Origin of the sequence: Methylobacterium sp. Leaf399 (assembly GCF_001424525.1) — a bacterium.
Lineage (GTDB): Bacteria > Pseudomonadota > Alphaproteobacteria > Rhizobiales > Beijerinckiaceae > Methylobacterium.
This window is the reverse complement of sequence record NZ_LMQK01000023.1, coordinates 1-56,300: the sequence shown is the minus strand read 5'-3', so window position 1 is coordinate 56,300 and position 56,300 is coordinate 1. Positions and strand designations below refer to the sequence as shown.

Genomic DNA, 56,300 nt, shown 5'->3' with positions numbered 1-56,300 from the left:
GTCTTCGATTACCGCGAGGGCGAAGTCTACTGGTGTACCGCCGACGTCGGCTGGGTCACCGGCCACAGCTATATCGTCTACGGGCCGCTCGCCAACGGCGCGACCACGCTGATGTTCGAGGGCATCCCCACCTATCCCACCAACTCCCGCTTCTGGGACGTGGTCGACAAGCACAAGGTCAACATCTTCTACACCGCCCCCACCGCGATCCGCTCGCTCATGGGCGGCGGCGAGGGCCCCGTGAAGAAGACCTCGCGGGCGAGCCTGCGCGTGCTCGGCTCGGTGGGCGAGCCGATCAACCCGGAGGCGTGGGACTGGTACTACCGGGTGGTCGGCGACTCGCGCTGCCCCATCGTCGACACCTGGTGGCAGACCGAGACCGGCGGCATCCTGATCACGCCGCTGCCCGGTGCCACCAAGCTCAAGCCCGGCTCGGCGACGCGGCCGTTCTTCGGTGTGCAGCCGCTGATCGTGGATGCCGAGGGCAAGGCCCTCGACGGCCCGTGCGAGGGAAACCTCTGCATCGCCGACAGCTGGCCGGGCCAGATGCGCACGGTCTACGGCGACCACGAGCGCTTCGAGCAGACCTACTTCTCGACCTATCCCAATCTCTATTTCACCGGCGATGGCTGCCGGCGCGACGCCGACGGCTATTACTGGATCACCGGCCGAGTCGACGACGTCATCAACGTGTCGGGCCATCGCATGGGTACGGCCGAGGTCGAATCGTCCCTGGTGGCGCACCCCAAGGTCTCGGAGGCGGCGGTGGTGGGCTACCCCCACAGCCTCAAGGGCCAGGGCATCTACGCCTACGTCACCCTCATGGAGGGCGAGGAGGGGTCGGACGCGCTCCGCAAGGAACTCGTGACCTGGGTCCGCAAGGACATCGGGCCGATCGCGTCGCCGGACCTGATCCAGTTCGCGCCGGGACTTCCCAAGACCCGCTCGGGCAAGATCATGCGCCGGATCCTGCGCAAGATCGCCGAAGACGAGTTCTCGGCGCTCGGCGACACCTCGACCCTCGCCGAACCGGCCGTGGTCGACGACCTGATCGAGAACCGTCAGAACCGGGCCCAATAGACTCCGAGAGCGCGGCTGCCGGGCACTTGCGACCCTCTCCGGCAGCCGCGTTCGCGCAAAGCTGTTACAAAATGCTTTGCGTCGATGGTAAATTTCCTTTTCACTGTTGGGCCCGGTCAAACCTTGCGGTAACTTGGCCGTATCGGTATCGCCGCGTGGCGGAAATGCGGGTCCCGCCGCATCCCGTCGACACAGACGCGGCGGCGATCGACGCCTAATCTGAACCGCGCCGGGTCCGGCGCATCGCGACAATCAAAACAAAAGATCTTGGGAGGGACGGGGCCATGGCTGTTGCAAGTGCGACACCGGTGACGGAGGAGGCGGCGCGACCGATGAGCGCCGGAGAGAAGAAGGTCATCCTGGCCTCGTCGCTGGGGACCGTATTCGAATGGTACGACTTCTATCTCTACGGTTCGCTCGCCGCGATCATCGGCGCGCAGTTCTTCTCGGCCTATCCGGAAGCCACCCGCAACGTCTTCGCGCTGCTCGCCTTCGCCGCGGGCTTCCTCGTGCGCCCCTTCGGCGCCCTGGTGTTCGGCCGGCTCGGCGACCTCGTCGGCCGCAAGTACACCTTCCTCGTCACCATCCTGATCATGGGCATCTCGACCTTCGTCGTCGGCCTGCTGCCCTCCTACGCCACCATGAACGAGTACGGCGTCGGCTGGGTCGCCCCCGTGGCGCTCCTCGCCCTGCGCATGCTCCAGGGTCTGGCGCTCGGTGGTGAATACGGCGGCGCCGCCGTCTACGTGGCCGAGCACGCCCCCCGCGGCCGTCGCGGCTTCTACACCGCCTTCATCCAGACCACGGCGACCCTCGGGCTGCTGTTGTCGCTGATGGTGATCCTGTTCACCCAGATCTACGTGAACGCCAACTACGCCCCCGTGGCCACCACCCTGGCCGATGGCACCGCCGGCACGATCACGCCGTTCGCCGCCTGGGGCTGGCGCATTCCGTTCCTGGTCTCGATCGTGCTGCTCGGCATCTCGGTCTGGATCCGCCTGCAGATGCAGGAGAGCCCGGCCTTCAAGAAGATGAAGGAAGAGGGCACCGGCTCGAAGGCGCCACTCTCGGAGGCCTTCGGCCAATGGCGGAACGCCAAGTGGGCGCTGCTCGCGCTTCTCGGCCTCACCGCCGGCCAGGCCGTGGTCTGGTACACCGGCCAGTTCTACGCGCTGTTCTTCCTCCAGACGATCCTGAAGGTCGACCAGTTCACGGCCAACGTGCTCATCGCCTGGTCGCTCATCCTCGGCACCGGCGGGTTCCTGTTCTTCGGCTCGCTCTCCGACAAGATCGGCCGCAAGCCGATCATCCTCGGCGGTTGCGTGATCGCGGCCCTGACGTTCTTCCCGCTGTTCAAGGCGCTGACCGCTGCGGCCAACCCGGCCCTGCACGCGGCCCAGCAGAACACGCAGGTGGTGGTCAAGGCCGACCCGGCGGATTGCTCCTTCCAGTTCAATCCGGTGGGAACGGCCAAGTTCACCAACTCGTGCGACATCGCCAAGGCGCTGCTCGCCCGCTCCGCGGTGAACTACACCACCGAGCCGGTCGCCGCCGGCACCAAGGCCACCGTGACCGTCGCCGGCAAGGAGTTCGCCGCCGCCGATCCGGCCTTCGCCAAGGACGTGGGTGCAGCGCTGACCGCCGCCGGCTACCCGACGGCCACCAACCCAAGCATCGTGAAGATCGCCATCGACCCGAAGGACGGCCTGTCGAACTTCGCCAAGATGATCGACATCTTCACGGTCCAGAAGCTGACCATCATCGGCATCCTGACGATCCTCGTCCTCTACGTGACGATGGTCTACGGCCCGATCGCGGCGGCGCTGGTGGAGCTGTTCCCGACGCGTATCCGCTACACCTCGATGTCGCTGCCCTACCACATCGGCAACGGCTGGTTCGGCGGCCTGCTGCCGGCCACCGCCTTCGCCATGGTGGCCCAGACCGGCGACATCTACTTCGGGCTCTGGTACCCGATCGTCATCGCTCTCGCGACCGCGGTCATCGGTGCCCTCTTCATCCCGGAGACCAAGGACCGCGATATCTTCACCTACGACGAGGCGCCCACGCGCTGAGGTGAACCACACCGCGACATGAGAGAAGGCCCCGTCTCGCGACGGGGCCTTTTTTCTTTTGGGGCGGGCCGGCCTGCGCCGGATCGCAGGGACACCGCCCGAAGCTCGGGGTCATACGACATCCGTTCGATGGCTTCGCAAAGCGGATGTCGGCTTCGCTCGAGCGCCGCGCGGGCTCGGTGAGACCGTTCCCGCTTGATTCGAGCGGGAACCGTATCACCCCCTCGCGGCGAGCAGCGCCGCGTGGTCCGCGGTGGTCTCATCCGCGTAGGTCATCGCGAACCGCGCGATCGCCTCGTCGAGGCCGTCGGATTCGCCCATGTATCCGGCGATGGTCGAGGCTTCGCCCGAGCGGGCGTGGGCGCGGGCCAGGGTCCGCCCGCACAGGGCGGCGTAGCGCCTCGGCTCGGTCCGCGACATCAGGTCGGCCACGTCCGACAGCTTCTTGTTCTTGAGCTGGCGCACGTAATAGGAGCGGCCGCTCGTCGGGGATTGCGCCGCGCCGAGAAAGATGTCGGTCGCCGCCTGCATCACCCGCTGGCCCTCGACCACGCGCAAGCCCTCCGTCGCCGCCGCACGGGCGCTGGCCAGGACGAGGGGCGTCAGCACCGACTGCCGGGCTTCCTTGACCTGGAGGAACAGCGGCGCACCGTCGGCATCGGTGTAGAGCCCCACCGCGCAGACGCGGCCGACCGAGCCGATGCCCACCACCTTGAAGGCGACGTCGCGCAGGGCGTACCGCTCGACGAGGCCGCGCCGCTCCGGCGCGAGGCCGGCCGGATAGGCGATCAGGGCCGCGCGCGCATCCTCCACCGGCTCGCGGTCGCCGTTGGGCGCGACGTGGAACACCTTCTTGCCCTTGTCCGCGATGCGCCAGGTCGCCGGCGCGCCGTCCTGGGTGGCGGGGTCGAGTTCGGGGATGTCGGCCTTGACGGTCTCCTGGTGCAGGCCGGCATCGAGACCGCGCTCGGCTTCGTCGCGGGATCCGTCGTCGTCGATGTGCGCCACCTCGTGGTCGAGGTCGATGTTGCTGCGCCAGCAGGCGAGCGGCTCCAGCGCCGCCAGATGGTGGATGTGCTCGCGATAGGCCCGCAGCGCCGCCTGCGCCGCCGCACGGGCGGTGTCCGCATCGGCATGGGCATCGGCCCGGGTCTCCACCACGATGCTGGTGGCGAGGCGCTTGAGGTCGACGGTGAAGTCGATGCCGGGAAGGGTCTCGTCGAAATCGTTGATGTCGAACAGCACCCGGCCCTCGGGGCTCACGAACAGCCCGAAGTTGCCGACGTGGCAATCGCCGCAGGCCTGGACCGGCACGCCGGCCATGGCCGCGCCGACGAGGTCCCGGGCCATGACGGCCGCCGCCCCGCGCAGGAAGGTGAAGGGGCTCTCGGCCATCCGCTTGTAGCGGCGCGGCACCAGGTCCGGCAGCCGCTCGGCGTCGCTCTCGGCGAGGATCGCCAGGGGAGCCCGATCGGGCCTGGGCTGCCAGGCGGCATGTTCGGCATGGGGCGTCGCCCTGGCGAGCGCCTCCCCGACGGCGTAGCGCGCACTCCGGGTGTGATAGGCGGACGACTCGGTCATGGTGGGTGGACGCTCCGGTGATGGTGCGTCGACCGTAGCGGCAGTCCGATCGGCGGGCGAGGCCACCGGCGACGCCCGTATGCCCTCAGTGCCGGAAGTGGCGGTGCCCGGTGAAGACCATGGCGAGGCCCGCCTCGTCGGCGGCCCGCACCACCTCGTCGTCGCGCATCGAGCCGCCGGGCTGGATCACCGCGGTGGCGCCGGCATCCGCCGCCGCGATCAGGCCGTCGGCGAAGGGGAAGAAGGCGTCCGAGGCCACGACCGCGCCCTTGGCCAGACTCTCGGTGGCACCGCCCCGTGCGGCCGCCTCGGCCGCCTTCCAGGCGGCGATGCGCGAGGAATCGACCCGCGACATCTGTCCGGCGCCGATGCCGACGGTGGCGCCGTCGCGGGCGTAGACGATGGCGTTCGATTTCACGTGCTTGGCGACCCGGAAGGCGAACAGCAGGTCGGCGAGCTCCCGCTCGGTGGGCGCGCGCTTGGTCACGACCCGCAGGGCCATGTCGTCGACGACGGCGTTGTCGCGTCCCTGTACCAGCAGCCCGCCCGAGAGCGTGCGCACGGTCTCGCCGGCGCCACGCGGATCGGGCAGCGAACCGGCCAGGAGCAGGCGCAGGTTCTTCTTGGCGGCCACGATGGCGACGGCCTCCGGCGTGGCGTCCGGCGCGATGATGACCTCGGTGAAGATCTCGACGATCCGCCGCGCCGAGTCGGCGTCCAGCGTCCGGTTGAGGGCGACGATGCCGCCGAAGGCGGAGGAGGGATCGCAGGCGAGCGCCCGCTCGTAGGCCTCGGCCAAGGTGGTGCCGGTGGCGACGCCACAGGGGTTGGCGTGCTTGATGATCGCCACCGCGGCCGCGGAGGAGGGATCGAACTCCGCGACGCATTCGTAGGCCGCGTCGGTGTCGTTGAGGTTGTTGTAGGACAGTTCCTTGCCCTGGAGCTGGCGCACCGTCGCGACGCCGGCCCGCGCCTTGCCCGGCGAGCGGTAGAAGGCGGCGGCCTGGTGCGGGTTCTCGCCGTAGCGCAGCCCCTGCGCCAGGGTGCCCCCGAAGGCCCGGAACGGCGCTGTCTCCGGCTCGCCGGCGCGGGCCGCCAGCCAGTTGGCGATGGCCGCGTCGTAGGCCGCCGTGCGCGCGAACGCCTTGGCCGCGAGGCGCCGCCGGGTGACGCTGCTCAGCGTCCCTTCTCGGCCGTCCAGCTCGGCGAGGAGGGCGGGATAATCGGCGACATCCGTCACCACCGCCACGTCAGCATGGTTCTTGGCCGCGCCCCGGATCATCGCAGGGCCGCCGACGTCGATGTTCTCGATCGCCTCGGCGTCGGTGCAATCCTGCGCGATCGTCGCCTCGAACGGATAGAGGTTGACCACGAGGAGGTCGATCGGCCCGATGCCGTGGGCGGCCATGGCCGCCTGGTGCTCGGGGTTGGCGCGCACCGCCAGCAGCCCGCCGTGGATGGCCGGGTGAAGGGTCTTGACGCGCCCGTCCATCATCTCGGGAAAGCCGGTGACGTCGGAGACCTCGATCACCGCCAGCCCCGCCTCGCGCAAGGCGCGGTGGGTGCCGCCGGTGGAGAGCAGCGCGACGCCGTGCCCGGCCAGCGCGCGGGCGAACTCCACGAGGCCGGTCTTGTCGGAGACGGACAGGAGGGCGCGGGTGATGCGCACGGCATCGGACGGCATCGGCAACTCGTTTTTACAAGGGTCGGGCTGCGGCGGGTAGCACGAAACCGGCCGGCCGGGCCAGGGAGGCCCGATCTTACGCCGGCCTCACGTCGACCATGGCGAAGCGCCAGCGCAGCCGCGCCGCGGCGGCCACCGTGACGTAGATTACGATCTGGTCGGTGCGCCGCGCGCCGGTGAGGCCGGCGAAGTAGACGCTCTCCTCGATCGCGACGTCGAGGGCGTCCTCGTCCGATTCGGCCTCGAAGTGCCAGACCTCGCCCTGCGGGGTCGCGAGTTCGAGGCCGTCGCCGGCCCGACCCCGCACCGCGATGCCCGGATGGAGGTGGAAGCGGATCGCGACCTCGTGGGTGCGCAGGCGGCCCTTGTCCTTGCTCTTGCCCTCGCGCACGAAGGAATCCTCGCCCTCGAGGGCACGTCCGTCCGCCGGCAGCCGCCAGCGGCGCTCGTGGATCAGCCCGAAGCCGGCCGCATAACCGTCGTGGCGGGCGGCGAGCACATGGGCCTGCCCGTCGCGCGTGCGTTCGGCCCGGACCTCGCGGGGGCCGGACAGAACCACCGATCCGATCCGGTTCGAGAGCCAGTCGATCGCCCGGGCCTCGCCCCACCAGGCGCCGCCGGCGAGGAAGCGGCAGGAGGAGGTGTCGGCGACGCTGGCGGTGGAATGCGCGGCGGTGCTGCGCGCGAGGCGGCGCAGCTCCGGGCCGCTGGCCGGCAGACCGCAGTTGACGACGATGCGCTGGGGCCCGCTCGACATCTCGAAGGAGAGGCAGCCGGCCCCGGCGCGCGCCGAGGCGAGCATCGGCGGCGGTGCGCCGACATCGGCCACCACCACCACGCGGCCGGCCTCCAGCCGCTCGTAGCCGGAATGGGGCGCGTGCATCATCGGCTGGGCCAGAGCGCCATCGTAGACGAGCAGGGTGGCCAGGTGGTCGGCCGCCGTGGCCCCCATGCCGTTGAAATGGCTGAGCGAGGCATCGCCGTGGCGCAGGAGCCGCAGCAGCGGCAGCATCCGGTCGATGGCCCGCAGCAGCGCGTCGGGCGGATCGACGCCGCGGCTGAGGAAGCTCTGGCGCAGGGGCAGGAGGTCGAGGAGCAGTTCCATCGCGAAGCGCGGGTCGCGGCTGCGGTGCCCGCCGTCGGGCATGATCTGGCGGTCGAGTTCGCGACTGAGCACACGGGTCGCGCGGCGCAGGATCGGCTGGATGCCCTCGCAGCACAGGCCGGCGTAGCTGAGGGCCACCGCGGCGACGAGGCGGGTCTGCGGCAGGCCGGTGCGGCGCAGGTCGCGCTCCAGGTCGCGCGCCGAGCGGCCGAGGGTCTTGAGGAAGGCCTGGTAGAAGGCGTGGTCGGCACCTTCGAGGACCAGCGGCGACTGGCACAGGAAGGCGATGAGGCGCCGCGCCGCCACCGCCGTCGGCCGCGCCAGGGCGGCGTCGCCCCGTCCGGCCATGAAGTCACCGACGAAGGCACGGGCGTTGGCGCGGGCCAGCGCGGTGTCGGCGGCGCGAAGGTGGCGCAGCCAGCCGAAGCCGTAGAGCGCATCGGCCCATTCGGGGGAGGGGGGCGCGTAATCGAAGGGCGAGCGTCCGCTCACAGAGAGCGAGCGGCCCGAGAACACGAACAGGCCGGCATAGATGTCGTCGGCGAAGGTGGCGTCGCTGGTGCGCAGGTCGTGGGGGGCGATCACCACGCCGGTCACCCGCGCACCGGCCAGGACGTCCGGGCGGGCGCCCAGCCGCAGCACGGCGCCGCGCACCATGCGCAGGGCCTCGCCCCCGATGAGCCGATATAGCCGCCAGCGATCAGCGCCCCAACCCACGTGGTCTCCTCGTTCGGCGACGCATCGCCGAAGGGGGCGCTGCAGGATGGTCCCAGGCTCACGGTAGCGCCACGGGGCTTAACCGGCGGTTAAGCATAAGGATCGGCCGCACGGGCCGGCGGCTCAGGCGAGGCGCGTCAGCCGCGCGGCGAAGAAACCGTCGAGGCCGCCCTGACGATCCGGCGCGTCTCCGTCGAGTTGCGCGGGCAGGGTGCGCAGGTCGCCCTCGCCATCGATCGCCTCGGCCAATCCGCCGATCTCGTCGGCCAGGATCGGAACCCGCGAAAAGCCGGCGTTGCGGGAGAGGAAACGCGCCACCTGCGCCTCGCCCTCCTCGGGCTCGATCGAGCAGGTGCAGTAGACGAGCCTCCCGCCCGGCCGGACCAGGGTGGCGGCCCGGTCGAGCAGGCGCGCCTGCAATCCGGCCAGGCGCTGGATGTCGGCCTCGACCTTGGTCCAGGCCACCTCCGGGTGACGCCGGATAGTGCCGGTGGCCGAGCAGGGCGCATCGAGGAGGACCGCGTCGAAGGTCTCGTCGTTGCCCAGCGCCAGGGCGTCGCCGACGCGGATCTCGGCGGTGAGGCCGAGCCGTGCGAGGTTCTCGGACAGGCGCTCCATGCGCGGCCCGGACCGGTCGACGGCGGTCACGGCGGCCCCCGCGGCGGCGAGCTGGGCGGTCTTGCCGCCCGGAGCGGCGCAGAGGTCGGCGACGCGCTCGCCCGGCCGCACGCCGAGGAGGCGCGCCGGTAGCGCGGCGGCGGCGTCCTGCACCCACCAGGCGCCCTCGTCGTAGCCGGGAAGCGCCGAGACGGCCGCGTGGACGTCGTGCAGGCGGATGCTGCCGGTGGCCAGGAGGACGCCGCCGAGCCGCTCGGCCCAGGCCTGCGGATCCTCCTTGACGGTGATGTCGAGGGGGGCACCCCGCAGGTGCGCGGCGGCGATGGCCGCGGCCGTCTCCGGTCCGTAGCGCTCGTGCCAGCGGGCGGCGAGCCAGCCGGGGGTGTTGTCGCCGAGGGGGTCGGTGCTGGCGGAAAAGATGGCCGCGCGCTCGCGCACCACGCGGCGCATCACCGCGTTCACGAGGCCGGCGAGGTGCTGGAGCTGGGGATCGCCCTTGGCGAGGCGCACCGACAGGTCGACGGCGGCGTGGTCGGGGACGTTGAGGTCGAGGATTTGCGCCGCCCCGGTGGCGAGCAGCGCCACGAGGCGCGGCTGGTCCTCGGGCAGGCCCTGCGACAGGCGCTCGTGCAGGGCGCAGCGCAGGAAACCGAAGCGGCGGAAGGTCGCCGTGGCGATGGCGCGGGCCAGCCCGGCATCGGCCGGCTCGAGGCGCCCGTCCCGGTCGGCCTGGGCGAGGGCGTCGTCGAGGGCGAAGGCCCGATCCTTGCCGATGAGATCGGCCACGGCCGCGTGCGCGACCTGGCGCGCGGCGAGGCCGGCGACGCTGGAATCGAGCGCCGGCGCGGGACCGGGCGCGTTGCGGCGAGCCGCCATGAATGCCACCTTGCTTGCATCACGCCCGGCTGTCGCCCGGGCTCACCCGACGCCCTTCCACACAGGTTCAGGTCGATGCAAGACGAAAGGCCGAAAGATTCGCCCGCCAGCGAAGCCGGCGAAGCGACGGCGGTGTCGCGGCCCCCGCTGCCGGCGGCGGCCGAGCGCGCCCTGGCGGAGGCCGCCGCGCGCCGCGCCGACATCGACGCCCGGGCCGAGGCCATCGCCGCGACGCGGGAGAAGCAGGGCCGCGGCGGCCTCGAGCCGGTGCGCTACACCGACTGGGAGGTGAAGGGCATCGCCGTCGATTTCTGACGGGGCCCGGCCTCAGCGCGTGACGTAGACCTGCGTGCCGACGTCGACCCGGTCGAACAGGTCGACCACGTCCTGGTTGTACATGCGGATGCAGCCATAGGACGCGTAGGTGCCGACCGAGCTCGGCCGGTTGGTGCCGTGGATGGCGTATTGCCCCCCCGCCAGCGTCATGGCGGCGGCCCCCATCGGGTTGCTCGGCGAGCCGCCGGCGATCACGTCGGGCAGGCGCGGGTTGTCGCGCTTGACCTCAGCGGGCGGCGACCAGGCCGGCGCGACGTACTTGCCGTCGATGCGCGTCGCCCCGGACCATTGCTTGCCGGGCTTGCCCACCGCGACGGGATAGCGGATCGCGGTGCCGTCGCCGTTGACGAGGTAGAGCCGGCGCTCGGCCGTCCGCACCACGACGGTGCCCGGCGACACCCCTTCGGAGAAGGCCACCACCTCCCGCGCCTGCAGCGGCGATCCCATCAGCGCCGCGCCAGTAAGAATCGCCCACACACCCATCCGCCCGATCATCGATCCGTCTCCCTTTCCAAGCGTCACCGCAAGTCCAGGGACCATCGCCGTTCGCGATTGTCGGTCCGGTTACTGGGCGGGGGCCGTCCCCGTGTTTCGACAATCACGATCAAAAGCATCGCTCGACGATCGTGATAAATCGAGGTTCGGCTTTAAACCTTCGCTCACCACGACGGCGTCATCGCTCGATCAGGCGGTCGGCGTCTGCGGTCCGCTCCTGCCAGCCGTGGCGAATGAGTTCCGGGTCGAGGTGCTCCTCGATCGGATAGCCGACGCAGAGATAGGCCACCAGTTCGTAGGCCAGGGGGAGGTCGAGGCAGGCCGCCACTTCGGCCGGTTCGAGGATCGAGACCCAGCCGACGCCGAGTCCGTGGGCGCGGGCGGCCAGCCAGAAGGTCTGCACCGCGCAGACCACGGAGTAGCGCAGCATCTCGGGCATGGTCGCCCGCCCGAGGCCGTGGCCGATGGGCGTGACGGCATCGCAGAACACGGCCAGATGGACCGGCGCCTCGCGCAGGCCGGCGAGCTTGAGGCGGGTATAGGCGGCGCGCCGGGCATCGGGGTAGCTCGCGGCGGCCGCCGCGTTGCAGCGCTCGAAGCTCGCGGCCACCGCCGCACGGCGGGCGGGATCGGCGACCCTCACGAAGCGCCAGGGCTGGCTGTTGCCCACCGAGGGGCTGGAGGACGCCATGGCGAGGCACTCGCGCAGCACGGCCTCGGGCACCGGATCGACGCGGAACCGGCGCACGTCGCGGCGCCAGGCGACGAGATCCGCCAGGGCGGCCCGGAAACCCGCATCGAATTGCACCACGACCCGTCCCGCGCCCCGTCTCCCGTCCCTCGTGCATACCCGAAACGCCGGCGGAGGGCGCAGCATCGATCCGAAAAAAAGGCCGCACTCCGAAGAGGCGGCCTGAAGTCCTTGGGTCTCGAAACCTCTGGAGTGTCGGTCCGAAGGGCCGGGCACCCCCCGAAAGGCTGGGGGACCGTAGAAGATCGGGGGACGATCCGGCCATCGGAACCGACGAGGTTCCGTCACAGGGATGGCTTCTCATGAAGGCTTGTCAAGGGCGCCAACACGGCGGAATCGTGGTCCGTGTTTCCGGCGGCAACCCTTGCGGGCCGCCGGCCGCCGGCCCATCATCCCAAGAACCGACGACCGCGAACCGAGGAGCCAGGATTGAGCGAGAGGACGGGCGGCGACCAGAGACAGACGGACCCCAGCGGCAGCGTCGTTCCCTTCCCCGTGCCACCCGTCGTCGCCCAGGTCACCTTCGACCGCACGGAACTGCGCGCCATCTTCGATCTCTACGGGCGCCGGGTCGCCGAGGGAGAATGGCGCGACTACGCCATCGATTTCCGCCGGGACAAGGCGGTGTTCTCGATTTACCGCCGCACGTCGGAGATGCCGCTGTACCGCGTCGAGAAGGACCCGAGGCTGGCCCGGCGCCAGGGTGCCTATGCGGTCGTCGCCGCCACCGGCCTCGTGATGAAGCGCGGGCACGACCTCGCCCGCGTGCTGGCGGTGCTCGACAAGCCCCTGCGGGCGGTGTGACCAACATGCGGGTCACGCCGAACGCAGCACCGGCCCGCGCATAAAAAAAGCCCCGGTTCTCACCGGGGCTTCTTCGTATCGGTGGAGCGCTTAGCGGCGGTCACCCAGCAGCGACAGCAGCATCTGGAACATGTTGATGAAGTCCAGATAGAGCGTCAGGGCACCGTTCACCGAGAGCTTGGCGGCGCCTTCGGCATCCGCGCCGCTGTAGAGGAACATCTCCTTGAGCTTCTGCGTGTCGTAGGCGGTCAGGCCGGCGAAGATCAGCACGCCGATCACCGAGATCGCGAACTGCAGCGCGCTCGAGGCGAGGAAAATGTTTACCAGCGAGGCGATGATCAGGCCGATCAGGCCCATGATCAGGAACGAGCCCATGCCCGACAGGCTGCGCTTGGTGGTGTAGCCGTAGAGGCTCAGGCCACCGAACGTCGCCGCCGTGATGAAGAACACCCGCACCACGCTGGCACCCGTGAACACGAGCAGCAGCGTCGACATCGAGGCGCCCATCACCGCCGCGAAGGCGAAGAACATCGTGCGCGCCGAGGCGGCCGACATCCGGTCCATCCGGAACGAGAAGAAGAAGATGAACGCCAGCGGCGCCAGCATCAGCACCCACTTGAAGGGGCTGGTGTAGAGCATCTGGCCGAACGGGGTCAGGGCGACCTTGCCCGTGGTGGTCTGTGCCGTGGCGGCCATGTTGAGGCCGAGCGCCACCAATCCCGAAATGCCGAGACCGATGACCATGTTGTTGTAGACGCCGAGCATGAAGGTGCGCAGGCCCTGGTCGACGTCGACCTGGGTGCCGGCGTAGCCGGTCTGCTGCTGGCTTCCGTAGCGGAAGGGGCTGTTGTCGAATGCCATGGGAGATTCCTTTGGAAACTCTCTCAGCGTGTGATTTCGAAAATCGAGGCTCACGCACACCGCCTCTGGCACCCTGCGGCGCCTCGATCCCAAATATGTTCGGTCGCGCCGTCCCGCACAAGAGGGACATTGCACGTGCGACGACGGGATTCCCGTCGCCGCCGCCCTGTTTTTATTTGCCGCATCGGGGATTAAACCCGGTCCCGCCAGGCAAAACGCGGTCTCGGCCGACCGTCCACGCGGCGACGACGCGACATCGTTGAGATCTGTCTCTTTTGAAAGAAAAACGCGAGGGGATTTCGGATCTTCGTTAAGCGTCCCTCAACATCCCGCTCACGGCGCATCGTCGTCCGGTCTATCGTTTCGGCGGGGAGACATCGCGACGATGCAGACTGTACTCACGCCGGAGAGAGCCGATGCGGTCCCGCCCGCGCGCAGCCTCGGTCCGCAGTTCCGCCTGATCCTGCAGGGCGGGCTCGTGCTGGCGATGCTCGCGGCGGTGCTGGCGAGCTTCATCTTCACCAACACGCAGCGCCGGACCCTGATCGACCTGCGCGAGGGCGGCCGCCAGGTCCGGATCGCGCAGGAGGCCGTGGCCGACGCGGCGGCGCACGTCTTCCATCGCGCCTTCGGACCCGACGACGGCAGCGGCTCTCTCCAGGCGCGCGCGCTGGAGACGCTGCGGGTCAGGAAACAGGAGTATGCCGCCGTCCTCGCCCCCGTGCTGGAGGCGGCGGGCGACGCGGACGGCGCCACGGTACTCCTCGACCGGCTCGATTCCACCTGGCGCGAGGCGATCGACCTGATCCAGGCGGGGCGGCGCGGCGAAGCCCAGGCCCTCCTGGCGCAGCGCCGGGCGACGATCGCCTCCGACGGCCTGCACGCGGCCACCGACGCCTTCCTCGCCCAGCTGAACGGGCAGTTCACGGCCTACGAGAACCGCATCGAGGCCGGCACCCTCAGCGTGATGGGGTTCCAGGTCCTGATCGGCGTCCTGATGCTGCTGGCGGTGCTGTCGGCGGCCCGCGAGGCGCAGGGGCGCGCCGCGGCCATCGCCGAGGCGACCTCGTCGCGGCGCCAGGTGAAGCGCCTGTTCGACATGACGGACATGCTCCAGAGCGCCGCCAACCACCTCGACGCCAACGCCGTGCTGCGGGCGACGGCGGGCGAACTCATCCCCGGCCTCGGCGGCGCCCTCTACGTCTTCAACAACTCGCGCGACCGGCTGACCCTCTCGACGTCCTGGGACATCCCCGCCGAGCGGTCGCTGCCGGCGATGATCGGCCTCGACCAGTGCTGGGCGCTCAAGCGCGGCAAGCCGCACCGCAACGGCGCGGCCGGCCTCGGCCTGTGCTGCGAGCACCACGTGCCGGGCAGCACCCTCGTCGAGATCCCGATGATCGCCCGCGGCGAGATCCTCGGCCTGCTGCAGATCTTCGCCGACGGACCGGAGGCGGAGGCGCGTGTCACCGCGGCTTCGCCGCTGGGCCTCGCCATGGCCGATGCGATGTCGCTCGCCCTCTCGAACCTGTCGCTGCGGGAAAAGCTGCGCAACCAGGCCCTGCGCGACCCGCTCACCGGCCTCTACAACCGCCGCTACATGGAGGACAGCCTCGACCGCTTCGTGCGCCTGGCCGAGCGCGAGAACCGCAGGCTCGCGGTGATCATGATCGACCTCGACCACTTCAAGCGGCTCAACGACGAGCACGGCCACGCCACCGGCGACGCGGTGCTGCGCGAGGCCGCCGGCGCCATCGTGGGCGCCCTGCGCGAGACCGATGTCGCCTGCCGCTACGGCGGCGAGGAGATGATCGTGCTGATGCCCGATTGCGACCTGGAGAACGCCGCCGACAAGGCCGAGGTGATCCGCCAGCGGATCGAGGCGCTGTCGGGCCAGCGCGGGGCGACGGTTTCGGCCTCGTTCGGCGTCTCGTCGATCCCGGCCACCGCCAGCGGGACCACCGACCTCGTGCGTTCCGCCGACGCGGCCCTCTACAAGGCCAAGCAGGCGGGCCGCAACCGGGTCGACATCGCGCCGCTGCGGTCCGGCCGCAAGGACGGCCCGGTCGCGCCGAGGCTGCAGGCGGTGATGCTCGACGCCGCGGAATAGCGCCGGACGCGACGCCCTCAGAACTGGCGCAGGTAGGGCGCCGGCTTCTGGCCGAGGATGCGCCAGGTGCCGGCCAGGCCCAGCACGATCGCGAACACCACGGCGAGGCCGGCCGCGACCAGGGCGCCCGACAGGTCGAGGGCGAAGTCGAGCTTCATCACCTTCGTCACGATGACCCAGCCCGCCAGCGTGCCCGCCAGGAGCCCGAACACCGCCGTGACCGCGCCGAGCGCCCCGTATTCGAGGGCATAGGCGTGGAGGAGCCGCCAACGGGTGGCGCCCAGGGTCTTGAGCACCACCGCGTCGTAGAGGCGCGCCCGGTGACCGGCGGCGATGGCGCCGGCCAGGACGAACAGGCTCGCCACCACCGCGACCCCGCTGGCGCCGCGGATGGCCAGGACGAGCTTGCCGACGATGTCGTTGACCGCGTCGAGGGCGTCCTTCACCCGCACGCTGGTCACCGAGGGGAAGGCGCGGGCGACGTCGCGCAGGATCACCGCCTCGGCCTTGGCGTCCGGCCCGCCCGCGAGGGTCAGGGTGGCGAGGTCGGAATGGGGCGCCCCCCGGAAGGTGCCGGGCGAGAACACCATCACGAAGTTGATGCCGAGGTTGCGCCATTCGACCTTGCGCAGGTTGGCGATGGTGGCGGTCAGGGTCCGCCCGAGCACGTTCACGCTCACGGTGTCGCCCACCGAGAGGTCGAGGCGGCGCGCGAGTTCGGCGTCGAAGGAGACCAGCGGCGTGCGGGCCGCCTCGGCGTCCCACCAGGTACCGGCGACCAGCTTCGACCCCTCCGGCAGGTCGGCCGCGTAGGTGATGCCGCGATCGCCGTCGAGGACCCAGGCGGCATCGTCCGGCGCCTTGATCTGCCCGGCGGGCACGCCGTTGAGGGCGGCGATGCGCCCGCGCATCATCGGCACCCGCTCGATCCTGGCGCCCGACGCCTGCTGCCCGAGGAACTCGTGGAACGCGTCGGCGTCGGCCGAGGGGATGTCGAGGAAGAACAGGTTGGGCGCGCGCGCGGGCAGCGAGTTCGTGAGGGTGCGCCGGACGTTGACGTCGATGAGGCTCAAGGTCACCAGGAGCGTCACCCCGAGCCCGAGCGAGAGCACGATCGCCGGCGTCAGGGCGCCGGGACGATGGAGGTTGGCCAGGGCCATCCGGGGCGCGGCGAAGCGCGGGCGCGGCAGGCGCCTGGCTCCGGCCATCACGCCGATGGCGACGAGCCGCAGGAGGCCGAAGGCGAGCCCGGCCGCCGCGATGAAGATCAGCGCCACGCGCCGGTCGAAGGCGGTGACCAGCGAGAGGGCGACCAGGGCCGCCACCGCGCCGGCGAGGATCAGGCGGTAGCGCAGGCGGGTCCGCGCCGCGCTCGGGTCGACCACGTCGCGGAACAGGCCCGACACCGGCACGTCGTGGGCCCGCCCGAGGGGGACGATGGCGAAGGCGAGCGCCGTCAGCAGGCCGTAGGCCGCCGCCAGAGCGAGTTCCCCCGGCGACAGGGTCGGGTCGAGGGGCAGGGGCAGGTCGTTCCGGAACAGGGCGTCGAGGGCGAACGGCAGGCCGGCCCCGATCACGAGGCCGATCAGGGTGCCGAGGGTGGCGATCAGCATCACCTGCGTCAGGTAGAGTGCCACCACCTGGGCACCGGGCGCGCCGACGCTCTTGAGGGTGGCGATGGAGCCGCGCTTGCGCTCGACGAAGGCATGGACGGCGTTGGCGACGCCGACCCCACCGACGATGAGGGCGGTGAGGCCCACCAGCGTCAGGAACTGCGTGAACCGCTCGATGCTCTTGGCGAACCGCGGGTCGGCATTGGTGCGCGCGCGCATCTCCCAGCCGGCATCGGGGGCCGCCGCGGCGATGGCGGCGGCCTTGTCGGCGAGCTCCGCCTCGCTCGCCTCGGGCGCCTGCAGCCGGTAGCTGAACCGGTTGAGGCTGCCGGGCTGGATCAGGCCCGTGGCATCGAGGCCCGCCCGCGAGATCAGCACGCGCGGCCCGAAGCCGATGCCGTTGGCGATCTTGTCGGGCTCCGACACGAGGGTCGCCCGGATCGCCACCGGCTGCCCGGCGATGGTGATGCGGTCGCCGACCTTGAGGTCGAGGCGGGTGAGGAGCAGCGGATCGACGACGACGCCGAAGGCCCCGTCGGCCTGCGCCAGGAGGTCCTGCAGCGGCCGTTCGGGATCGGTGACGAGGGTCCCGGCACCGGGATAATCGGCACCCACCGCCTTCATCTCGACGAGGGCAGCGCCCTTGTCGCCGGCCAGCGCCATGGCCCGCAGGGTCGTCACCACCGAGACGGGCGCCTGCGCTTCCAGCGCCGCGAGTTCGGCCGGCGTCGCGGCGCGGTTGATCAGGCTGTAGGTGAGGTCGCCGCCCAGGATGCGCCGGCCTTCGCGGCCGAGCCCGTCCGTGAGCGAGCCGGCGATGGAGGCGACCCCGGCGATCGCCGCGACGCCCAGCGCGATGCAGGCGAGGAACACCGCAAAGCCCGACAGCCCGCCGCGCAATTCGCGGAGCGCGAGGCGCAGGGTGAGGGGAAGGCGGCTCGGAGAGGCCGGGCGGCGCGCCGGGGCGGCCTCGGCCAGGGTACCCTGCAGATGCGTACTCACGCGGCCATGGCCTCCTCGACCCGGCCGGACCGCAGCCGGACGGTGCGATCGCACAGCCGCGCCAGCCCCGGATCGTGGGTGACGAGGACGAGGGTGGCGCCACGGTCGCGTTTCAATGCGAACAGCAGGTCGACGATCTGCCGGCCGGTGGTCTCGTCGAGGTTTCCGGTGGGCTCGTCCGCCACGAGGATGGCCGGGTCGGGCGCGATGGCCCGCGCGATCGCCACCCTCTGCTGCTCGCCGCCCGAGAGCTGGGCCGGATAGTGGTGCAGCCGGTGCCCGAGACCGACGGCCGCCAGTTCCGCCGCGGCGCGCTCGTGCGCCCCGTCCTTGCCGGCGAGTTCGAGGGGCAGGGCCACGTTCTCGATCGCCGTCATGGTCGGCACCAGATGGAAGGCCTGGAACACGATGCCGATACGCCGGCCGCGAAACCGCGCCAGATCGTCCTCGCTCAAAGCGCCGAGGTCGGTGCCTTCGACCACGATCCGCCCGGCATCGGGCCGCTCGAGCCCGGCCATCACCATGAGCAGGGTCGACTTGCCCGATCCGGACGGGCCGACGAGGCCCACTGCCTCGCCCGCCGCGACATCGAGGGAAATGCCGCGCAGGACATGGACCCGGGCCGCCCCGCGCCCGAGGCTGAGGTCGATGTCGGACAGCGCGATGGTCGGCCCGACGGGGTGGGGTACCTGGTGGATCGTCTGGCGAGTTGTCTGGGAAGCGACCGACGACGGCTTGTCTGGCATCGATGGGAGACCGATCTTGGGGCGAGCGACGACGGATGGCGACGAGGATCGGGGACGTGTCGGAATGGATCTGTGCTCTGCGTCACATGACAGCCCCAGCGCCGGCCCCGCCGCGTCGGTTGAGCGCGATATGGTCCCGCCCCGGGCCCGGCGCCATGCGCCCCGGCTCGGGGCGGCACTGATGGCGCTCTTTGCCGCACTCGTCACGACGCTCTCGGTCGCCCTCGTGATGCCGGGCGCGGCCCGGGCCGCGCCGGCCGGGCGGACGCTCAACCTCGTCGCCTTCGGCGACAGCCTCAGCGCCGGCTACCGGCTGCCGGCGAGCGCGGCCTTCCCGGCCGTGCTGGAACGGGCGCTGACGGCCAAGGGCCACGCCGTCAGCGTGGCCAATGCCGGCGTCTCCGGCGACACCGCCACAGGCGGCCTCGACCGCGTCGACTGGTCGGTGCCCGACGGGACCGACGGCGTCATCCTCGAGCTCGGCGCCAACGACATGCTGCGCGGCACCGATCCGGCGGTCACGCGAAAAGCGCTGGAGGCGATCGTCACGCGGCTGAAGGCGCGCGGCATTCCGGTGCTGCTCGCCGGCATGCACGCCTCGCGCAACCTCGGGCCGGACTACACGGCGCGGTTCGATGCGATCTTTCCCGATCTCGCCAAGGCCCACGACCTCGTCCTCTACCCGTTCTTCCTGAACGGGATCGTCGGCGACCGCACCTTCAACCTCGAGGACGGGCTCCATCCCAACACCAAGGGGGTCGAGACCATCGTCGCCGGCATCCTGCCGACCGTCGAGACCTTCATCGACCGCATCCGGTCCCGGGTGCCATGAGGAGCCGCCGCGGCGATTGACGCCGCGACCGGTGCGATCCAGACCCGCCCCGGGAAAAACGCACCGAGAGACAGCCATGACGAAGGCCGCACGACACCATCGCATCGCCGTCATCGCCGGAGACGGCATCGGCAAGGAGGTGATGCCCGAAGGCGTCCGCGTCCTGGAACGTGTCGCCGGTCGCTTCGGCTTCACCCTCGACCTCGACGTCTTCGATTTCGCGTCCTGCGACTACTACGCCGCCCACGGCCGGATGATGCCCGAGGACTGGAAACAGCGGATCGGCGGCCACGACGCGATCTACTTCGGGGCCGTCGGCATGCCCGACCAGGTCCCCGACCACATCTCGCTGTGGGGCTCGCTGATCCTGTTCCGGCGGGAGTTCGACCAATACGTCAACCTGCGTCCCGTGCGCCTGATGCCCGGCGTGCCGTGCCCGCTGGCCGGCCGCAAGCCCGGCGACATCGACTTCTGGGTGGTGCGCGAGAATACCGAAGGCGAGTATTCCAACGCCGGCGGGCGGATGTTCCCCGGCACGGACCGCGAGTTCGCGGTGCAGGAATCGATCTTCACGCGGTTCGGCACGGACCGCGTGCTGCGCTTCGCCTTCGACCTGGCCAGGAGCCGGGCCAAGCGCCACCTGACCTCGGCGACGAAATCGAACGGCATCTCGATCACCATGCCGTTCTGGGACGAGCGGGTGAAGGCGGTCTCGCAGGATTATGCGGACGTGCGCTGGGACCAGTACCACATCGACATCCTGACGGCCCAGTTCGTGCTCAACCCCGATCGGTTCGACGTGGTGGTCGCCTCCAACCTGTTCGGGGACATCCTGTCGGACCTCGGCCCCGCCTGCACCGGCACGATCGGGATCGCGCCCTCGGCCAACATCAACCCGGAGCGGCGCTTCCCGTCGCTGTTCGAGCCCGTCCACGGCTCGGCCCCCGACATCGCCGGCAAGGGCATCGCCAACCCGATCGGGCAGATCTGGTCCGGGGCGATGATGCTCGACCACCTCGGCGAGCGGGACGCCGCCGCCGCCATCGTGGCCGCGATCGAACGGGTGCTCGCCGACCCGGAGACCCGCACCGGCGATCTCGGTGGCCGGGCCGACACCGCTGCCTGCGGCCGGGCGGTGGTGGCGGCCCTCGGCTGAGGGCCACCGCGGACACGGGCGCTCCCACGGGCCGGACCGTTCGCGAGAAGCCCCGGCTCGCCCCCACGGACGCCGACCGACGAGCGCAAGACGCGTGCCCGCCGGACCGTATTCGACGACCGACTTTCAATCGCGATCGACCGGAATGCTCAAGCTTTTCGCCCTTTGCTCGCGAAGGCCAACAAGCGCCATCGCTTAGCTTGCCGTTGCCGGCAGTTTCGTCCCGACGTGATCTTTCGCAAGACCCACCGCGATGGGACGGAACGGTTTTGTATGCAGTCTCGTTTCGGGTTCGCGATGGCGTTCATTCGTGGCGCCGGATCTCGAATACGATTGGATGGATGGTCATGAATAAGCTCATGCGGAGCACGATGGCGGCTGCCCTGATGGTGGCCGGTGTGGCGAGCGCGGTCGCGCAGGGCGGTCCCGGCGGCGGTGGCGGCGCTGGCGGCGGTGCCGCCGGCGGGGCTGCTGGCGGCGGTGCTGGTGGCGGTGCGGGCGGCGGCGGCGGCGGCGCAGGCATGGGTGCCGGTGGTGGTGCCGGTGGCGCCGGTATGCGTGGCGGCGCCGGTGAGGCGGGTGGCGCGGCCGGCGGTGCGGGTGGTAGCATGCGTGGCGGTGCCGGCGAGGCCGGCGGTGCGGCCGGTGCGCGCGGCGGTGCCGGCGAGGCCGGAACACCTGGCCGGGCCGGCGGTGCTCCCGGGCGGGGTGGCGAGGATGGCGCCCGCGGCGGCCGCGAAGGCGGGCAGATGGAGCGTGACGGCAAGGGCGCCGACAAAAGCGATCGCGACGGCAAGGGCGACCGTGACGGCAAGGGCGCCGAGCGGGGCGACCGCGACGGCAAGATGGACCGCGACGGACGCGACGGGCGCGGGGGCGATCGTGACGGCCGCGCGGATCGTGATGGACGTGGCGGCGACCGCGACGGTCGGGCGGACCGCGACGGACGCGGTGGCGATCGCGGAATGCGCGGCGAGCGCGGCGCGGCCCGCGGTGCCTTCGGCCGTCTCGGCGCCCCGCAGCGCACCGAGTTCCGCCAGAGCCTGCTTCGCCGTGGCGGCGTGACCCGTCTGGCCGCCGGCGCCTTCGCGCTGACGGTGGGGACCGCCATCGCCCGCAGTTACACCCTCTCGACCCTGCCGCCCGAGATCGTCCGGGTCGTGCCGGAGTACGAGGATTACCGCTACGTGCTGGTGGACGACGACATCGTCATCGTCGATCCCGACACCTACGAGATCGTCGACGTGATCCGCGGCTGAGCCGAAAAAGCGTGCGGCCTTCGGGCCGCGCGTTCACTGGCGGGCCGAGCGCTACCTGGGCCCGCAATCGAGCATCCGCGAAACGACGCGGGCCGTATAGTCGACCATCGGCACGATCCGCGCGTAGTTCAGCCGGGTCGGGCCGATGACGCCGACGACGCCGACGATCTTCTGGGACCCGTCCCGGAACGGAGCGGCGATCATCGACGAGCCGGACAGCGAGAACAGCTTGTTCTCCGAGCCGATGAAGATGCGCACGCCCTCGCCGCCCTCGGCACGGGACAGGAGGTCGATGACCTCCTTCTGCGTCTCGAGGTCGGAGAACAGCAGCCGGATGCGTTCGAGATCCTCCGCCGCGCGCAGGTCGTCGAGGAGATTGGCCTGGCCGCGCACGATCAGCTGGCGCGCCTCGCTCGGGCCGACGCTGACGGCGAGCCCGGCATCCACCAGCCGCTCCGTGATGGCGTCGAGCTCCTGCTTCATGGCCTGGCGCCCCGCCTCGATCTCGGCGCGCAGGCCGCCCAAGGTGCGGCCGTGCAGGCGGGCGTTGAGATAGTTCGAGGCCTCCTGGAGCGCGCCGGCCGGCAGGCCGGGCGGCAGGTCGAGCAGCCGGTTTTCCACCGACCCGTCGTCGGAGACGAGGACGACCAGGGCGCGCTGCGGGTCGAGCCGCACGAATTCGATGTGCTTGAGCTGCACGTTCGCCTTGGTGGTGACGACGACGCCGGCCCCCCGCGAGATGCCCGACAGCAGCGTCGAGGCCTCGGCCAGCGCACTCTCGAAGGTGTGGCCGGAGGCGGCCGCCCGCATCTGCGCCTCGATCCGCTCCTGTTCCTCGCGGCCGACGTCGCCGAGTTCCAGCATCGCATCCACGAAGAAACGCAGGCCCTGCTCGGTGGGAAGCCGCCCGGCCGAGGTGTGGGGTGCGAAGATCAGCCCGGAATGCTCCAGATCCGCCATCACGTTACGGATGGAGGCCGGCGAGAGCGGCATCGGCAGGATGCGGGCGAGGTTGCGCGAGCCCACCGGCTCCCCGGTGGACAGGTAACTCTCGACGATCTGCCGGAAGATTTCCCGCGCCCGCGTGTCGAGGCCGGAGAGGGCGTGGTGGGTCGAGAACGGGCGAGGGTGCTCTGTCACGGGTCCTGGTCCTGGTCCTGCACGGGTCGTCCTGCACGGGTCCTGATCCTGGCCGACCCCGCCGGCATCCCGGTGACGAGGGACGCACGAGACGGACCGCGGCGCGACACTAATCCCCGGCGGCCGCGAAATTAAGTCGGAGAAAAACACGCCGGTGTCGGGTCGTTTCGCGGGTGTCGGACGTTTGTCTCCGCTGATCGCGCTCGCCCGCCACCGCGGGCCGGCTCGATCCGAGTGAGTGCTTCACAGGAGTTCATGCGATGAAGTTCCCAACCCTGGCCGGTCTGGTCAAGTCGTCCGCCCTCGTCGTCGCCATCGTCGGCGGCATGATGTTCGGTAGCCCGAAGACCGCCGAGGCGGCTCCCGCCGTGGCTCCGATCGAGGTCGTCGCCCCGTCCACCGACATCGCCGAAGTCCGCTACGGTGGCGGTCACTGGCGTCATCACGGTCGCCATCACCGCCGCCACTTCCATCACCATCGCGGCCGTCACTTCGGCCACCACTACGGCCGTCGCCACCATCACCACCACGGCCGCCGCTTCCGGTACTGATCCGCACGGGCGGGACACGACCCTTCGGGTCGGCGTCCCGCCGCTTGCCGCCCGCACGACGGACGCCTAAGAGCGCGGCCTCATCGTTCCGGACCACCCCGAGCGAGAGCACCCTGAGGAAGACGCCGATGCGGCCGTCGAAGCGCGCCACCGACGCCCTGCGTACCGTCACCCTCGAACGGTCGGTCGCCCGCTACGCCGAAGGGTCCTGCCTCGTCACCTTCGGCGAGACCAAGGTGCTGTGCACGGCCTCCCTGGAAGAGCGCGGCCCGCCGTGGCTGCGTGGCTCGGGCAAGGGCTGGGTCACGGCGGAATACGCGATGCTGCCGCGCGCCACCCACGAGCGCAACCGCCGCGAGGTCACGGCGGGCAAGCCTTCCGGGCGCACCCAAGAAATTCAGCGGTTGATCGGCCGCTCGCTGCGCGCGGTCACCAACCTGCCGGCCATCGGCGAGCGCCAGATCACCGTGGATTGCGACGTCCTCCAGGCCGACGGCGGCACCCGCACCGCCGCGATCACCGGAGCCTGGATCGCCCTACACGATTGCTTCTCGTGGATGCGCGGCCGCTCGATCATCTCGGTCGACCCCCTGCGCGACCACGTCGCCGCCATCTCCTGCGGCATCTACAAGGGAACGCCCGTCCTCGATCTCGACTACGCCGAGGATTCGGCCGCTGAGACCGACGCGAACTTCGTGATGACCGGCTCGGGCGGTCTCGTGGAGGTGCAGGGCACCGCCGAGGGCAAGCCGTTCTCGGAGGAGGAACTCCTCAGCCTCCTGCGTCTGGCCAAGGGCGGCATCGCCGAACTGGTCGCCCTGCAGAAACAGGCCATCGCATGAGCGATCATCGCCTCCTTACCGGCAAGGTCGTGATCGCGACCCACAACCCGGGCAAGCTCGTCGAGATGCGCGAACTGCTCGCGCCGTTCGGGATCGAGGCCGTTTCGGCCGGAGAGCTCGGCCTGCCCGAGCCCGACGAGACCGGGACGATGTTCTGCGAGAACGCGGCGATCAAGGCCGAGGCCGCCGCCAGGGCGTCCGGCCTGCCCGCCTTTGCCGACGATTCCGGCCTGTGCGTGAATGCGCTCGACGGGGCACCCGGCCTGTTCTCCGCGCGCTGGGCCGGGCCGTCGAAGGATTTCGCCGGCGCCATGGGCCGGGTCGCGCACGAACTCGACCGCCGCGGCGCCACCGAGCGGCGTGCCCATTTCGTCTCGGCCCTGGTCATCGCCTGGCCCGACGGCCACCTCGAGACCTTCGAGAGCCGGGTCTTCGGCAGCATCGTGCCGCCGCGCGGCGGTCTCGGCTTCGGCTACGATCCGCTGTTCCTGCCCGACGACCACGACCGCACCTTCGGGGAGATGACGTCGGACGAGAAGCACGGCGTCGACTGGCAGTCCGGGGCGGCACTGTCGCACAGGGCCCGCGCCTTCGTTCTGCTGGCCGCGGCCTGCCTGCGGCGGGTATGAGTGCGACGGCCCGTCCCTCCGGCGAGGGAAGCGGGCCTCGTTCGGAACGGATTCGATCGCAGCGCATGTCGGCCCACCCCATGGCCCCCGACCATCCGACCCGCGACGTGGGCTTCGGGGTCTACCTGCATTGGCCGTTCTGCGCCGCCAAATGCCCCTATTGCGACTTCAACAGCCACGTCCGCCATGCCCCGATCGACGAGACGCGCTACCTCGCCGCCTTCCGGGCCGAGATCGCCCACGTGGCGGCGCGCACCCCCGGTCGCACCGTCTCCAGCGTGTTCCTGGGCGGTGGCACCCCGTCGCTGATGAAGCCGGCCACCGTCGCCGGGCTCCTCGACGCCATCGCCACGGCCTGGGGCACCATCGGCGACGTCGAGATCACCCTGGAGGCCAACCCCACCAGCGTCGAGGCCGGTCGCTTCGCCGGATACCGGGCCGCCGGCGTCAACCGGGTCTCGCTCGGCGTCCAGGCCCTCGACGACGCCTCGCTCAAGCGCCTGGGCCGCCTTCATACGGCCGAGGAGGCCCTGGCGGCGGTGGCCGTGGCCGCCAGGCATTTCGATCGCTCGTCGTTCGACCTGATCTATGCCCGTCCCGACCAGACCGCGCAGGCCTGGCGGGCGGAACTGACCGATGCCATCGCGCGGGCCGCCGAGCACCTGTCGCTGTATCAGCTCACCATCGAGCCGGGCACGCCGTTCCACGGTCTGTTTACGGCCGGCAGGCTGGTGCCGCCGGACGACGATACCGCGCGCGTCCTCTACGACGTGACGCAGGAGGTCTGCGACCGCGCCGGCCTCGCCGCCTACGAGATCTCGAACCACGCCAGGCCCGGCGCGCAGTCGCGCCACAACCTGCTCTATTGGCGCTACGGCGAATACGCCGGCATCGGGCCGGGCGCCCACGGCCGCCTCGTGACGCCGCAGGGGCGGATCGGCACGGTGACCGAGCGCGCCCCCGAAACCTGGCTCGCGCGCGTCGAGGCCGACGGTCACGGCATCGTTTCCACCGAGACGCTGAGCCCGGCCGTCCAGGGCGACGAGTTCCTGATGATGGGGATGCGCCTGGCCGAGGGCATCGACCCCGCCCGTTATGCGGCGTTGAAGGGCCGCGCCCTCGACGCGGATCGGCTCGCGACGCTCGTGGCGGAAGGATTGGTGGCGCGGCGGCCTGGCGGGCGCATCGCCACGACGGCCCGAGGCGCGCCGGTGCTGAACGCGGTCGTCGCGCAACTGGCGGGGTGAGCTCCCCCGGTCCCGGCCGGAGCAAACGTCAAGCACAGCGACAGTCTTGGAGAGCGACAGTCCTGCCGCAGGTCCGATAAAAACGCCGCTTCCCGCGGCGCCATGGTTTCCTCCCCATCGAAGGAATGGCAAGAGGACGGCATCGTCCGAGAGCGGCAGATCGGTCGCGATCGACGCACATGATGTCGAGGTCGTGCCCCGGTTTTCTGGCCCGCCGCCTCAGGGAGTTTATGTCGATGATCACACGCAGGTATCGGACCGTCGCGCTGGCCCTTGGCGTCTGCACCGCCGTTGGCCTCGGCGGGGCGGCCGACGCGGCCCAATGCGGCAACACCGGTGCCGGATTCGAGGCCTGGAAACAGCAGTTCGCCGACGAGGCCAAGGGCCGGGCGAGCGCGGCCAGCCTCGCCGCCCTCATGACGACGTCCTATTCCACCGCGACCATTTCGGCGGACCGGGGCCAGAAGAGCTTCAAGCTCACCCTCGACCAGTTCCTGGCCAAGCGCGGCGGCCCGGCCATCGTCTCGCGCGGGCGGTCGCTCAAGCAGTCGCAGGCGGCTTTGTTCGCTTCGATCGAGCAGCGCTACGGCGTGCCGGCCGGCCCGCTCCTGGCGATCTGGGGCATGGAGACGGGCTTCGGCGCGGTGAAGGGCAACATCAACACCCTCTCGGCCGTGGCGACGCTCGCCTACGACTGCCGCCGCTCGGAGTTCTTCACCGACCAGCTCTACGCCGCCCTCACCCTGGTCGACAGGGGCATCCTCAGCTCGAGCACCCGCGGTGCGGCCCACGGTGAGATCGGCCACACCCAGTTCCTGCCCAAGAGCGTCCTGAACTACGGCACCGGCGGCAGCCTCGACAACGCCCCGGCCGCGTTGAACGCCACGGCCAACTTCCTGAAGGCCCACGGCTGGCGGGCCGGCGCCGGCTACCAGCCCGGCGAGCCGAACTTCGCGGCGATCCAGGGCTGGAACGCGGCCTCGGTCTACCAGCGCGCCATCGCGCTCCTCGGCAAGCGGATCGACGGCGAGTAGTCGCTCAAGTCCCCGAAGGCCCGAGCGCCCGCGGCGCCGGGCTGACGATGGCGGCACCGCCGCTGCGGACCTCGCTGACGGCGAGCGAGCGGTCGCTCGCGCCGTCGGGCCGGAAGCGGAAGGTGCCGTCGGTGCCGGCGAACCCCGCCGGGTTGGTGAGCGTGGCGTCGGCAAAGCGCTGCGAGCCGTATTGGCGGGTCAGCGCCGCGCTCAGCGAGACCGCGTCGTAGGCCAGGGTCGCCACCCGGGGCGGCGCCGCCCCGAACCGGGCCTGGTAGCGTTGCGAGAAGCTTGCGAACCCGGCAGGATCGGCGGCCGCGAACCAGCCGCCCTGAAGCGCGGGGAGGGCGAACACCCTCGGGTCGTTCCACAGGGCCGTGCCGAGGGGTTTGACGCGGGCGGGCGAGAAGCCGGCCCGGGTCAGTGCCGGGGCGAGGGCGGTGAGCCCCTCCGGCGTGTCGGGCAAAAACAGCGCATCCGCCTGCGCGCCGGGGCCGGCGATCAGGCCCGAGACGCGGGCGACGGCGGCGGCCGGGTTGCCGGGAGGGTAGCGTTCCAGGACGACGAGGCGCGCGCCCTTTCGCGCCACGGCCTCCCGGAACTGCGCCTCGACGGCGTTGCCGTAGCTCGATTCCGGAATGAGGGCGGCGAACGAGGTCCGGCCGCCGGCCACCGCCGCGTCGACGATGCGGTCGACCTCGGTCTGGGGCAGGAAACTGAGGAGGTAGACGCCCCGCGCCGCCACCGCCGCATCGGTGGAGAAGGCGACCATCGGCTTGCCCACGGGACGGACGACGCCGGCCACGGCCTGGACGTTGGCGGCGAACAGCGGCCCGAGGACCAGGTCGGCCCCGTCCGTCAGCGCGGCCTGTGCCGCCTCGCGGGCACCGTCCGGCGTGCCACGGTCGTCCTTCACCAGGATCTCCAGGTCGGGCTTCTGGAAATCCTCGATGGCGAGTTCGGCGGCGTTGCGCATCGCCGTGCCGATGGCCGCCCCCTGTCCGGTGAGCGGCAGGATCAGCGCGAGCTTGACCGAACCGGCACCGATCCGGGTGCCCGAAGCGGGGACCGCATCGGCGGCGACCGGTGCATCGGCCGCCACCGGCGGCGTGCGCGTCGCCGACCGGGGACCGCCGTCGGGCCCGCCGACACAGGCGGCGAGCGCGCATGCGAACAGGACGACGGCCAGAGCCAAGCCGCGGGGGAGGGCATGCCGCCGCCTGCCGAAGCGATCTCGTAGGCGCATGGCTCCCCCCTTCAGCTTGCGACCGCCGGTCGTCGGTCGGGCTTAAAGTCTGGGGGCGAAAAGTAAATGTCCGGCGGTCCCCGCCCGCGCCATTCCATCGCCGGCGTTCGCCGTGGCAAGGTGGCGCCCATGACCAAGGCAGCGCCACCCACCCGCATCGACAACCGCAGCCGGCGGCGGCCGGCCCTGCCCGAGGGCAAGGCGCCGGCCACCTTCACCGCCTTCGGACTCGCGGCGGAGGCGCAGCCCCTGGAGCCCGGCCTGCACGTGGTCGCCACCCCCATCGGCAACCTGAAGGACGTGTCGTTCCGCGCCCTCGCGACCCTGGCCGCGGCGGACGCCGTGCTGGTCGAGGACACCCGCGTCACCCGCACGCTCTTGATGCACTACGGGATCACCACCCCGCTGGTGGCCTATCACGAGCATTCCAACGCGGCGGTGCGCGAGCGGATGATCGCGCGCATGCAGGCCGGCGAGGCCCTGGCCCTGGTCTCGGACGCGGGCACGCCCCTGGTCTCGGACCCCGGCTTCAAGCTCGTCCAGGCGGCGATCGAGGCGGGCCTCGTCATCACCCCGATTCCCGGGCCCTCGGCGGTGATGACGGCCATCGTCGCCGCAGGCCTGCCCACCGATCGCTTCTTCTTCGAGGGGTTCCTGCCGCACAAGTCCGGGGCGCGGCGCAACCGCCTCGCGGCCCTGGCGGACATTCCCGGGACGCTGGTGCTGTTCGAATCGCCCCATCGCCTGCCGGAGATGCTGGCGGACGCCGTCGCGATCCTCGGACCCGCCCGCCCGGCGGCGGTGGCCCGCGAATTGACCAAGCTCTACGAGACCATTCGGCGCGGCACCCTCGGCTCCCTGGCCGAAACCTTCGCGGAAGAGGGGGCGCCCAAGGGGGAGGTCGTCGTCGTGATCGGGACGCCCACCGAGGAGCCCGCCGCCGAGGAGGGGGACGCCGGGCTCGATGCGGCCATCGCCCTGGCACTGGAGCGACATTCGATCAAGGACGCGGCGGCCCTCGTGGCCGACGAGACCGGCCAGCCGCGCCGGGCGGTCTACGCCCGCGCCCTCGTGCTGGCGCGGCGATGACGAGGGGGCGGCTCGCGGGTCCCGAAGGACGCCGCCGCGCCACCTATCTGCGCGGACGCACCGCCGAGACGCTGGCGCTCGTCGCGCTGATGCTCAAGGGGTATCGGCCGCTCGCCCGGCGCTTCAGCGCGGCCGGCGGCGAGATCGACCTGATCCTGCGCCGGGGCGAGACCATCGCCTTCGTGGAGGTGAAGGCCCGGGCCCGGATGCGGGATGCGGTGGAGGCGATCGACGCGAGGAAGCGGGCGCGGTTCTCGCGGGCCGTGCGCGGCTGGATCAGCCGCCATCCCCGCCACGCCGGGCTGGTCTTCAGGGCCGACGCGGTCTTCGTCGCCCCGGCCTCCTGGCCGGTGCACGTGCCGGACGCCTTCCCGATCGAAGGGCTGTAAGGCCGCTACTTCCGGGCGGCGACGATGGCCGCCGTCAGGGTGCGCTTGAGGTCGGCCTGGCTGAACGGCTTCTGCACCACCGGGCAATCCCGGAACGGCTCGCGGATGCCGGCACCACCGTAGCCGGTGGAGAACACCAGCGGCAGCGTGCGGCGCACGATCGCCTCGGCCACCGGATAGATCGGCTCGCCGGCCACGTTCACGTCGAGGATCGCGACGTCGAAGCTCTCGGCCTCGGCCATCTCGAGGGCGGTGGCCAGACGCGCGGCGGGGCCGACCACGGTGCAGCCGAAGTCGAGGAGCATGTCCTCGAGCAGCATCGAGATCGCCGCCTCGTCTTCGACGACCAGCACCCGGACTCCGTTCAGCAGGTCGTCGTTCGCTTCAGCACTCACGCTGCGATGTCTTCCCTAGGGTGCGTCGTCGTCTAGAAGGCCGCAGCCTCGACCCTTGGATCGCCTGCCCGCGGCAAGCGACGAACCGGGTCGGGGAGCGGCGTCTGCCATGCTCGGTCTCGGACGACGGACCCGAGCCGTCGCCCGTCCGGGGCGTGGTGTCAAGCTCCGGACGTCCTGTAGAACCCCTCGACGTTCGCGTAATGTAACGCAGTGATACATCGGCGCGACACACGGTATGAAAGAATACACTCGCGATGCCCGTTACGGTGCGCATGACGGCCGAAGAACCAGCGTGACGCGTGTGTCGCACGCCACCCTCCCCAGGCGATCCCTCGTCGCTGGAGCGATGGTCGCCTTCGCACTCGTCGACGCCTCCCGGCGCGGCGCCGTGGCGGCGGACCGCCCCCTCGTGGTCGCTTCGAAGAGCGATCCGGAGGGCGCCCTGACCGGAGCCATGATCGCCCTGGTGCTCGAAGGGCTCGGCCTGACCGTAAAGCGGCGCCTCGGGCTCGGCCCGACCCTGATCGTCCGCTCAGCGCTGCTGTCGGGCGATGTCGACGTCTATCCCGAATACACCGGCAACGGCGCCTATTTCACCGGTACCGAGACCGACCCCGCCTGGCGGACGCCGGAGGGCGCCTTTTCGACCATCGCCCGCAGCGATGCCGCCCGTGGCCTCGTCTGGCTGGAGCGGGCGCCGGCCAACAACACCTGGCTCATCGCGGTCCGGGGCGATCTCGCCCGGCGCGAGGGACTGGCGACGATGGCCGATTTCGCCGCGGCCGTGCGGCGTGGCCTGATCCGGCTCGCCGCCTCCACCGAGTTCGTCGAGAGCCCGGCGGCCTTGCCGGCCTACGAAGCGGCCTACGGCTTCCACATGCCGCGAGACCGTGTGATCAGCCTGTCCGGTGGCGACACCGCCGTGACCGCGCGGGCGGCGGCGCAGGGGATCAGCGGCGTCGATGCGGGCATGGTCTACGGCACCGACGGCGCCCTCTCCGCCCTCGACCTCGTGGTGATGGCCGACCCCAAAAACGCGCAGATCGTCTACGAGGTGGCGCCGGTGATCAGGGAGGCCAGCCTCGCCCGGCACCCCGGCATCCGCCCGGCCCTGGCCGACCTGTTCCGCTCCCTCGACGCCGCGACCCTGCGCCGGCTCAACGCCGCCGTGGCGGTTGAGGGCGAGCCGGCCGAAGCGGTGGCCGCGCGCTACCTCGCCGACCGGCGCGGGGGCCGATGACGACCGCCCGTGCCGCCGCGGCCGCCATCCTCGCCCTGGCGCTGGCGGCGAGCCTCTACGGGCTGCCGCTCCTGTCGGTGGCCGCCAACCGGCTCGCGCTCGGGACGCCGGCGTTCGGTGCCGCGGCCGGCGGCGGCCACGTCCATGCCGTGGCCGGCCTCGGTCTCGCCGGGCTGGCTTTGCTCGCCGCCGCGCCGGGACGGGTGGGCGCCGCCCTGGCCCTGCCGATATTCGGCGCCGCCGTGCTTCTGTTGGCGGCCGGTCTCGGCGCGGGCGCGACCGCCCTCCTCGACGGCCGCCCCACCGCCGCCAGGGCGAGCGTCGGATCGGGCGGCTGGTGCGCGGTCATCGTCCTGCTGGCGGCGGCGGGCTGGTCGGTCCGCGCTTTCCGGACGCCGGGGTTCGGCGCCATCGCCATCGCGGGGCTGGCCGCGGGCCTGACCACGCTCGCCCGGTCGGGCATCCTCGATCACCTCTCGCTGGCCGTGGAGTTCCGCGCCCGCCACGCCGTCCTCGGCGAGGCGATCGTCCAGCACCTCGTCCTGGCCGGCGGCGCCCTCGTCCTCGCCTGCCTCAGCGCGGTGGCGATGTCCCTGTGGCGGCGCGGTCAGGGTCTGGTGGAGGTGGTGGTGAGCGGCATCCAGGTGGTGCCGGCGGTGGCCCTGTTCGGCGCCCTGGTCGGCGCCTTCTCGGCCGTCCTGAGCGCTGTACCGAGCCTGCGCGAAGCCGGGCTCAGCGCACTCGGGCCCGGCCCCGCCATCCTCGGCATCGCGGCCTACCTGCTGCTGCCGCTCTGGCGCGGCCTGGCGGCCGGGCTCGGGGGAACGCCGGCCACCCTGGTCGATGCCGCAGAGGCCGTCGGCCTCGGCCGCCGTCAGGTCCTCCTGTCGGTCAGGCTTCCCCTCGGCGCTCCGGTCCTCGTCGGCGCCCTGCGGGTCGCGGCCGTGCAGAGCCTCGGCCTCGCGACCCTGGGTGCCCTCGTGGGTGCGGGCGGGCTCGGACGCATCGTGTTCGACGGCATGGCGCAATTCGCCCCCGACCTGATCCTGCTCGGGGCCCTGCCCATCGTCGGCCTGTCCCTCGCGGCCGATGCGGGCCTCGGGGCGGCCGAGGCCATGGCACGACGGCGGTGGCACTCATGAGCATCGGGAAGGCAAGGGGATCGGCCCTGGCCGGGGCGGTCCTGGCCGCGGCGAGCCTTCCCGGTGTCGCCGGCTCCCTCGTCGCGGCCTTCGGGCAACCGGCCCTGCGGCCGGTGAGTCTCGACCGGCTGGTGGACCTCGCCACCGGCCATGTGTCCATCGCGGCCGGCGGACTCGCCGTCATGGCCATCCTCGGGGTCGGCCTCGGCGTCCTGGCGACGCGGGCGGGCGCCCTGGCCTGGCGTGGAGAGATCGACCGGGTCGCAGCCTTCGCGCAGGCCGTGCCGCCGGTGGTGGTGGTGGCCCTCGCCCTGCCGGTGCTGGGCTTCGGGGGGCCGCCGACGCTGCTCGCGCTGGTCGCCTACGGCATCATGCCGGTGCTGCGCGGGACGATCGGCGCCATCGAAGGCGTCCCGACCGATGCGCGCGAGGCGGGCAGGGCCATCGGGTTGAGCGATCTCCAGGTCCTGCGGCAGGTGGAACTGCCGCTCGCCGCGCCGGGGATCCTCGACGCCCTGCGCACCGGCCTCGTCCTCGCGGTGGCGACCGCAGCGGTGGGGGCGCTCGCCGGCGCCGCCACCCTCGGCACCCCCATCGTCGCCGGCCTCCAGAACCAGAACCTGGTTCCGCTGCTCCAGGGTGCCTGCGCCACGGCGGCGCTGGCGTTCCTATGCGATGCCGCGATGCTCGCCGTCGCAGGTCTCTTGCGCCGCGCTACTCGTCCTTGAACTCAACCACGGCGCCCTTCTCGACGAGGGTGGCGAGGTCGCGCACGTCCCAGTTCGTGAGGCGGACGCAGCCGTGCGACTCGGTCTTGCCGACCTTCTCCGGCTCGGCGGTGCCGTGGATGCCGTAGGAGGGGATCGACAGGTCGATCCAGGCGAGCCCCACGGGGTTGTTGGGGCCGGGACGGATCGTAAAGGGCTTCTTGGCCTTGACGCCGTCGAAGGCGTACTTCGGGTCGTAGGTATAGGTCGGCTCGAAGGCCACCGCCTCGACCTTGGCGGTGCCGGACGGCGCCGGCTTCTCGTCGCTGCCGATCGAGGCGGGATAGAACCTGAGCTGGGTCCCGTCACGGTCGAACGCGCGAACCTGGCGTGCGGTCTTGTCGACCACGATGCGGGTCACCCGCGGCGGTTCCTGGTCGTCTTTCAGCGTGTCCGGCTTCTCCGTGTCCGGCTTCTCCGTGCCCGCTTTTTCCGTGCCGGCTTTTTCCGTGCCGGCTTTTTCCTTGCCCGCTTTCCCCTTGAGCGCCCGCGGCTTGCCCCTCTCCATCGGCGGCACCGCCGCCACGGTGACGACGGTACCGGCCTTGTCGAAGGCCGCATCGGGGTTGAGGGCCGCCAGGAGAGCGCCGCTCATGTGGAAGCGTTCGGCCAGCATCTCGCGCGGGGTCTCGTAGCCCATCGCCTTGAGGTCGGCCTGATCCTCCATCTTGGCGGGGATCTCGTCGACGTAGGGCCCGGCGACGTCGTCCTCGGTGAGGGTGTAGTCGACCAGGACCGGGTCGGCGCTGGTCGCCTGGAGGGTCTCGAACAACGGCTTGTCGAGGGACTTCCCGGCCGAGGCGTCCTTGGTCGAGCCGTCCTTGGCTGACGCGTCCTTGGCCGCGCCTTCCTGGGCCGCACCTTCCCGGGCCGCGGCGAAGGCGGCGAGCGCGCCGCGCAGGTTGTCGCCATCGCGTCCGTCGATGGCGCCCGGGGAGAACCGCGCCCGATCGAGGAGGACCTGCACCTTGACGAGCAGCGGGTCGGGCCGTTCGCCCGCCGCCTTGCGCGCGGTGTCCTTTCTCGACGCACGGCCGGCCCCGGCTCCCTCGTCCGCGAAGGCCGCGCCGTTGACGCCATCCCTGGTCAGCCGCTCGTCGTCGGGGGCGGCCAGGGCATGGCCGCCCCCGACAACCAGGGCAAACAGCACCGCACCCGTCCGCATCGCCGCCGTCGTCGTCATCGCCGTACTACCCCGGTCGTCCATCCGGACCATCAAGCCACGAGGACCGATGCCGTTCCCGGCCTATTGGCAGAGTCGGTGACCGGCGGACCGTTCCCGCTCGTCGAGATGCAGGTGGTTGGCGTGCGCGGCGTCCGAGCCAGGCCCCAGCACCGTGCGGAAGAAGGCGCAGGCCTTGGCCTGGGCGTTGGCCTGGAAGGCCGCCTCCGGCGTCCCCTTGGCCGCAGGCCCGACCGCGATGGCGGCGCGGCCCGTGAAGCCGTAACCCATCACGTCGACGCCGTTGGCGAAGGCGTGCTCGCTGAGCTTGGCATCCGGATCGTGGTTCTGGCCGCGGCACAGGTAGGAGGTGCCGATGCCGAGACTGGCCAGCGGTGCGCCGAGGTCCCGTTCCGCGAAGACCTGGACCTCCGTCGTCCAGCGCGCCAGGGCCTCGGCGGCCGGACAGACCAGGGTGGCCGGCGGATTGAGCGCGACACCCTTGAGACTCGAGACCAGCAGCGGCCTCGCCGCCCCGCATTGGCCGAGCGCGATCGGGGGCAGGGGCGAGACGACGGCGCCGAGGCCTTCGAGGCGCCGGCGACAGGCGGTATCGTCCACCGCCTCGACCTTGATGGCGAGGGCGGTCTCGGAGCCGAGGTCGGCGGGACGCGGCGGCGGGGCCGGCATCTCGGCCGGCGGCGGCGCGGCGACGGCGGGTGCCGGAGCCGCCGGCGTCAGCTCGCTCGGCCGCTCGGGCGGCGGCGGCGCGCTCGGAGGCACCGGCGAGGGAGTTGGCGCAGGGGTTGTCGCAGGGGTTGTCGCAGGAGTTGGCACAGGATTCGGCGATGCGGCGGAGGGGCCGAGTTCTTCCGGGCGGGGAGGGGGCACCGGCGAGGGTGACTGTATCGCCGGCTTGTCTTGGACCGAGGACGTCTCCCGGACAGCGGTCTTCTCTTCGGCTGCGGTCGAGCCGGACGGCGGCATGACGGTGGAGAGCCCCCCGGACAGGGCGACGAACAGACAGACTTTCACCCTCGATGGGTGTGCTCGTCGCGGCGTCGGCATCGCATTCCCCTCACGCGTCGCCCGCGTCGTCATCGACGTCGGGTCTTCACCGCATACCGATCGGGAGCGGCCGCGTCGCCCTGTGTCGCAAAGGATGGCTTTGCGCGGGGCCAAGGCCCCTCTACCTTCAGGGCCATCGGCGGCGCGATCCCGCCAGGACGACCAAGGACGACAATGACCACGAGCACCACCCTTTCCGGCCCGTTCGCAGAGCCCGCCTGGGATACCCCCTTCGGATTGCCGCCGTTCGAGCGGATCGAGGCGGCGCACTTCCTGCCGGCCTTCGAGGAGGCCCTGGACGCCCATACCGCCGAGATCGCGGCCATCGCCGGCCATCCGGACGCGCCGACCTTCGCCAACACCGTCGTCGCCATGGAAACGGCCGGACAGGCCCTCGACCGGGTCGCCTCGGTGTTCTTCAACCTGAGCGGCAGCCACACCAATCCGGAGCTGCAGGCGGTCGAGCGCGCGATCACGCCGCGGCTGGCGCGCCACGGCAGCGCGATCTACCTCGACCCCCGGCTCTGGGCCCGGATCGCCGGCGTGGACGAGACCGCCGAGGCGCTGGGACCGGAGGAGCGGCGCGTCCTCGACCGCTACCGGACCCGCTTTCGCCGGTCGGGCGCCGACCTCGCCCCCGAGGCCAAGGAACGGATGGCGCAGATCAGCGGCCGCATGGCGGAGCTCGGCACCAGCTTCAGCCAGAACCTGCTCGCCGACGAGAGCGGCTTCGTCCTGCCCCTCCACGGCGAGGACGACCTGGCCGGCCTGCCGCCCTTCCTGAAGGCCGCCGCCGCCAGCGCCGCCAAGGAGCGCGGCGGCGAGCACGGCCACGTCATCACCCTGTCGCGCTCGCTGATCGAGCCCTTCCTCGTCTTCTCCACCCGCCGCGACCTGCGCGAGCGCGCCTACGAGGCCTGGACCCGGCGCGGCGAGGGCGGCGGCGCCCACGACAACCGCGGCATCATCGCCGAGATCGTCGCCCTGCGCGCGGAGCGGGCGAGACTCCTGGGCTTCGAGAGCTTCGCGCATTTCAAGCTCGCCGACACCATGGCGGGGACCCCCGACGCGGCCATGGACCTCCTGCGCAACGTCTGGACGCCCGCCCATCGCCGTGCGGCGGCCGAGCGCGACCGGCTCCAGGCCCTGGTCCAGGCGGAAGGGGGCAACTTCGCCCTCGCCCGCCACGACTGGCGCTTCTATGCCGAGAAGCTGCGGCGGGTGGAGCACAACCTCGACGAGGGCGAGATCAAGCCGTACCTCTCCCTCGACGGGGTCATCGCGGCGGCCTTCGACACCGCCTCGCGCCTGTTCGGGCTCGTCTTCGAGGAACTGGCGGAGTTCCCGCGCTACCATCCCGACATCCGCGCCTGGAGCGTGCGCAACGCCGACGGGTCGCAGGTCGGCGTCTTCATCGGCGACTATTTCGCCCGCGCCTCGAAGCGCAGCGGCGCCTGGATGAGCGCCTTCCGCTCGCAGGAGCGCCTGATCGGCGACGTCAAGCCGATCATCGTCAACGTGATGAACTTCGCCAAGGCGCCGGCCGGGGAGGCGACCCTCCTGTCCTTCGACGACGCGCGCACCTTGTTCCACGAGTTCGGCCACGCCCTGCACGGGCTCCTCTCGGACGTGACCTATCCGCTGCTGGCGGGCACCGCCGTCTCGGGCGACTTCGTGGAACTGCCCTCGCAGCTCTACGAGCACTGGTTCGAGCAGCCGCAGGTCCTGCGCGAGCACGCCCGGCACTACGTCACCGGCGAGCCGATGCCCGAGGACCTGCTGGCGCGCCTGCTCGCCGCACGCACCTTCAACCAGGGCTTCTCGACGGTGGAATACACCGCCTCGGCCATCGTCGACATGACGCTGCACCTCTCGAGCGCCGGCGAGGACGGCCTCGACGTGGCGGCCTTCGAGGCGGATGCGCTGGAACGCATCGCCATGCCGGCCGAGATCTCCATGCGCCATCGCAGCCCGCATTTCGCGCACATCTTCTCGGGCGACGGCTATGCGGCCGGCTACTACAGCTACCTGTGGTCGGAAGTGCTCGACGCCGACGCCTTCGACGCCTTCCGCGAGGCCGGGGACATCTTCCATCCCGAGACGGCGGCGCGCCTGCGCACCTACGTCTACGGTGCCGGCAACCTGCGCGACCCGAAGGAGGCCTACACCGCCTTCCGCGGGCGCCTGCCGAGCATCACGCCGCTGCTGCGCCAGCGCGGCCTCGCCGCGTGAGGCCGGGGGCTTGCCGGCCGAACATGGTAACCCTTCGGTAAACAAACGTCCTTAACGATGGAGACCTGTTTCATCGGGACGGTTTCTCATGACGGATACGGTCGTCGCGGCAAAGCCGCCGTCTGCAACCCCGGCCGGCGCCTCGGCCGAGGCTCTGCTCAAGCAGGCCGTCTCGGGATCGGCCAAGACCCGGCCCGACGCGCCGCCGGTGGTGACCGCCGCCCGTGCCCTGCGGCGCAAGACGTTCGGCTTCGTCGACGCCCGCGCAGCGGCAGTCGGCGGGGCCGCCCTCAGCATCGGCCTGATCCTCGGGGCGGGGGGCACCGCCCTCACCATCCCGCGCGACGCCACGGCCCCGCTGACCCTGTCGGCGATCAAGACCGATCTCGAGGCGGGACGCAGCGAGACCGCTCGCATCGCCACGCAGATCGGCCGGCTGGCCGCCACGGTCGGCCAGTCCGGCGAACGCGCGGCCGAGGACGCCAAGGCGATCCGGGCCGAGGTCTCGCAGCGGATCGCACGGATGGAACAGGCGATCGCCGCGCGCCTCGTCGCGTTGACCGATAAACAGGACGTGTCCGACCGCGAGCAGGCCGCTCGCATCGCCAGCCTCGGCGCGGTCATCGACAAGCGCCTCGCGGTCCCCGCCGCCCCGGCGCCGCAACCTGTGGCGCCGCAGGCGGCCAAGGCCGCTCCAGCCGAGCCGGTGCAGACGGGGTCGCTGGCCGATCCCAAGGGGGCGGTCGAGACCAAGCCGAAGACGGCGGCGGTGACGAACTGGGCGGTTCGGGAGGTCTACGACGGCATCGCCGTCCTGGAGGACCGCAAGCGGCGCCTCGTGGAAGTCGCGCGTGGCGACATGGTGCCCGGAGTCGGTCGGGTGGAGACCATCGAGCGTCGCGGCCGCGCTTGGGCCGTCGTAACGAAGGACGGTGTGATCACAGCGCAGGATTGGTAGTCGAACCGCACAGGCAGACGGACCGACCCGTCACGACGGGCGGTCCGGATCAAGCTGCCCTAGGAGGTCGAGATCGCCGCCTCGGTCTGTCCGGCGCGCTGGGGAAACCGCATCTCCATCGTCAGCGGATCGGCGAGCGCAGCCGAGCGATCGGCACGACAGCGACCGTGCGTCAGGGCACGGTCCTGGGCTTCACGGGTCGGGTGCAGGATCGCGGCGAGGAGGGCGAAGCCTTCCGTGTCGGAGTCGAGGTTCTTGGCATCGAAAACGGGCATTGCGGTCACCGGACCTGTGGGACACCAGAAAGATTTCGAGAACGCGACGACGACACTCAGCGGATAATGGGGAAACCGCTGAAAAGTTCCACATCGTTCGAGAGCTTCACGATTTATTCGTTATTGCAGTGCCCGCAAATGTTCGCGGTGCGAAGACGCACCCACCCGACGATCTTCAGGTCTTCGTTAACGGGTGGTGATTGAAGAAGGCAGCCGGTTCGGATGGCGGTGCCGAGGCCGCCTTCCGGGCTCGGACGGCGCAGACCTCGGGTCGCAGCGTCAGCCTTTATAGGCACCGAGGTAGCGCGCCGTGGCCGAGCCCGGGTCGTCCGCCGCCATGATGCCGCCCATCACCGCGATGCCGGCCGCACCGGCGCCGCGGCAGCCGGCGACGTGCGCGGGCGCGATGCCTCCCAGGGCGATCACCGGCAGGCCGGAGCCCGACGCCGCCCGGATCGCGTCGACGCCCAGCGCCGGGCCGTAGCCCGGCTTGCTGGCGGTGAGAAAAATCGGGCTCAGGGTCGCGTAATCGGCACCGGCGTCGGCGGCCCGCCCGATGTCCGACACGCCGTGGCCGGAGACCCCGACGAGGCCGTCGGGCATGGCCCTGCGCGCCGCCGCGATCGCGTCCTGCGTCGCGTCGCCGGGCAGATGGACGCCATCGGCCCCGATCTCCACCGCCGCTGCGGCCTCGCCGCCCAGGGTGAAGGTTCCACCGAAGGCCCGCACTCGGGTCATCACCGCGACGGCCAGCCGGCGCCGCTCGCCGGACGCCATGTCCTTCTCGCGGAACCACAGCCAGCGCGCGCCGCCCTCCAGGGCCGCCTCGACGGTGGCGAGGAGGCGCGCTCCTGCCGGCGCGAGGTCGGAGGGAGAGCGGATCGGCCCCCGGTCCGTCACCACGAGCAGCGGCGACGGCAGCGGCTTCATTCCCGGTGCCTCACGAGCCGACCAGCCCGAGTTGCGGGCTCGACGGCTCGGCCCGGCCGCGGCGCGGGATGCGGCCGGCGCAATGGGCGTCGCGCCCGGCCTCGACGGCCCGGCGCATGGCCCGCGCCATCCGCACGGGATCGTCGGCCTTGGCGACCGCCGTGTTGAGGAGGCAGCCGGCGGCGCCGAGCTCCATGGCGATGACCGCGTCCGAGGCGGTGCCGATGCCGGCATCGACGATGACGGGCACGCCGGCGCGGCGACAGATGAGTTCCAGGTTGGCCGGGTTGGCGATGCCCATGCCCGACCCGATCAGCGAACCCATCGGCATCACCGCGGCGCAGCCGATGTCCTCGAGCCGCTGGCACAGCACCGGGTCGTCGTTGCAATAGGGCAGGACGGTGAAGCCGTCGTCGACGAGGTGGCGGCAGGCGGCGAGCAGTTCCGCGACGTCCGGGTAGAGGGTCTCGCGGTCGCCGATGACCTCGACCTTGATCCAGGTGGTGTCGAGGGCCTCGCGGGCGAGTTCGGCGGTGAGGATCGCGTCGCGCGCCGTCTCGCAGCCGGCGGTGTTGGGCAGGAAGCGGTAGCCCGCCAGGCGCCGCACCGTGTCGGACCCATGCCCCTCGAGCGAGACCCGCCGGATCGAGGCGGTCACCACCTCGGCGCCGGAGGCCTCGACAGCCTGGGTCATGATGGTCTGGGTCGGATAGCCGGCGGTGCCGATGAACAGCCGCGAGGCGAGGCTCACCCCGGCGATCACCAGGAAATCGTCGCTGTTCGTCGATGGGCTCATGGGTTCATCCTCCCTGCATGGCGCGCACGATCTCGACGCGGTCGCCGTCGCCCAGCGGTGTGCGTTCCCAGTCGCGGCGGGGCACGACCCGCCCGTTGAGCGCGATGGCCACCCCCTGTGCGCTCTCGATGCCGGCCTCCTCGGCCTCGATCCGGAACAGGGCCTCGAGGTCGGACGCCGCGTGGTCCCGGGGCGTGCCGTTGACCGTGATGGTCATGCCGGAACCCTCATGCCCGGTCGGGGCGCGGCCTCGAAGCGCCCGAGGCCGAAGCCGCGGGCGAAGTCCGGGACCGCGCCGGAGTCGATGAGCGCCGTCACCGCGTCGGCGGTGGCCGGGGTCAGGAGGTAGCCATTGCGGTGGTGCCCGGTGGCGACCACGAGGCCGGGCGCCAGGCGATCGACGATGGGGGCGTCGTCGTCCGAGGTCGGGCGGTAGCCGCTCCAGACCGCGCCGATCTCCATCTCTTCGATCCCCGGCAGGACGCGGCGGGCGCCTTCGAGCAGGGCATAGAGGCCGCCGGCGGTGAGGCCGGCGCGAAAGCCGCAATCCTCCACGGTGGCGCCGACGATGAGGTCGCCGTCGCCCTTGGGCGCCATGTGGACCTGTTCGGTCCAGACCATGTGGGTGAGGGTGCCGGTGCGCGCCGTGGTCTTCACCGCCAGCGCCTGACCCTTGATCGGCCGTACCGGCAGCGCGAGCTCCGGCGGCAGCAGGCCCTGCTCGCCGCTCCAGGCGCCCGAGGCGAGGACCACCGTCCCGGCGGCGATGCGCCCCTGCGCGGTGACGACGCCGCGGACCTGTCCCCCGGCCCAGTCGAGGCTTTGGGCCGGGCAGGGCGCCACCAGGGCGACGCCGGCGGCCCGGCAGGCGCGGATCAGCGCGGCCATCACCTTGCGCGGATCGACCTGGTGGTCGTCCTCGCACAGGATCCCGGCGGTGACGGCGGGGCGCAGCATCGGCTCGCGCTCGCGCACCTCCAGGCCGGAGAGCCAGCGCGCCCGGATGCCGGAGCGTGTCTGCAGGTCGTGGCGGAAGCGCAGGCGCTCGACCTCGTCGCGGCCGATGGCGAGAACGAGGGTGCCTTGCGTGCGGTAGTCGATGTCGAGCCCGGACGCCGCCTCCAGGTCGTCGCGAAACGCCGGCCAGCGCGCGAGGCTGTCGAGGGCGAGCGGCAGCAGCGGATCGGACCCGGGCTCGTGCTCGGCGGCGGGCGCCAGCATGCCGGTGGCGGCCAGGCTCGCGCCGGCGCCGACCTCGGATCGCTCCAGCACCGTCACGGACCGCCCCGCGTCGGCGAGCCGCCAGGCGATGGACAGGCCGACGACGCCGGCCCCGACCACGATGACGTCGGTGCTCTGCGGTAGGCCGACGCCCGGCCAGGATTCCCCGGTCGGTCTGCGTGATCCGATGATGGTCGCCAGGTCCGCCACAACTCTCTCCGCATCGACCGGCGGAGACTGGTGTCCTGTCGCTCGCATATCGGCGAGCGAGCCGGGCCGTTGTCGCGGGGCCCGCGGTCCAATCCCTACGCCGGTATGAGCCGGTTCAGGTTCGAAGGATTTCCGCGCCGCCCGTCCGTGAAGGACGGGCTCATCGGTGTCTCAGCCCCTTGTCGGGGATCTCCCTGGAACGACCCTGATGTGGTCCCGCCGCACGTCGCGGTCAATCCCCTCGGGCCGAAAGCGGCCGGGCCGGGCGATAGACCGCCATCGGTTCGGGAAATCCGTCCAGGGCATGGAGACCGAGGGGTTCCGGGTCGCCCCAGAGGAAGTCGACGAAGGGCTTCGACATCAGGAGCGGCTCCCCGAGCAGCCGGTTGAGCTTGGCCAGCCGGCTGGCGAGGTTCACGTCGCGACCGATCACAGTGAAGTCGAGCCGGGCGCCCGAGCCGACGTTGCCATAGGCCGCCTCGCCGTGGTGCAGGGCGATGCCGGCCGCCACCGGCGTGGCGAATCGGCCGAGGCCGTTGGCCTCGTCGAGGGCCGACAGGGCGCTCTGGGCCGCCATGAGGGCGCCCTTGGCCGCACTGCCGAGGTCGTCGCCGGGCTCGCGGAAGATCGCCAGAAGGCCGTCGCCGAGGTACTTCAGGACTTCGCCGCCCTCCCGCTCGATGGCCGGGACGAGGCAATCGAAAAAGATGTTGAGGAGCGTCACCGCCTCCTCGGGCGTCATGTCGGCGGAGATGCGGGTGTAGTCGCGCATGTCGGCGAACAGGATCGCGGAGCGGATGCGGCGCACCTGGCCCCGGCGGATGTCCCCGGCGAGGATGGCGGTATGAGGCTCGTCGCCGACGTAGATGCGCAGCACCTGGTCGAGGGTCTTGTTGACGATCCGCATCTCCATCACCGCCGCCAGGGTCGGCATGACGAAGCGCAGGATCGCGATGTCCTCGTCGCGAAACCCCTCCGGCGCACGGGTGGCGAAGGTGATGCCGTTGCGGGTGCCGTTGGTGAAGAACAGCGGCGCGACGATGTAGTGGGTGTAGCCGTCCGCCTTCAGTTCGGGGAGGACTGCGTAGCGGTCCTCGGGCGTTTCGGCGAGGTCGAGGACGAGCCATTCGCCGGTCTCGTGGACCGTCAGGAATGGGCTCTCGCGATAGGCCTTGTCGGAGGCCTCGCCGTGCGGGAACAGCCGCACCGACGGGCCGTCCTTGCGGGTCCAGTAGCGGCCGATCCCGGAATACTCCGAATGCAGGGTATCGATCGCGGTGGTGGCCCGGTCGATGGGCACGTCGAGGTCGATCAGCCGCTCGGACAGCCCCGCCAGGAGGTCGTCGGCCTTGGGCAGGCGCGCGCCTTCGCTCAGCAGCCAGTCACGCAGGGCGACGCATGCCTGCAGCGCCCCGAAGGGAACGTCGTTGGCCTCGGACCCGTCCGCATCGGCGGTCGGCGGCGGCGGTTGGGGCGGGCCACGATCGAGCATACGGCCTAGGTGGTTGTCGCCCCCCGGCGAGGCAACCGGGAAATCGGCGTTTCCCGTGGCGGGAAAACCTTGTGCGTCCGGCCTACCGCCCCGACGGGCCGTAGGGGGGGCGCGGGATCGCGCGATGGGCGGCGCGCAGGGCCGCCGACCAGCGCTCGCGCAGGTCGTGGAAATAGCTCTCGCCGGCCTCGATCCGGTAGTTCACCTCGGTGTCGAGGGAGCCCGAGCGCGAGACCGCGATGTCGATGGGCAACCCCACCCCGAGGTTGGAGCGCATGGTCGAATCCATCGAGACCAGGCCGACCTTGAGGGCGTCGTAGAGGTCGGTCTCGTATTTCACGGCCCGGTCGAGGATCGGCTTGCCGTACTTGTGCTCGCCCACCTGCAGGAACGGCGCGTCGCGGCTGCACTCGATGAAGTTGCCGGCCGAGTAGATCATGAACAACCGCATCGGCTCTGCGCCGATCTGGCCGCCGAACAGGAAGGACACGTCCATCCGCAGGTTGGCCGATTCGAACCCCTCGCGCTCGATCGCCCGCACCCGGCGGATCGCCCGCCCCACGAGCTGGGCCGCCTTGAACATGGTCGGCTGCTGCAGGATGGTCTGGGGCGCCTCGCTCTCCTTGTCGTCGACGCCCTCGGCGAGCATGCTCAGCACCGACTGGGTGATGGAGAGGTTGCCGGCCGAGGCCAGCATCATCACGCGCTCGCCCGGCACGTTGAAGTGGTGGAGCTTGCGATAGGTCGAGATGTTGTCGAGCCCCGCGTTGGTGCGGGTATCGGCGATCATCACGAGCCCGTCCTCGACGAGGAGCCCGACGCAGTAGGTCACGGTCCGGTTTTCCCCTCAAACGCTCCGGCGCGATACCGGAATCAGGACTGGACGGAAGCCTGTGCCTGCTCGACGCGCAAGGTCACGGCGAGCGTTTCCGTCCCGCCACCCATGCGGCTGCCGCGGATCGGGGCCGCGCCCAGGTAATCGAGACCGATCGCGACGCGGATGTGTGCCTCGGTTGTGGCGATGCCGTTGGCCGGGTCGAACCCGACCCAGCCGAGATCCGGCACCAGGGCCTCGACCCAGCCGTGGCCGGCCTCCTGGTCGACGACACCGTCGCCCCGGTGGAAGTATCCCGAGACGTAGCGGGCCGGGATCTCCAGGAACCGGGCCGCGGCGATGAAGATGTGGGCATGGTCCTGGCAGACGCCCTTGCCGGCTTCGAACGACCGGGCCGCGGTGGTGCTGGCACTGGCCGGTCCCGGCGTATAGGCGACGGTCTCGTTCACGGCCGCCATCAGGCGATGGAGCTGCGACAGGGGCGTCGGATCGCCGTCGGCGGCCACGGTCCTGGCGAAGGCCTGGATCTCGGGGTTGGCCATCGCGAGATCGGAGTCACGCAGGTAGAACACGTCGGGCAGGCGCTCGATCGTGCCGCGGACGATGCCGTGCATCTCGTTGGTGTCGACCTCGCCGGTGACCCGGATGGTGAGGGCATCGGCGGGATCGTCGGCCGTGAACCAGTGGACGATGTTGCCGAAGCCGTCCTCGCGCTCGCTGATGCGGCCATCCACCGACGGCTCGATGCGCCAGCGGCGCACGTACTGCCCGTCGTGGTCGCGCGGCCGCAGCCGGAGCACCTGGATCAGTCCGCGGGCCGGCTGCTCATAGGTGTACTGGGTCTCGTGGAAGACGCGGATGCGCATGCGGGAACCTTGGTCGCGCGGGCTTCAGGCCTCGACCCTACACCAGATATTGCTCGATGACCGCCGCGCCGAGGCGATTGTTCTCGGCGATGAAGGCCGTGACGAACTCGTGCAGGCCGGAATTGAACACCCGCTCGATGTTCTCGCCTTCGAGCCGGGCGAGGGTGTTGCTGGCCAGGCGCTGGCTGGCCCCGCGCCGGCCGTAGGCGTCGGCGACGAGGTCGAGGTGCTCCACGAGCATGCCGTAGCAATTGGCGAGGGATCGCGGCATCTGCCGGTTGAGGATCAGGAGGTCGGCCACCAGCAGCGGCTTGACGCTCTCGCGGTAGACCCAATGGTAGGCGTTGAAGGCCGAGACCTCGCGCAGGATCGTCGTCCACTGGAAGTAGTCGAGGCTGCCGCCGACCCGCTCGGTGTCCGGCAGGAGGATGCGGTACTTCACGTCGAGGATGCGGGCGGTGTTGTCGGCGCGCTCGATGGCGGTGCCCAGGCGCGTGAACCAATAGGCGTCGTTGCGCAGCATGGTCCGATAGGCCGAGCCGTCGAAGGCCAGCGAGACACCCTTCACCCAGTCGAGGAAGTGCGAGAACTCCTCGCGGTTGAGGTCGCGGCCTTCGTAGTTGCGCAGCTCGAGCCAGGCGCCGTTGATCGCGTCCCACATCTCGGAGGTCAGCGCGGTGCGGACGCTGCGGGCGTTCTCGCGGGCGGTCTCGATGCAGGAGCGGATCGAGGACGGGTTGTGCGGACTGAAGGCCAGGAAGTTGCAGACCGTGGCCTCGTTCACCCCGCCGTAGAGCGGCTTGAACACCTCCGGGTCGCCGGCCGAGGCCAGGGCCGAGGCCCACTCGTTGGTCTCGCCGCCGCCGTAGCTCGAGGGCAGGGCGGCGAGGCGATGCGCGGCGTCCAGGATGCGGGCGACGAACTCCGCCCGCTCGACGTAGCGCGAGAGCCAATACAGGTTATCGGCGGTCCGGGAGAGCATGGGTGTCCTGAAGCGGGCCGGCGCGGAGGGTGGCCGAAGTCTGGAGTGGACTGCCTCGCCGGGAGGCAGCCGATGGCGTCGTGTGCGCCCGTGGGGCGGTGTCGGTCAGGCGTCGAGCACCCAGGTATCCTTGGTGCCGCCGCCCTGGCTGGAGTTGACCACGAGGGAGCCCTCCTTCAGCGCCACGCGGGTGAGGCCGCCCGGCACGATGCGGATCTCGTCGGCGCCGCATAGCACGAAGGGGCGCAGGTCGACGTGGCGGGGGGCGACGCCGGAGGCCACGAAGGTCGGGCAGGTCGACAGCGCCAGGGTCGGCTGGGCGATGAAGCCGTCCGGCGCGTGCCGCAGCTTCTTCCCGAAATCCTCGATCTCGCGCTTGGTGGCATGGGGGCCGACCAGCATGCCGTAGCCGCCCGAGCCGTTGACCTCCTTCACCACCAGTTCGGCGAGGTTGTCCATGACGTAGGCGAAGGCCTCCTTCTCGCGGCAGCGATAGGTCGGCACGTTGTGCAGGATCGGCTCCTCGCCGGTGAAGAATTTGATGATGTCCGGCATGTAGCTGTAGACCGCCTTGTCGTCGGCGATGCCGGTGCCGACCGCGTTGGCCAGCGTCACGGTCCCGCGCTCATAGGCGTTCATCAGGCCGGGTACGCCCAACACCGAATCGGGGCGGAACACCAGTGGGTCGAGGAAGTCGTCGTCGAGGCGGCGGTAGATCACGTCGACCCGGCGCGGCCCCTCGGTGGTGCGCATGTAGACGACATCATCCTTGGTGAAGAGGTCGGAGGCCTCCACGAGGTCGACGCCGAGCTTGTCGGCCAGGAACGAGTGTTCGTAGAAGGCCGAATTGTAGCGCCCCGGGGTGAGCAGCACCACGGTGGGGTCGCGGGTCGCGGTCGATGGCGCGAGGCTGTTCAGGGTCGCGAGCAGGGCGTCGGGATAGTTCTCCACCGGCGCCACGCGATGGCGCGAGAACAGCTCCGGGAAGAGGCGCAGCATCACCTCGCGGTTCTCGAGCATGTAGGAGACGCCGGACGGGGTGCGGGCGTTGTCCTCGAGCACGAAGAAGTCGTTCTCGCCGGTCCGCACGATGTCGATGCCGGCGATCTGGACGTAGAGGTCGTGCGGAACCGAGAAGGCGCGCATCTCCATCCGGTAGTGCGGGTTGCGGTAGACGAGGTCGGCCGGGATGATGCCGGCCTTGATGCATTCCTGGGCGCTGTAGATGTCCTTCAGGAAGGCGTTCATGGCGGTGACGCGCTGCTTGAGACCGCGCTCCAGGAAGCCCCACTCCGGCTTGGTGATCACCCGCGGGATGATGTCGAACGGGATCAGCCGCTCGGTGGATTCGTTGGCGCCGTAGACCGCGAAGGTGATGCCGATGCGCCGGAACAGCAGCTCGGCCTGGCTGCGGCGGGTGTTGAAATGCTCCGGCGGCGTCGTCTCGAGCCAGGACTTGAGGTTGCCATAGGCTTCGCGCACCGCCGCTGGGCTCATGCCGTCCACGGCAAAGCCGTTCATCTCGTCGTACGCGTTGAGCGCCATTCGCGCCTCCCCTTGATCGCCCGCTTCGTCGCAAGAGGCGCGCCATCCGAGGGCGGCGGCCGGTGCGCGACGCCGCCGGCGAAGGGCCGGCGGTACGGTTGGTTTCATCCTAGCCGAGCGCCCGCCGGGCGCCACCACAACCTGTCCCGCCGAGGATGAACCCGGGCCGGGCCGCCGCGTTCCGGCGACCCGGCCGGGGCCACGGGATTGTCAGATCAGCTTGAGACCCTTGAGGCTGGCATGGCCATCTCGCCCGAGGATGACGTGGTCGTGGACGACGATGCCGAGGGGATCGAGCACGGCGACGATCTCGCGGGTCATGCGGATGTCGGCCGCCGACGGCGTCGGATCGCCGGAGGGATGGTTGTGGGCGAGGATGATGGCGGTGGCGGAGAGCTCCAGCGCCCGGCGCGCCACTTCGCGGGGATAGACCGGGGTGTGGTCGACGGTGCCGCGACCCTGGACCTCGTCGGCGATGAGATGGTTGCGCCTGTCGAGGAAGAGCACGCGGAAGTGCTCGCGGGGCGCGAAGGCCATGGTCGCCCGGCAGTATTCGATCAGGGCGGCCCACGACGACAGCAGCGGCCGGGCCGCGATGGCCCCGCGCGCGAGACGGTGGCCCGCCGCCTCGATGAGCTTGAGGTCGGCCACGACGCCGGCGCTGACGCCCTCGATCTCGGACAGCCGCGCCGGTTCGGCGCTCACCACCTCGGCGAAGCTGCCGAAACGCCGGATCAGCGCCTTGGCCAGCGGCTTCACGTCCCGCCGCGGAATGGCGCGAAAAAGGGCGAGCTCCAGGAGTTCGTAATCGGGCAGCGCATCCGCCCCGGCCTGCGCGAAGCGGGCGCGCAGGCGTTCGCGGTGGCCGAGGTAATGCTGCGGGTCCTCGGCGGCGGGGGCATCGCGGCCGGAGGGCAGGCCGGGCTTCATCGCCACCCGCCTCAGGCGCCGATGTCGACCGGCTTGTGCATCCCCGTGGGCGACAGGGTGAAGATCTCGGCCCCGGTTTCGGTCACCGCGATCGTGTGTTCGAACTGGGCCGACAGCGACCTGTCCCGCGTCACGGCCGTCCAGCCGTCGGAGAGGATCTTCACCGCGGGCCGTCCGAGGTTGATCATCGGCTCGATGGTGAAGAACTGTCCCGGCCGCAGGGTCACGTCGTAGCTCGGCTCGACGTAATGGAGGATGGTCGGCGCGTCGTGGTAGCTGCGGCCGAGGCCGTGGCCGCAGAAATCGCGCACCACCGAGCAGCGTTCGGCCTCCGCGAAGGTCTGGATCGCCCGGCCGATGTCGCTGGTGGTGCCGCCCGGCTTGATCGCCGCGATGCCGCGCATGAGCGATTCGTAGGTGATCTCGACGAGGCGCGCGGCCTTGCGCGGCACCTCGCCGACGTAGGCCATCCGGCTCGAATCGCCGTGCCAGCCGTCGAGGATCAGGCAGATGTCGAGGTTGACGATGTCGCCCTCGCGCAGGGGCTTGTCGTTGGGGATGCCGTGACACACCACGTGGTTGATCGAGGTGCAGATCGACTTCGGATAGCCGCGGTAGAGCAGCGAGGCCGGGTAGGCGCCGTGGTCCATCGCGAAGGTGTAGGCCAGCCGGTCGAGGGCCTCCGTGGTCACCCCTGGCACCGTCGCCTCCATCAGGAGGTCGAGGGCCTCGGCCGTGAGCCGGCCCGCGCGGCGCATGCCGGCAAAGCCGTCGGGACCGTAGATCGGCGGTTCGGGTACGCGCCGGCCGGTCTCGGCCTTCGCTTGATCCTGCTGCATCATGGATGTTCGAACGTCTTCAAGGGCGGCGGCGCGTCAGGACCGCACTGTAGGATGCGCCGATCCCGGCGCCAACCCGCCTGCGGGCTAGGATTGACCGATCCGAGCGGGTAGAGCGGTGGCGGCCGGGGCTCCGCGAGCGGACCCTCGCACGGGCAGGACACACGGGCAGGACGGCGCGATGGCTGACGCAGGCAGACCGCATTTCCACAACGACCCCGGCGTGGCGGTCGTCCATGTCGGCGTGCACGAATTCATGTGCATCGGCGCCAAGCCGCCCTTCGACCATCCGCACGTCTTCCTCGACATGGGCGCGGACCACGAGATCATCTGCCAGTACTGCTCGACGCTGTACCGGTTCCGTGCCGGCCTCAAGGCCGACCAGGCCGATCCCGCCGCCTGCGTCTGGGACGACAAAGCGACCGCGGCCCTCGGCTAGGGACCGCGATCTCCCCCGTGACCGCCCGTACCATCGCCATCGTCGGAGCCGGCATCGGCGGCATCACCGCGGCCCTCGCCCTCGACGCCGAAGGCCATTCGGTGACGCTGATCGAGCGGCGCACCGGGTTCAGCGAGGTCGGGGCCGGCCTGCAGCTGTCGCCCAACGCCAGCCGCGTGCTCGCCGACCTCGGCCTGTCCGCCGCCCTGCGCCGGGCCGCCGACCTGCCGCCGCAGGTGACGGTGCGCGACCTGGCGAGCGCCCGCACGCTCGGCGGCGTCCTGCTCGGGGCCTCGCTGAAGGAGCGGTTCGGCGCACCCTACTACGTCATCCACCGGGCCGACCTGCAGACGCTGCTCCTCGATGCGGTGCGCAGCCGCGCCGGCATCCGGTTGATGGTGGGGCGCGAGGTCACCGCCATCGCCGAGACCGACACCAGCGTCACCCTCACCCTGGAGAGCGGGCACGGAAGCCGCACCGATATGTTCGAGGCCGATCTCGCCATCGGCGCCGACGGGGTACGCTCGCGCCTGCGCCAGCACCTCGACGCCAGGCCCCTGCAGGCCTGCGGCCAGGCGGCCTGGCGCGCGCTCGTTCCGCGCGAGGCCGCCCCGGAGGAGTTCCAGTCCGACGAAACGGGCCTGTGGCTCGGCCGCGGCCACCACGTGGTGCATTATCCAATCGGGCGCGGCCAGCAGATCAACATCGTTGCGGTGATCCCCGAGAAGCTCGGCAGCGAAGGCTGGGGGCGACTCGGCGAACCGGCGGTCCTGCGTGCCCGGCTGCACGGGGCCGCCCCACCCCTGGCCGCATTGCTCGCCATCCCCGATTCCTGGCTCGTCTGGTCCCTCGTCGACCGACCGGCGGCAAGGCCCCTGGCGAGGGGCCGCATCGCGCTCCTGGGCGACGCGGCCCATCCGATCCTGCCGTTCCTGGCCCAGGGCGCCGCCCTCGCCATCGAGGACGCCGCGGTCATCGCCCGCACGCTCCGCCAGGCCGAGGTCCCGGCCGCCCTCGATGCATACGCCCGCGAGCGCGGCGCCAGGGTCCGCAGAGTGCGCGATGCCGCCCGTGGCAACGGCCGAACTTATCATGCCGGCGGCCTCACGCGGCTCGCCCGAAACGCCGTGATGAGCCGCATGACACCGGCGCGCCTCACGGAACGCTATGCCTGGCTCTACGGATGGACGCCCGACGGCCGGCCGTGACGCAACGCCGATGTCGACGCCGATCGCCTTTCCGGATCGGCCGAAAGTAAGGCGGCCGCGATGCCGGTCATCGTCCGATAACCTCGCTCTGCCAGTGTCCGCGGTCACACTTCGCGGTTGACGCGCGGCGAATCCCCCTCTAACAGACCCTCACTGAACGGCTGGCCGTAGGCGGTAGCCGATCGAAGTGCTTTCTCAAAAGCCCTGATCCAGACCGCCTAAACGCGACCGACATTCAAACGACGAACACGTGTCAGCTTGGCATGACCGCGGATCGGTATCCGTGATCCTCTGCTTGCAACGGCGCGCCAAAGGCTGATCGCAGCCTGGGGCGCGGTTTTGCGTTTCGCCGCATCCCTGCGGCAGACGGCACGAGATGGAAGATTCGACGGTCGCCACGAGGCGATGCGTTGCGAGAGGATTGGCATGCCGACGATCAACCAGCTGATCGCCCAGCCGCGCAAGGCGCAGAAGGCCCGTAACAAGGTTCCGGCCCTCGACGCCTGCCCGCAGAAGCGTGGCGTCTGCACCCGCGTCTACACGACGACCCCGAAGAAGCCGAACTCCGCGCTCCGTAAGGTCGCCAAGGTTCGTCTGACCAACGGCTTCGAGGTCATCGGCTACATCCCGGGCGAAGGACATAACCTTCAGGAGCACTCCGTGGTGATGATCCGCGGCGGCCGCGTGAAGGATCTTCCCGGTGTGCGCTATCACATCCTGCGCGGCGTGCTCGACACGCAGGGCGTCAAGGGCCGCAAGCAGCGCCGTTCGAAGTACGGCGCCAAGCGTCCCAAGTAAGACTTTCGCGCACCCCGTAAGGATGTCGCCGGCCCTGAAGGCTGAGGCGGCCTGCGCGGGGTGGTTCCAAGACCTTAGACCGATACGGAGCGAGCGATGTCCCGCCGCCATTCTGCCGAAAAGCGCGAAATCATCCCGGACGCCAAGTACGGCGACATCGTCCTGACCAAGTTCATGAATTCGATCATGTACGAGGGCAAGAAGTCGATCGCCGAAGGCATCGTGTACGGCGCGTTCGACATCGTCGAGAACCGCTCCCGCACGAACCCGATCGAGGTGTTCCGGGCCGCCCTCGAGAACGTCGCTCCGGCGATCGAAGTGCGTTCGCGCCGCGTCGGTGGCGCCACCTACCAGGTGCCCGTCGAAGTCCGGACCGAGCGCCGTCAGGCGCTGGCCATCCGTTGGCTGATCCAGGCCGCCCGTTCGCGCAACGATCGCACCATGGTCGAGCGCCTGTCGGCCGAACTCCTCGATGCCGCCAACAACCGTGGCAACGCGGTCAAGAAGCGGGAAGACACCCACCGGATGGCGGAAGCCAACCGCGCCTTCTCGCACTACCGCTGGTAAGCGGCCCCGGACCCTTTCAGGAGCAATCCGATGCCCCGCACGCACGCGATCGAGGACTACCGCAACTTCGGTATCATGGCGCACATCGACGCCGGCAAGACCACGACCACCGAGCGGATCCTCTACTACACCGGCAAGTCCCATAAGATCGGCGAAGTCCACGACGGCGCCGCGACCATGGACTGGATGACGCAGGAGCAGGAGCGTGGCATCACGATCACCTCCGCCGCGACCACCTGCTTCTGGCGCGACAAGCGCCTGAACATCATCGACACCCCCGGCCACGTCGACTTCACCATCGAAGTCGAGCGCAGCTTGCGCGTGCTCGATGGCGCGGTCTGCGTGCTCGACGGCAACCAGGGCGTCGAGCCCCAGACCGAGACCGTCTGGCGCCAGGCCGACAAGTACGATGTGCCGCGTGTCGTGTTCGTCAACAAGATGGACAAGGTCGGCGCCGACTTTTTCAAGTGCGTCGCCGACATCATCGACCGCGTCGCCGGCAAGCCGGTGTGCCTGCAGCTGCCGATCGGTTCGGAGACGAGCTTCAAGGGCGTCATCGACCTCATCAAGATGAAGGCGATCGTCTGGACCTCCGAGAAGCTCGGCGCGGATTTCGCGGAGGCCGAAATCCCGGCCGACCTCGTCGATCAGGCTGCGGAATACCGCATCAAGCTCGTCGAGGCCTGCGTCGAGATGGATGACGACGCCATGTCGGCCTACCTCGACGGTGTCGAGCCCGACGCCGAGACGATGCATCGCCTGGTCCGCACCGCCGTGCAGCGCCGCGCGTTCCATCCCGTGCTGTGCGGCTCCGCTTTCAAGAACAAGGGCGTCCAGCCGCTGCTCGACGCCGTCGTCGAGTACCTTCCGTCTCCCGCCGACCGCGGCGAGATCAAGGGCCTCGACTTCAAGACCGAGGAAGAGATCGTCCGGCATCCGTCCGACAGCGACCCCTTCTCCATGCTCGCCTTCAAGATCATGGACGATCCCCACGTTGGCACGATCACGTTCTGCCGCGTCTACTCGGGCAAGATCGAGTCGGGCGCCAACGTCATCAACTCGTCGCGCGACAAGAAGGAGCGTGTCGGCCGCATGCTTCTCATGCACGCCAACAACCGCGAGGACGTCAAGGAAGCCTTCACGGGCGACATCGTGGCGCTCGCCGGCCTCAAGGACACCCGCACCGGTGACACCCTGTGCGATCCCCAGAAGGCCGTGATCCTCGAGAAGATGGAATTCCCCGAGCCGGTGATCGAGATCGCCGTCGAGCCGAAGTCGAAGGCCGATCAGGAGAAGCTCGGCATCGCCCTGGCCAAGCTCGCCGCCGAAGACCCGTCGTTCCGGGTCTCGACGGACCAGGAGTCGGGCCAAACCATCCTTCGCGGGATGGGCGAGCTCCACCTCGACATCAAGGTCGACATCCTGCGCCGCACCTACATGGTCGACGCCAACATCGGTGCGCCCCAGGTCGCCTACCGCGAGAAGCTGACCAAGCGGACCGAGATCGACTACACCCACAAGAAGCAGACCGGCGGTACAGGCCAGTTCGCGCGGGTGAAGTTCGTCGTCGAGCCGAACGAGCCGGGCAAGGGCTTCGAGTTCTCCTCGAAGATCATCGGCGGCACGGTGCCCAAGGAGTACATCCCGGGCGTCGAAAAGGGCCTGAATTCGGTCCTGGGTGCCGGCATCCTCGCCGGCTTCCCGGTGGTCGACATCAAGGTCGAGCTCGTCGACGGCGCCTACCACGATGTCGACTCCTCGGCGCTCGCCTTCGAGATCGCTTCCCGTGCGGCCCTGCGCGAGGCGCTCCAGAAGGGTGGCTCGGTGCTGCTCGAGCCGGTGATGAAGGTCGAGGTCGTCTCCCCGGAGGAGTACACCGGTTCTGTGATCGGAGATCTCAACTCCCGCCGTGGCCAGATCCAGGGCCAGGACATGCGCGGCAACGCGAACGTCATCAACGCGATGGTGCCGCTCGCCAACATGTTCGGCTACGTGAACCAGCTCCGCTCGTTCTCGCAGGGCAGAGCCAACTTCACGATGCAGTTCGACCATTACGAAGAGGTGCCGCGCGGCGAGGCCGAGAAGGTCGTCGCGAAGTACGCTTAAGGCTTCCCGCCTTTTCCGGACCGCTGCAGCATCACCCGAAACACCTGAGATAGACGGAGGCTACGATGGCCAAAGAGAAGTTTGCTCGCACGAAGCCGCATTGCAACATCGGCACGATCGGTCACGTGGACCACGGCAAGACGTCGCTGACGGCGGCGATCACGAAGGTCCTNGGCCGTGATCGTTCCGCCGTCCGGGCGGACGCTCAGATGTTGGGCGCCGCCACCCGGTATCTCGGCAATGGCCAAAGAGAAGTTTGCTCGCACGAAGCCGCATTGCAACATCGGCACGATCGGTCACGTGGACCACGGCAAGACGTCGCTGACGGCGGCGATCACGAAGGTCCTGGCCGAGTCGGGCGGGGCGACGTTCACGGCCTACGACCAGATCGACAAGGCGCCCGAGGAGAAGGCGCGCGGCATCACGATCTCGACCGCCCACGTCGAGTACGAGACCGCCAACCGGCACTACGCCCACGTCGATTGCCCCGGCCACGCGGATTATGTGAAGAACATGATCACGGGTGCGGCGCAGATGGACGGCGCCATCCTGGTGGTGTCGGCGGCCGACGGCCCGATGCCCCAGACCCGCGAGCACATCCTGCTCGCCCGCCAGGTCGGCGTGCCGGCGCTGGTGGTGTTCCTCAACAAGGTCGACCTCGTCGACGACGCCGAGCTCCTCGAGCTCGTCGAGATGGAGGTGCGCGAGCTCCTCTCGAAGTACGACTTCCCCGGCGACGACATCCCGATCACCAAGGGTTCGGCCAAGGTGGCGCTCGACAACGGCGACAAGGCCGTCGGCCACGACGCCGTCATCGCGCTGATGAAGACGGTCGACGAGTACATCCCGCAGCCGGAGCGTCCGATCGACAAGCCGTTCCTGATGCCGATCGAGGACGTGTTCTCGATCTCGGGCCGCGGCACGGTGGTGACCGGTCGCGTCGAGCGCGGCATCGTCAAGGTCGGCGAGACCGTGGAGATCGTCGGCATCCGCGACACCCAGACCACCACGGTCACGGGCGTCGAGATGTTCCGCAAGCTGCTCGACCAGGGCCAGGCCGGCGACAACGTCGGCGTGCTCCTGCGCGGCACCAAGCGCGAGGACGTCGAGCGCGGCCAGGTCGTGTGCAAGCCGGGCTCGGTCAAGCCCCACACCAAGTTCAAGGCCGAGGCCTACATCCTGACCAAGGAGGAGGGCGGCCGCCACACGCCGTTCTTCACCAACTACCGTCCGCAGTTCTACTTCCGCACCACGGACGTGACCGGCGTGTGCGAGCTGCCCGAGGGCACCGAGATGGTGATGCCGGGTGACAGCGTGACCATGGACGTCACCCTGATCGTGCCGGTGGCCATGGAAGAGAAGCTGCGCTTCGCCATCCGCGAGGGCGGTCGCACCGTCGGCGCCGGCGTCGTCGCCGCCATCAACGACT

At 70.6% G+C, this 56,300-nt stretch carries 52 protein-coding genes and 1 pseudogene (1 of these 53 running past the window's edge); 27 read left to right on the top strand and 26 right to left on the bottom strand.

Translation table 11 applies throughout. From position 1 onward, the window contains the following. Together acs and ASG40_RS11425 are read left to right on the top strand one after the other, a co-directional pair. A protein-coding gene (gene acs / locus ASG40_RS11430; RefSeq protein WP_055885454.1) for an acetate--CoA ligase crosses the window boundary here: on the top strand, positions 1-1,080 show its 3' portion. It extends 870 nt beyond the left edge of the window; only the last 1,080 of its 1,950 coding nucleotides appear in the window; the start codon falls outside the window, past its left edge; the stop codon is at positions 1,078-1,080. Between the two features lie 284 nt (positions 1,081-1,364). Then, on the top strand, positions 1,365-3,152 hold the full coding sequence (locus ASG40_RS11425) for an MFS transporter (RefSeq protein ID WP_055885451.1): 1,788 nt from the start codon (positions 1,365-1,367) through the stop codon (positions 3,150-3,152). 216 nt (positions 3,153-3,368) lie between these two features. On the opposite strand, the gene ASG40_RS11420 is transcribed toward ASG40_RS11425, so the two are convergent. From ASG40_RS11420 to ASG40_RS11405, 4 genes are all read right to left on the bottom strand, one after another. Continuing rightward, on the bottom strand, positions 3,369-4,733 hold the full coding sequence (locus ASG40_RS11420; RefSeq protein WP_055885449.1) for a DUF2252 domain-containing protein: 1,365 nt from the start codon (positions 4,731-4,733) through the stop codon (positions 3,369-3,371). A gap of 85 nt (positions 4,734-4,818) precedes the next feature. Next, the gene (gene purH / locus ASG40_RS11415) at positions 4,819-6,417 is read right to left on the bottom strand and encodes a bifunctional phosphoribosylaminoimidazolecarboxamide formyltransferase/IMP cyclohydrolase (RefSeq protein WP_055885446.1); all 1,599 of its coding nucleotides are present in this window, start codon (positions 6,415-6,417) and stop codon (positions 4,819-4,821) included. Between the two features lie 76 nt (positions 6,418-6,493). Continuing rightward, positions 6,494-8,239 carry a heparinase II/III family protein gene (locus ASG40_RS11410; protein WP_055885444.1) on the bottom strand — a complete coding sequence of 582 codons (1,746 nt, stop codon included), beginning with the start codon at positions 8,237-8,239 and terminating at the stop codon, positions 6,494-6,496. Positions 8,240-8,362: 123 nt separating this feature from the next. Next, positions 8,363-9,733, bottom strand: coding sequence for an RsmB/NOP family class I SAM-dependent RNA methyltransferase (locus ASG40_RS11405; protein WP_055885441.1), 1,371 nt, complete (start codon positions 9,731-9,733; stop codon positions 8,363-8,365). A gap of 75 nt (positions 9,734-9,808) precedes the next feature. Between ASG40_RS11405 and ASG40_RS11400 the strand changes: the two genes are divergently transcribed. Next, positions 9,809-10,048: a DUF1674 domain-containing protein gene (locus ASG40_RS11400; RefSeq protein WP_082494521.1), complete on the top strand. Its 240-nt coding sequence runs from the start codon at positions 9,809-9,811 to the stop codon at positions 10,046-10,048. Positions 10,049-10,060: 12 nt separating this feature from the next. Here ASG40_RS11400 and ASG40_RS11395 read toward each other — a convergent pair whose 3' ends face one another. Further along, complete coding sequence (locus ASG40_RS11395; RefSeq protein WP_244472377.1) at positions 10,061-10,552, bottom strand: L,D-transpeptidase; 492 nt, start codon at positions 10,550-10,552, stop codon at positions 10,061-10,063. Between the two features lie 190 nt (positions 10,553-10,742). Next, positions 10,743-11,372, bottom strand: a complete 630-nt coding sequence (bluB, locus tag ASG40_RS11390; protein WP_244480602.1) for a 5,6-dimethylbenzimidazole synthase — start codon at positions 11,370-11,372, stop codon at positions 10,743-10,745. Between the two features lie 372 nt (positions 11,373-11,744). On the opposite strand from bluB, the gene ASG40_RS11385 reads away from it, so the two are divergent. Further along, on the top strand, positions 11,745-12,119 hold the full coding sequence (locus tag ASG40_RS11385) for a DUF2794 domain-containing protein (protein ID WP_055885433.1): 375 nt from the start codon (positions 11,745-11,747) through the stop codon (positions 12,117-12,119). A 90-nt stretch (positions 12,120-12,209) separates the two neighbouring features. Here the strand turns inward: ASG40_RS11385 and ASG40_RS11380 are convergent, their stop codons facing one another. Then, positions 12,210-12,980, bottom strand: a complete 771-nt coding sequence (locus ASG40_RS11380; RefSeq protein WP_055885430.1) for a Bax inhibitor-1/YccA family protein — start codon at positions 12,978-12,980, stop codon at positions 12,210-12,212. 385 nt (positions 12,981-13,365) lie between these two features. On the opposite strand from ASG40_RS11380, the gene ASG40_RS11375 reads away from it, so the two are divergent. Continuing rightward, complete coding sequence (locus tag ASG40_RS11375; protein ID WP_055885428.1) at positions 13,366-15,090, top strand: GGDEF domain-containing protein; 1,725 nt, start codon at positions 13,366-13,368, stop codon at positions 15,088-15,090. A 17-nt stretch (positions 15,091-15,107) separates the two neighbouring features. Here the strand turns inward: ASG40_RS11375 and ASG40_RS11370 are convergent, their stop codons facing one another. Together ASG40_RS11370 and ASG40_RS11365 are read right to left on the bottom strand one after the other, a co-directional pair. Then, positions 15,108-17,693 (bottom strand): ABC transporter permease, encoded by a 2,586-nt coding sequence (locus tag ASG40_RS11370; protein WP_055886353.1) that lies wholly within the window; start codon positions 17,691-17,693, stop codon positions 15,108-15,110. 8 nt (positions 17,694-17,701) lie between these two features. After that, positions 17,702-18,451: an ABC transporter ATP-binding protein gene (locus tag ASG40_RS11365; protein WP_244480601.1), complete on the bottom strand. Its 750-nt coding sequence runs from the start codon at positions 18,449-18,451 to the stop codon at positions 17,702-17,704. A 130-nt stretch (positions 18,452-18,581) separates the two neighbouring features. On the opposite strand from ASG40_RS11365, the gene ASG40_RS11360 reads away from it, so the two are divergent. The 3 genes from ASG40_RS11360 to ASG40_RS11350 all read left to right on the top strand — a co-directional run bounded on the left by ASG40_RS11360 (position 18,582) and on the right by ASG40_RS11350 (position 21,698). Then, positions 18,582-19,283 carry an arylesterase gene (locus ASG40_RS11360; RefSeq protein WP_443136609.1) on the top strand — a complete coding sequence of 234 codons (702 nt, stop codon included), beginning with the start codon at positions 18,582-18,584 and terminating at the stop codon, positions 19,281-19,283. A 76-nt stretch (positions 19,284-19,359) separates the two neighbouring features. After that, positions 19,360-20,439 (top strand): tartrate dehydrogenase, encoded by a 1,080-nt coding sequence (locus ASG40_RS11355; RefSeq protein WP_055885425.1) that lies wholly within the window; start codon positions 19,360-19,362, stop codon positions 20,437-20,439. Between the two features lie 347 nt (positions 20,440-20,786). After that, positions 20,787-21,698 carry a DUF1236 domain-containing protein gene (locus ASG40_RS11350; RefSeq protein WP_055886345.1) on the top strand — a complete coding sequence of 304 codons (912 nt, stop codon included), beginning with the start codon at positions 20,787-20,789 and terminating at the stop codon, positions 21,696-21,698. 51 nt (positions 21,699-21,749) lie between these two features. Here the strand turns inward: ASG40_RS11350 and hrcA are convergent, their stop codons facing one another. After that, positions 21,750-22,838, bottom strand: coding sequence for a heat-inducible transcriptional repressor HrcA (gene hrcA / locus ASG40_RS11345; protein WP_055885423.1), 1,089 nt, complete (start codon positions 22,836-22,838; stop codon positions 21,750-21,752). A gap of 260 nt (positions 22,839-23,098) precedes the next feature. On the opposite strand from hrcA, the gene ASG40_RS11340 reads away from it, so the two are divergent. The 5 genes from ASG40_RS11340 (at position 23,099) to ASG40_RS11320 (ending at position 27,141) form a co-directional block, all read left to right on the top strand. Next, the gene (locus ASG40_RS11340) at positions 23,099-23,389 is read left to right on the top strand and encodes a hypothetical protein (protein ID WP_055885420.1); all 291 of its coding nucleotides are present in this window, start codon (positions 23,099-23,101) and stop codon (positions 23,387-23,389) included. 128 nt (positions 23,390-23,517) lie between these two features. After that, positions 23,518-24,231, top strand: coding sequence for a ribonuclease PH (rph, locus tag ASG40_RS11335; protein ID WP_055885417.1), 714 nt, complete (start codon positions 23,518-23,520; stop codon positions 24,229-24,231). After that, positions 24,228-24,860, top strand: coding sequence for an RdgB/HAM1 family non-canonical purine NTP pyrophosphatase (rdgB, locus tag ASG40_RS11330; protein ID WP_055885415.1), 633 nt, complete (start codon positions 24,228-24,230; stop codon positions 24,858-24,860). Before rph ends, rdgB begins: the two co-directional genes overlap by 4 nt. 65 nt (positions 24,861-24,925) lie before the next feature. Continuing rightward, positions 24,926-26,107, top strand: a complete 1,182-nt coding sequence (hemW, locus tag ASG40_RS11325) for a radical SAM family heme chaperone HemW (RefSeq protein WP_055885412.1) — start codon at positions 24,926-24,928, stop codon at positions 26,105-26,107. Positions 26,108-26,343: 236 nt separating this feature from the next. Further along, positions 26,344-27,141 (top strand): lytic murein transglycosylase, encoded by a 798-nt coding sequence (locus ASG40_RS11320; RefSeq protein WP_055886342.1) that lies wholly within the window; start codon positions 26,344-26,346, stop codon positions 27,139-27,141. Positions 27,142-27,145: 4 nt separating this feature from the next. Here ASG40_RS11320 and ASG40_RS11315 read toward each other — a convergent pair whose 3' ends face one another. Continuing rightward, entirely contained in the window at positions 27,146-28,387 is a 1,242-nt protein-coding gene (locus ASG40_RS11315; RefSeq protein WP_082524027.1) for a penicillin-binding protein activator, read from the bottom strand. A 129-nt stretch (positions 28,388-28,516) separates the two neighbouring features. Here ASG40_RS11315 and rsmI point away from each other — a divergent pair, with 129 nt between their 5' ends. Continuing rightward, positions 28,517-29,476, top strand: coding sequence for a 16S rRNA (cytidine(1402)-2'-O)-methyltransferase (rsmI, locus tag ASG40_RS11310; RefSeq protein WP_055886335.1), 960 nt, complete (start codon positions 28,517-28,519; stop codon positions 29,474-29,476). Next, the gene (locus tag ASG40_RS11305; RefSeq protein WP_055885409.1) at positions 29,473-29,865 is read left to right on the top strand and encodes a YraN family protein; all 393 of its coding nucleotides are present in this window, start codon (positions 29,473-29,475) and stop codon (positions 29,863-29,865) included. Before rsmI ends, ASG40_RS11305 begins: the two co-directional genes overlap by 4 nt. A gap of 5 nt (positions 29,866-29,870) precedes the next feature. Here the strand turns inward: ASG40_RS11305 and ASG40_RS11300 are convergent, their stop codons facing one another. Then, positions 29,871-30,260 carry a response regulator gene (locus ASG40_RS11300; protein WP_055885406.1) on the bottom strand — a complete coding sequence of 130 codons (390 nt, stop codon included), beginning with the start codon at positions 30,258-30,260 and terminating at the stop codon, positions 29,871-29,873. A gap of 349 nt (positions 30,261-30,609) precedes the next feature. On the opposite strand from ASG40_RS11300, the gene ASG40_RS11295 reads away from it, so the two are divergent. From ASG40_RS11295 to ASG40_RS11285, 3 genes are read left to right on the top strand one after another with little or no spacing between them, the layout of a single operon-like run. Continuing rightward, positions 30,610-31,503, top strand: a complete 894-nt coding sequence (locus tag ASG40_RS11295; RefSeq protein ID WP_055885404.1) for a glycine betaine ABC transporter substrate-binding protein — start codon at positions 30,610-30,612, stop codon at positions 31,501-31,503. After that, on the top strand, positions 31,500-32,645 hold the full coding sequence (locus ASG40_RS11290; protein ID WP_055885401.1) for an ABC transporter permease: 1,146 nt from the start codon (positions 31,500-31,502) through the stop codon (positions 32,643-32,645). The genes ASG40_RS11295 and ASG40_RS11290 overlap by 4 nt, the downstream gene beginning before the upstream one ends. Beyond that, on the top strand, positions 32,642-33,373 hold the full coding sequence (locus ASG40_RS11285) for an ABC transporter permease (protein WP_055885398.1): 732 nt from the start codon (positions 32,642-32,644) through the stop codon (positions 33,371-33,373). Before ASG40_RS11290 ends, ASG40_RS11285 begins: the two co-directional genes overlap by 4 nt. Here ASG40_RS11285 and ASG40_RS11280 read toward each other — a convergent pair. Both ASG40_RS11280 and ASG40_RS11275 read right to left on the bottom strand, forming a co-directional pair. Beyond that, the gene (locus ASG40_RS11280; RefSeq protein ID WP_244480600.1) at positions 33,360-34,595 is read right to left on the bottom strand and encodes a L,D-transpeptidase; all 1,236 of its coding nucleotides are present in this window, start codon (positions 34,593-34,595) and stop codon (positions 33,360-33,362) included. The genes ASG40_RS11285 and ASG40_RS11280 overlap by 14 nt on opposite strands. Before the next feature lie 63 nt (positions 34,596-34,658). Further along, positions 34,659-35,561, bottom strand: coding sequence for an extensin family protein (locus ASG40_RS11275; protein WP_082494547.1), 903 nt, complete (start codon positions 35,559-35,561; stop codon positions 34,659-34,661). A gap of 255 nt (positions 35,562-35,816) precedes the next feature. On the opposite strand from ASG40_RS11275, the gene ASG40_RS11270 reads away from it, so the two are divergent. Further along, positions 35,817-37,874, top strand: coding sequence for a M3 family metallopeptidase (locus ASG40_RS11270; protein WP_055885395.1), 2,058 nt, complete (start codon positions 35,817-35,819; stop codon positions 37,872-37,874). Between the two features lie 88 nt (positions 37,875-37,962). After that, complete coding sequence (locus tag ASG40_RS11265) at positions 37,963-38,832, top strand: hypothetical protein (RefSeq protein ID WP_055885391.1); 870 nt, start codon at positions 37,963-37,965, stop codon at positions 38,830-38,832. Positions 38,833-38,891: 59 nt separating this feature from the next. On the opposite strand, the gene ASG40_RS11260 is transcribed toward ASG40_RS11265, so the two are convergent. The 12 genes from ASG40_RS11260 to map form a co-directional block, all read right to left on the bottom strand. After that, complete coding sequence (locus ASG40_RS11260; protein ID WP_055885388.1) at positions 38,892-39,107, bottom strand: hypothetical protein; 216 nt, start codon at positions 39,105-39,107, stop codon at positions 38,892-38,894. 279 nt (positions 39,108-39,386) lie between these two features. Continuing rightward, complete coding sequence (locus tag ASG40_RS11255) at positions 39,387-40,037, bottom strand: thiamine phosphate synthase (protein WP_055885385.1); 651 nt, start codon at positions 40,035-40,037, stop codon at positions 39,387-39,389. A 10-nt stretch (positions 40,038-40,047) separates the two neighbouring features. Beyond that, positions 40,048-40,833 (bottom strand): thiazole synthase, encoded by a 786-nt coding sequence (locus ASG40_RS11250; RefSeq protein ID WP_055885383.1) that lies wholly within the window; start codon positions 40,831-40,833, stop codon positions 40,048-40,050. Between the two features lie 4 nt (positions 40,834-40,837). Next, positions 40,838-41,050, bottom strand: coding sequence for a sulfur carrier protein ThiS (gene thiS / locus ASG40_RS11245; protein ID WP_055885381.1), 213 nt, complete (start codon positions 41,048-41,050; stop codon positions 40,838-40,840). Beyond that, positions 41,047-42,264, bottom strand: coding sequence for a glycine oxidase ThiO (thiO, locus tag ASG40_RS11240; RefSeq protein WP_443136608.1), 1,218 nt, complete (start codon positions 42,262-42,264; stop codon positions 41,047-41,049). The genes thiS and thiO overlap by 4 nt, the downstream gene beginning before the upstream one ends. Positions 42,265-42,496: 232 nt before the next feature. After that, positions 42,497-43,756: an adenylate/guanylate cyclase domain-containing protein gene (locus ASG40_RS11235; protein WP_055885377.1), complete on the bottom strand. Its 1,260-nt coding sequence runs from the start codon at positions 43,754-43,756 to the stop codon at positions 42,497-42,499. An 82-nt stretch (positions 43,757-43,838) separates the two neighbouring features. Then, a complete protein-coding gene (locus ASG40_RS11230; RefSeq protein ID WP_055885375.1) occupies positions 43,839-44,588 on the bottom strand; it encodes a hypothetical protein in 750 nt (249 codons plus the stop codon). A 41-nt stretch (positions 44,589-44,629) separates the two neighbouring features. Further along, on the bottom strand, positions 44,630-45,457 hold the full coding sequence (locus tag ASG40_RS11225) for a transglutaminase family protein (protein ID WP_055885372.1): 828 nt from the start codon (positions 45,455-45,457) through the stop codon (positions 44,630-44,632). 37 nt (positions 45,458-45,494) lie between these two features. Next, positions 45,495-46,439, bottom strand: coding sequence for an alpha-E domain-containing protein (locus ASG40_RS11220; protein WP_055885369.1), 945 nt, complete (start codon positions 46,437-46,439; stop codon positions 45,495-45,497). 105 nt (positions 46,440-46,544) lie between these two features. Further along, entirely contained in the window at positions 46,545-47,984 is a 1,440-nt protein-coding gene (locus tag ASG40_RS11215; protein ID WP_055885366.1) for a circularly permuted type 2 ATP-grasp protein, read from the bottom strand. Positions 47,985-48,194: 210 nt separating this feature from the next. Continuing rightward, entirely contained in the window at positions 48,195-48,914 is a 720-nt protein-coding gene (gene radC / locus ASG40_RS11210) for a RadC family protein (RefSeq protein WP_055885363.1), read from the bottom strand. An 11-nt stretch (positions 48,915-48,925) separates the two neighbouring features. Continuing rightward, complete coding sequence (map, locus tag ASG40_RS11205) at positions 48,926-49,753, bottom strand: type I methionyl aminopeptidase (protein WP_443136614.1); 828 nt, start codon at positions 49,751-49,753, stop codon at positions 48,926-48,928. 181 nt (positions 49,754-49,934) lie between these two features. Between map and ASG40_RS11200 the strand changes: the two genes are divergently transcribed. The 7 genes and pseudogenes from ASG40_RS11200 to tuf form a co-directional block, all read left to right on the top strand. Beyond that, on the top strand, positions 49,935-50,192 hold the full coding sequence (locus ASG40_RS11200; RefSeq protein WP_055885358.1) for a zinc-finger domain-containing protein: 258 nt from the start codon (positions 49,935-49,937) through the stop codon (positions 50,190-50,192). 17 nt (positions 50,193-50,209) lie between these two features. Continuing rightward, entirely contained in the window at positions 50,210-51,400 is a 1,191-nt protein-coding gene (locus tag ASG40_RS11195; protein WP_055885347.1) for an FAD-dependent monooxygenase, read from the top strand. Between the two features lie 426 nt (positions 51,401-51,826). Further along, entirely contained in the window at positions 51,827-52,198 is a 372-nt protein-coding gene (rpsL, locus tag ASG40_RS11190) for a 30S ribosomal protein S12 (protein ID WP_055885344.1), read from the top strand. Between the two features lie 96 nt (positions 52,199-52,294). Next, the gene (gene rpsG, locus ASG40_RS11185; protein ID WP_055885340.1) at positions 52,295-52,765 is read left to right on the top strand and encodes a 30S ribosomal protein S7; all 471 of its coding nucleotides are present in this window, start codon (positions 52,295-52,297) and stop codon (positions 52,763-52,765) included. A 30-nt stretch (positions 52,766-52,795) separates the two neighbouring features. Continuing rightward, complete coding sequence (fusA, locus tag ASG40_RS11180; RefSeq protein WP_055885336.1) at positions 52,796-54,871, top strand: elongation factor G; 2,076 nt, start codon at positions 52,796-52,798, stop codon at positions 54,869-54,871. Positions 54,872-54,936: 65 nt separating this feature from the next. Continuing rightward, positions 54,937-55,043 (top strand): annotated as a pseudogene (locus ASG40_RS22395) (GTP-binding protein); the annotation flags it as partial. Positions 55,044-55,111: 68 nt separating this feature from the next. Continuing rightward, positions 55,112-56,300, top strand: a 1,189-nt coding sequence (gene tuf, locus ASG40_RS11175) for an elongation factor Tu (RefSeq protein WP_055886325.1), incomplete at its 3' end; no start/stop codon positions are given.

Excerpts from the sequence above, each read along its gene's own strand:
- ASG40_RS11250 (WP_055885383.1), bottom strand. The coding sequence starts at position 40,833 with ATGAGCCCATCGACGAACAGCGACGATTTCCTGGTGATCGCCGGGGTG.
- ASG40_RS11255 (WP_055885385.1), bottom strand. The coding sequence starts at position 40,037 with ATGAAGCCGCTGCCGTCGCCGCTGCTCGTGGTGACGGACCGGGGGCCG.
- ASG40_RS11315 (WP_082524027.1), bottom strand. The coding sequence starts at position 28,387 with ATGCGCCTACGAGATCGCTTCGGCAGGCGGCGGCATGCCCTCCCCCGC.
- map (WP_443136614.1), bottom strand. The coding sequence starts at position 49,753 with ATGCAGCAGGATCAAGCGAAGGCCGAGACCGGCCGGCGCGTACCCGAA.
- ASG40_RS11270 (WP_055885395.1), top strand. The coding sequence starts at position 35,817 with ATGACCACGAGCACCACCCTTTCCGGCCCGTTCGCAGAGCCCGCCTGG.
- rsmI (WP_055886335.1), top strand. The coding sequence starts at position 28,517 with ATGACCAAGGCAGCGCCACCCACCCGCATCGACAACCGCAGCCGGCGG.
- ASG40_RS11290 (WP_055885401.1), top strand. The coding sequence starts at position 31,500 with ATGACGACCGCCCGTGCCGCCGCGGCCGCCATCCTCGCCCTGGCGCTG.
- ASG40_RS11395 (WP_244472377.1), bottom strand. The coding sequence starts at position 10,552 with ATGGGTGTGTGGGCGATTCTTACTGGCGCGGCGCTGATGGGATCGCCG.
- ASG40_RS11200 (WP_055885358.1), top strand. The coding sequence starts at position 49,935 with ATGGCTGACGCAGGCAGACCGCATTTCCACAACGACCCCGGCGTGGCG.
- ASG40_RS11350 (WP_055886345.1), top strand. The coding sequence starts at position 20,787 with ATGAATAAGCTCATGCGGAGCACGATGGCGGCTGCCCTGATGGTGGCC.
- ASG40_RS11260 (WP_055885388.1), bottom strand. The coding sequence starts at position 39,107 with ATGCCCGTTTTCGATGCCAAGAACCTCGACTCCGACACGGAAGGCTTC.
- rdgB (WP_055885415.1), top strand. The coding sequence starts at position 24,228 with ATGAGCGATCATCGCCTCCTTACCGGCAAGGTCGTGATCGCGACCCAC.
- ASG40_RS11265 (WP_055885391.1), top strand. The coding sequence starts at position 37,963 with ATGACGGATACGGTCGTCGCGGCAAAGCCGCCGTCTGCAACCCCGGCC.
- ASG40_RS11375 (WP_055885428.1), top strand. The coding sequence starts at position 13,366 with ATGCAGACTGTACTCACGCCGGAGAGAGCCGATGCGGTCCCGCCCGCG.
- ASG40_RS11400 (WP_082494521.1), top strand. The coding sequence starts at position 9,809 with ATGCAAGACGAAAGGCCGAAAGATTCGCCCGCCAGCGAAGCCGGCGAA.
- fusA (WP_055885336.1), top strand. The coding sequence starts at position 52,796 with ATGCCCCGCACGCACGCGATCGAGGACTACCGCAACTTCGGTATCATG.
- ASG40_RS11235 (WP_055885377.1), bottom strand. The coding sequence starts at position 43,756 with ATGCTCGATCGTGGCCCGCCCCAACCGCCGCCGCCGACCGCCGATGCG.
- ASG40_RS11215 (WP_055885366.1), bottom strand. The coding sequence starts at position 47,984 with ATGGCGCTCAACGCGTACGACGAGATGAACGGCTTTGCCGTGGACGGC.
- rpsL (WP_055885344.1), top strand. The coding sequence starts at position 51,827 with ATGCCGACGATCAACCAGCTGATCGCCCAGCCGCGCAAGGCGCAGAAG.
- ASG40_RS11225 (WP_055885372.1), bottom strand. The coding sequence starts at position 45,457 with ATGCGCATCCGCGTCTTCCACGAGACCCAGTACACCTATGAGCAGCCG.
- ASG40_RS11320 (WP_055886342.1), top strand. The coding sequence starts at position 26,344 with ATGATCACACGCAGGTATCGGACCGTCGCGCTGGCCCTTGGCGTCTGC.
- ASG40_RS11360 (WP_443136609.1), top strand. The coding sequence starts at position 18,582 with ATGGTCCCGCCCCGGGCCCGGCGCCATGCGCCCCGGCTCGGGGCGGCA.
- ASG40_RS11365 (WP_244480601.1), bottom strand. The coding sequence starts at position 18,451 with ATGCCAGACAAGCCGTCGTCGGTCGCTTCCCAGACAACTCGCCAGACG.
- ASG40_RS11285 (WP_055885398.1), top strand. The coding sequence starts at position 32,642 with ATGAGCATCGGGAAGGCAAGGGGATCGGCCCTGGCCGGGGCGGTCCTG.
- ASG40_RS11280 (WP_244480600.1), bottom strand. The coding sequence starts at position 34,595 with ATGACGACGACGGCGGCGATGCGGACGGGTGCGGTGCTGTTTGCCCTG.
- ASG40_RS11275 (WP_082494547.1), bottom strand. The coding sequence starts at position 35,561 with ATGCCGCCGTCCGGCTCGACCGCAGCCGAAGAGAAGACCGCTGTCCGG.
- ASG40_RS11220 (WP_055885369.1), bottom strand. The coding sequence starts at position 46,439 with ATGCTCTCCCGGACCGCCGATAACCTGTATTGGCTCTCGCGCTACGTC.
- hemW (WP_055885412.1), top strand. The coding sequence starts at position 24,926 with ATGTCGGCCCACCCCATGGCCCCCGACCATCCGACCCGCGACGTGGGC.
- ASG40_RS11405 (WP_055885441.1), bottom strand. The coding sequence starts at position 9,733 with ATGGCGGCTCGCCGCAACGCGCCCGGTCCCGCGCCGGCGCTCGATTCC.
- ASG40_RS11380 (WP_055885430.1), bottom strand. The coding sequence starts at position 12,980 with ATGGCATTCGACAACAGCCCCTTCCGCTACGGAAGCCAGCAGCAGACC.
- rpsG (WP_055885340.1), top strand. The coding sequence starts at position 52,295 with ATGTCCCGCCGCCATTCTGCCGAAAAGCGCGAAATCATCCCGGACGCC.
- ASG40_RS11340 (WP_055885420.1), top strand. The coding sequence starts at position 23,099 with ATGAAGTTCCCAACCCTGGCCGGTCTGGTCAAGTCGTCCGCCCTCGTC.
- radC (WP_055885363.1), bottom strand. The coding sequence starts at position 48,914 with ATGAAGCCCGGCCTGCCCTCCGGCCGCGATGCCCCCGCCGCCGAGGAC.
- ASG40_RS11355 (WP_055885425.1), top strand. The coding sequence starts at position 19,360 with ATGACGAAGGCCGCACGACACCATCGCATCGCCGTCATCGCCGGAGAC.
- purH (WP_055885446.1), bottom strand. The coding sequence starts at position 6,417 with ATGCCGTCCGATGCCGTGCGCATCACCCGCGCCCTCCTGTCCGTCTCC.
- thiS (WP_055885381.1), bottom strand. The coding sequence starts at position 41,050 with ATGACCATCACGGTCAACGGCACGCCCCGGGACCACGCGGCGTCCGAC.
- ASG40_RS11295 (WP_055885404.1), top strand. The coding sequence starts at position 30,610 with ATGGTCGCCTTCGCACTCGTCGACGCCTCCCGGCGCGGCGCCGTGGCG.
- ASG40_RS11425 (WP_055885451.1), top strand. The coding sequence starts at position 1,365 with ATGGCTGTTGCAAGTGCGACACCGGTGACGGAGGAGGCGGCGCGACCG.
- rph (WP_055885417.1), top strand. The coding sequence starts at position 23,518 with ATGCGGCCGTCGAAGCGCGCCACCGACGCCCTGCGTACCGTCACCCTC.
- ASG40_RS11420 (WP_055885449.1), bottom strand. The coding sequence starts at position 4,733 with ATGACCGAGTCGTCCGCCTATCACACCCGGAGTGCGCGCTACGCCGTC.
- ASG40_RS11305 (WP_055885409.1), top strand. The coding sequence starts at position 29,473 with ATGACGAGGGGGCGGCTCGCGGGTCCCGAAGGACGCCGCCGCGCCACC.